Source organism: Pseudomonas sp. A-RE-19 (genome assembly GCF_019956555.1).
Classification (GTDB): Bacteria; Pseudomonadota; Gammaproteobacteria; order Pseudomonadales; family Pseudomonadaceae; genus Aquipseudomonas.
Genome location: NZ_JAHBDQ010000012.1, coordinates 1 through 57,671, shown reverse-complemented (window position 1 = coordinate 57,671; position 57,671 = coordinate 1). Strand labels below are relative to the sequence as shown.

Genomic DNA, 57,671 nt, shown 5'->3' with positions numbered 1-57,671 from the left:
ATTTATATACAGCGAAAAGGATAAGCGAATCCCTGCGCTTTGGGTAGTGGCTTTTTAATGTAGACCGTAATCGGTGTTTGTCAGGTGAACCGTGGCGCTCCCATCGCGAGCAGGCTCGCTCCCACAAGAGATCTGCGGCGTTCACAAAACCATTGTGGGAGCGAGCCTGCTCGCGATGGGGGCCGTCCAGACACCACAAAAGTGTCCAGTAGCAGCCCATTGCCATCTCACCCAACAGCCTCTGGCCTTTTTTCTGCATGCAGAACAACCGTCACGTCCAACCCGCATCATCCGCTCGAACCGAGCTAAGGAACAATCAAAGTGAAAATCAACTGGGCCGAAAACCTGCGGCAGAACGTGCATCAACTGGCCGAATCCCTGGGCAACCTGTTCGTCGAGACCTTCCACTATCTGGCACTGTTCGCCATCGGTGCCGTGACCGCGTGGGCAGCGGTGATGGAATTCTTGCAGATGATCGAGGCGGGGCACATCAAGATCGATGACATCTTGCTGCTGTTCATCTACCTCGAACTGGGGGCGATGGTCGGGATTTACTTCAAGACCAACCACATGCCGGTGCGCTTCCTGATCTATGTGGCGATCACTGCGCTGACGCGGCTGCTGATCTCCAACGTCTCGCACCACAATCCGCCGGACCTGGGGATCATCTACCTGTGCGGCGGGATTCTGCTGCTGGCGTTTGCGATTCTGGTGGTGCGTTATGCGTCGTCGCAATTTCCTTCGGTGAAGATCGAACACCCACAGCGCAAGATCGGTGTGGGTTCCGGTGAGCATCCCGAAGTGGAGAAGGGCGAGCTTTAAAGCCCCACGGAAGGTCGGGGCCGGGATTTGACCAGTGGCGGCGGCGGGTTACGGTTGTCGCCGTCGGTCATGGCTTCGAGGATGGACACGGCGCTGTGGCCCTGTTCGATGGCGATACCGAACTGAATGCTTTGCACCAGGCGTTTGAGGCGTTTGGGGTCATTGCGCTGTTCGGCGCTGATCATCCGCTTGGCCACCACGCGGCCACTTTTGGACAGGGTCAGCATGATGCTGCCGTCCAGACCCTGAATGCTCAGGTTGATCTGATAATCCGGTGCAAAGGCATCGGTAATGAGCTGAAAGGGGTTGTCCATGATGCGTCACCGCCTGATTGAACGTGCAGTTGTTGACCGGCCATGATCGGGATTAGTTCGCAACACCAGACCATCGGCCATTCCTTAGCCATATCGCCATCATCGCTTTTCGTAGGAGCTGCCGAAGGCTGCGATCTTTTGATCTTGATGTTCGGTGAAGGCGCTGAAGATCAAAAGATCGCAGCCTGCGGCTGCGCCTACAGAGGCATAGCAAGGTGCATGCCGGAAAAATTGTCGAACAATGATCACGGCAAAAAGAAGGCGGGCACCCTGGCCCGCCTGCTTTTTGCCTGCCCGTTTCAGGGCATGAATGAATAGATGATCGCAGACAGTGCAATCAGACCGATCAGTACCACAAACACGTTCGAAGCCTGACCCGAGTACTGGCGCAAGGCCGGCACGCGGCGGATGGCGTACATCGGCATCAGGAACAACAGGCACGCGATGATCGGCCCGCCGAGGGTTTCGATCATGCCCAGGATGCTCGGATTGAAGGTCGCCACGGCCCAGCAGCTGAGGATCATGAACAGCGCGGTGATGCGGTTCAGCCAGCTGGCGGACATGACGCGACCACGGCCACGCAGGCTCTTCACAATCAGGCCCTGAAAGCCTTCGCTGGCGCCGATGTAATGGCCGAGGAAGGATTTGGTGATCGCCACCAGCGCAATCAACGGCGCCGCGTAAGCGATGACCGGCGTCTGGAAGTGGTTGGCCAGGTACGACAGGATCGAAATGTTTTGCGCCTTCGCCGCGGCCAAATCAGCCGGGGACAGCGCCAGCACGCAGCTGAAGCAGAAGAACATCACCGTGACGACCATCATGGCGTGAGCGATCGCGAGAATGCCGCTGCTTTTGCGTTCGGCTTGTTCGCCGTAACGCTGTTTCTGATCGACGGCGAAGGCGGAGATGATCGGCGAATGGTTGAACGAGAACACCATCACCGGGATCGCCAGCCACAAGGTCTTGAAGAACAGCGGCAGCGGCATGCCTTCACTGGCGGTGGCGAAGAATGCGCCGTTCCAGTTTGGAATCAGACTGACACCGAGCAACAGCAACGCCGCAACGAACGGATAAACCAGCACACTCATGAATTTGACGATGACGCCCTGACCGCAACGGACGATGGCCATCAAGCCGAGAATCAACCCCAGCGACAGAATCGCCCGAGGAGGAGGCGTCATGTGCAACTGGTGCTCCATGAGGCTGCTCAGGGTGTTGGTCAGCGCTACGCTGTACACCAGCAGAATCGGGAAGATCGCGAAGAAATACAGCAGCGTGATCAGCTTGCCGGCACCGATGCCGAAGTGTTCTTCCACCACGTCGGTGATGTCCCCGGAACGTCCGGACAACACGAAACGCGTCAGGCCACGGTGGGCGAAGAAGGTCATCGGAAACGCCAGCACCGCCAGGAGCAGCAGCGGCCAGAAACCACCGACACCGGCGTTGATCGGCAGAAACAACGTGCCGGCGCCAATCGCCGTGCCGTAGAGGCCAAGCATCCAGGTGGTGTCGTGTTTGCTCCAGCCTTTGTGGGATATTTCGCTATTACGGGTCAGGTCTACAGCAGGATTATCGGCAGCAGGTGTACGTACATCGGTCATCGTTTTTGCCTCGTTATTATTCTTGCTCGGGCTCACGTGTTGCAGACGGTCAGGGAATGCTCCTCAGCACTCCACCCAGCTCACCGCCAGGCCGCCCCGTGAAGTTTCTTTGTATTTGTCATGCATATCGGCACCGGTATCGCGCATGGTGCGGATTACCCGGTCCAGGGAAATGAAGTGTTTGCCGTCGCCGCGCAGGGCCATTTGCGTGGCGTTGATCGCTTTCACGGCGGCAATTGCATTGCGCTCGATGCAGGGCACCTGCACCAGACCGCCAACCGGGTCGCAGGTCAGGCCGAGGTTGTGCTCCAGGCCGATTTCGGCGGCGTTTTCCAGTTGCTCGGGAGTCGCTCCGAGCACGTCCGCCAAACCGGCGGCGGCCATGGCGCAGGCGGAACCGACTTCACCCTGGCAGCCGACTTCGGCGCCGGAGATCGAGGCGTTTTTCTTGCAGAGAATGCCTACAGCGGCAGCGCCCAAAAAGAACGCCACGACGTCATCGTCCGACGCGTCCGGGTTGAATTTCATGTAGTAGTGCAGCACGGCGGGAATGATCCCTGCCGCCCCGTTTGTAGGCGCGGTGACCATCCGTCCGCCAGCCGCGTTTTCTTCGTTCACGGCGAGGGCGAACAGGTTGACCCACTCCATGGCCGACAGGGTGGAGCTGATGACATTCGGCTTACCAATTTCCAGCAGGCTGCGGTGCAATTTCGCGGCGCGGCGCGGCACATTCAGACCGCCGGGCAGGATGCCTTCGTGACGCAAACCTTGCTCGACGCACTCGCGCATCACCGACCAGATATGCAGCAGCCCCTGGCGGATCTCGGCATCACTGCGCCAGGCCCGTTCGTTGGCCATCATCAGCTCGGAAACCCGCAAACCGTGTTGGTTGCAGAGCTTGAGCAATTCGGCGGCGCTGGAGAAATCGTAGGGCAGCACCACATCGCTGGCCGGGGCAATGCCCGACTCGGCTTCGGTTGCTTCGATGATGAAACCACCCCCCACCGAGTAGTACGTTTGCTCGAACAATTCACCGGTTTCGCCGAAGGCTGTCAGAGACATGGCGTTGGGGTGGTAGGGCAGGCTCGCGTCCAGCAGCAGGAGATCGCGCTGCCAGTTGAAGGCAATGGTCGATTTGCCTGCCAGACTCAGTTCGCCGGTTTCACGCAAGGTCTGGATTCGGCTGTCGATTGAGTTGGGATCAATGCTGTCTGGCCATTCGCCCATCAGGCCCATGACGCAGGCACGGTCGGTCGCGTGGCCGACGCCGGTGGCCGAAAGGGAGCCATAGAGTCGGATTTCTACCCGCCGTACGTCGGGCAGTAAATGTTGCTCAATCAGGGCTTGGGCGAAGGTTGCGGCGGCGCGCATTGGGCCGACGGTGTGGGAGCTGGACGGACCGATACCGACTTTGAAGAGATCGAAAACACTGATAGCCATGCTAAAGCCTATACAAGCAATGGAAGAGGAATCGCTGCCATTTTTTGTAGGACAAGCGCAAGGTCGGCGATACTGCCAACCTCGGTACTACATGACCAACGAAACTTCCTAAGACAGCCTTTAGCAGGACTAAACAATGAGTCGCCAATTGCACGCCCAGACCTATGTCTGGCTGCACGTGTTTTCTTGTGCCGCGCGGCACTTGTCCTTCACCCGATGTGCTGAAGAGCTGCACATCACACCGGGTGCGGTCAGTCAGCAAATTCGGCAACTGGAAGAGCGGCTGGGTTTTCGCCTGTTTCATCGTCGCGCCCGGGGCGTGGAGTTGAGCGCCGAAGGCCAGCGACTGGCCATCACCGTCAACGAGGCATACGGCAGCATCGACGCAGAATTGCGACGATTGGACGCCGGAATGATCAGCGGGATTTTGCGGCTGCGCTCGATTCCGTCGTTCCTGAGCAAATGGCTGACCCCGCGACTGCCCCGTTTGCAGCAGCGCTTCCCGGACATTCAATTGCGCCTGGTGGCCGAGGACAGCAGCGTGCCCCTGCACGAGGGCGACTTCGACTTGGCCATCGACCTGAACGACGGCAGTTATCCCGGATTGTTATCCACAGCCTTGTTGGACGAGCAGATCTTTCCGGTATGTGCCCCGAGCCTGTTGCGCGCAAGGCCGCCACTGCACGGCCCGGCAGACCTGGTGCATTTTCCGTTGCTGCATGACATCACCGCCTGGCGCGGCAGTTATGAGTACGCGGAATGGGAGTTCTACCTCAACGCTATCGGCTTCGAGGGCGCGGATGTGCGGCGCGGGCATACCTTCAATCGTAATCACCTGACCATCGAAGCGGCGATTGCCGGGATGGGCGTGGCGATTGCGCGGCGAACGCTGCTCAACGATGAACTGGAGCGCGGGACATTGATCGTGCCGTTTGGCCTGGCGGTGCCGAATCACAAGCGTTACGTGCTGCTCTATGCGCCGGGTGCGCTGAGCCATCCGGGCGTACGCGCGGTGCATGACTGGCTGGTGGAAGAGGCGGGGATATTTCGTAGTCTGCATCCGCTGGCGGAGCAGCAGATGTGAGCAATTATGACAAAAGAACGAGGCGACCCAACTCCCGACCTTAACAGCGCTTTTGCCTGTTGTCCGGCTTTTTTTGCGAATCAATATTTATCTTTTTTTAGGGGTTGAAATGTTCTGCGCGGACACCGATTGTGTAACCAAGAGGTCACGGTGATGACGCCCAAGGGCTAGCTGACCGGCCTCTCGCGAGCTAGCTGAAATAAGGGATGAACTATGCAAATCCAAGTCAATAGCGATAACCATATTCAAAGCAGCATCCGACTGGAGGAGTGGGTACGTACTACCATTGAGAGCACGCTCGAACGTTATGAGGAGGACCTGACCCGCGTCGAGGTCCATCTGCGGGACGAGAACGGCGACAAGCCTGGTCCCCACGATATGCGCTGCCAGCTGGAAGCGCGGCCAAAAGGCCACCAACCGATTTCTGTCACTCATAAAGCTGACTCCCTGGAACTGGCGATCGACGGGGCAGCCGAAAAACTCGAACATGCGCTGGAACACTTGTTCGGCAAACTGCGAGGTAAACCACGTGCTGCTGTAGTGCCGTTCGAAAGGCCAACTGCCGATGCGCTGCTGGAAGACGAGTTTCTCGAGAACGAACAGGCTGCGCAAAACGGCTGAAGCCTGATTCACTTTTTACCTTTCCACTTCTCTCCACCTAAAAAACGGGCCTGCTTATGCAGGCCCGTTCTTGTTTCAGCATCCATCGGTGCCCACCATCAGGCTCGTCAACCGGGCCGAACGCATGCTCCTGTAGGAGCTGCCGAAGGCTGCGATCTTTTGATCTCGCTTTACCGCAAAAACGCCTGCCGATATTCCCCGGGCGTGCCACCCAAAGCCTGGCGAAACCGATTGGTGAAATGACTCGCACTGGCAAACCCACAGGCCAACGCAATATCCCCCAACGGCTGCGACGTCCCGCGCAATAACTCCCGCGCGCGGCTCAGTCGCCGGGCCAACACATACTGATGCGGCGGTAAGCCGAAGGTCTCACGGAACATGCGCGCAAAGTGGTATTCCGACAGCGCGCACAATGCCGCCAACTGCCCGAGGCTGATCGCTTCAGCCAACTGATGGTCGATGAATTCCACCAGCTGGCGCCGTTGATGCGCCGCCAATCCACCCTTGAGGCGCAGGCCCTGACGCACGCCGACCTGGCTGAGCAGGGCATGGCTGAGCATTTCGTGCGCCAGACTGCTGGTGAGCAGGCGTTCGCCCGGTTCGTCCCAGTTGAGGGCGATCAACTGCCGAAAGTGCCGGGCTTGCTGCGGGTCTTCGAGGAACGTGCGCTCACGCAACTGCAATTCCCGCGGCTCGCGATCCAGCAACGTGACGCAACCAAGGGCAAATTGTTCGGGACTGAAATACAGGTGGGCCAGGCGAATGTTGCCGTTGATGACCCAGCCAGATTGATGGTCGGCCGGCAGAATGCACAGCTTGTCCGGGCCGCCCTTGGTGCCGGGCTGGTCGCGGCGAAAGGTGCCGGTGCCGCCGGCGATGTAGCACGACAGCGTGTGATGGCTCGGCGCTTCGTAGTCCTGGGCGTCGTGGTGGTTGCTCCACAAAGCTGCAGCCAAGCCGTCACCGAGCTCGGCGCTGTGCTCCAGGCGAGCATTGGGCGAGCGGTTGAGGGCTTGAAAGACTTGCAGGGTATCGAGTGACACGAGTGCGGCCATGATCGGTTCTCTCCAACGCTTTGCATCCTACTCCGTAGACGTTGGCCTGCCAGCCCGCGGGCCGACAAAAGCGCAAGTTTATGCAAGTGCAAAAAGGTTTCGCGCCGGACACTGAAGGCCTATTCAGGAGTCTTCGCCATGAACCTTTCGTTGTATCTGCTCACCGTGCTGATCTGGGGCACCACCTGGATCGCCTTGAAATGGCAACTGGGCGTGGTGGCCATTCCAGTGTCGATCGTCTATCGCTTCGGCCTGGCCGCACTGATGCTGTTCGTGATGTTGCTGCTCAGCCGGCGCCTGCAACCGATGAACCGTCGTGGGCATCTGATTTGCCTGGCGCAGGGCTTGTGCCTGTTCTGCATCAATTTCATGTGCTTCCTCACCGCCAGCCAGTGGATCCCCAGCGGTCTGGTCGCCGTGGTGTTTTCCACCGCCACCTTGTGGAACGCCTTCAATGCACGGGTGTTTTTCGGCCAGAAAATTGCCCGTAACGTGCTGCTGGGCGGCGCGTTGGGCTTGCTGGGGCTTGGCCTGTTGTTCTGGCCGGAGCTGGCGGGTCATACCGCCAGCCCGGAAACCTTGCTCGGGTTGGGTCTGGCGTTGCTCGGCACCTTGTGCTTCTCGGCCGGCAACATGCTGTCGAGTCTGCAGCAGAAGGCGGGCTTGAAACCCTTGACCACCAATGCCTGGGGCATGGCTTATGGCGCGGCGATGTTGTCGGTGTGGTGCCTGGTCAAAGGCATCCCGTTCGACATGGAATGGAATGCCCGCTATATCGGCTCGTTGCTGTACCTGGTGATTCCGGGCTCGGTCATCGGTTTCACCGCCTACCTGACGCTGGTCGGGCGCATGGGGCCGGAGCGGGCAGCGTATTGCACGGTGTTGTTCCCGGTGGTGGCGCTGAATGTGTCGGCGTTTGTCGAAGGCTATCAATGGACGGCGCCGGCACTGGTGGGGCTGGTGCTGGTGATGTTGGGGAATGTGTTGGTGTTCCGTAAACCGAAGGCGCCGATGGTGCAGGGGAATGGCAAACTGGCGTGAAGTACCCTGTTGATCGAGCACTTAGTCACTCAGCGCTCGATCCTGATGGCCATATAAATCAGTAACGGCAATATAAAGTCGACAATGTGCCGGGCCCAGTCCTTGGCGTTCCAGGTTTGCGACTCGTCCATGTTGAACCATTCGACACCGACGACTTGAAGGCAAATGTAATAAACGAATATGGCGATTAATAATCCGATAATCGAAAACTTCTTCGCCTCGTGAAAGGCGTCGGCAGAAGCCTCTCTATTTCGGTAAAGATGATAGGTTCCCAACAGACAAAATCCGGTATAGAGAACTTCCAGGGTGATGATGAACCAGTAGATTCTATGGTGGAGCATGGGCGAGGTAATCGCTCGGTAGCTCAGGTTCGGATTGTCACGGGTGGTGTCCATGCTGAGAATATGGCCCACATACTCATAGTTGGATGCGTAGTCGGTAAAGTTGCTGTACATCACCATCAGGCCAAAAAAACTGATATAGGCCATCAATATGATTTTGCTGTATCTGATGAGTTGGTCGGTTGTCGACGAGTTCAAGGCTTTTGCTCTCCATAACTAAGTCCCGTGAGGGTTGTGTAAGTAATGGAGAGTCTATAGTGCGGATCAGTTTTACGACGACGGACTGAATTGCAAAGTATGTAGAGCGCGGGCAGGCGTTTGAAGTGCCTGCCCGTTTTAGTTAGCCTTTCCACACTTGCGGATTCACCAGATCCTGCGGCCGTTCACCCAGCAAGGCGCTGCGCAAGTTGGCCAAGGCACGGTTGGCCATGGCTTCACGGGTTTCGTGGGTCGCCGAGCCGATGTGCGGCAAGGTCACGGCGTTTTTCAGCTGGAACAATGGCGATTCGGCCAACGGTTCTTTCTCGTAGACGTCCAGCCCGGCACCGCGAATCCGGTTGTTTTGCAGTGCTTCGATCAGCGCCGGTTCGTCCACGACCGGGCCGCGTGCGATGTTCACCAGAATGGCGCTCGGTTTCATCAGCGCCAATTCGCGGTGGCTGATCAAGTGCCTGGTCTTTTCGCTGAGCGGCACCACCAGGCAGACGAAGTCGGCTTCGGCCAGCAGTTGATCGAGCGTGCGGAACTGCGCACCGAGCTCCTGTTCCAGTTCGGTCTTGCGGCTGTTACCGCTGTAGATAATTGGCATGTTGAAGCCCAGGCGACCGCGACGGGCAATGGCCGCGCCGATGTTGCCCATGCCGACAATCCCTAAGGTTTTGCCATGCACATCGCTACCGAACAACGGCGCGCCGACGGTGGCTTGCCATTGACCGGCCTTGGTCCAGGCATCCAGCTCGGCAACGCGGCGGGCACTGCTCATGAGCAAGGCAAAGGCCAGGTCGGCGGTGCTTTCGGTGAGGACGTCGGGGGTGTTGGTGAGCATGATCCCGCGTTCGTTGAAGTAGGCGAGGTCGTAGTTGTCGTAGCCGACCGAGACGCTGGAGACCACTTCAAGTTTTGCGGCATTTTCCAGTTGCGCGCGACCGAGTTTGCGGCCAACGCCGATCAGGCCGTGGGCGTGGGGCAGGGCTTCGTTGAACTGGGCGTTGATGTCGCCGTTTTTCGGGTTCGGCACGACCACGTCGAAGTCTTGTTGCAGGCGTTCGATCATGGGCGGGGTGATGCGGCTGAAAGCGAGGACGGTTTTTTTCATTGGAAGCGGCTCGTCGGGCTTGGAGAATGCCAAGCACGCTAACATTCTTCCCGGACATTATGCGAGCGCTCGGATTGCCGGGTGTAGGCCATCCAAAACGGTAGGAGCGAGGCTTGCCCGCGAAGGCGGTGTGTCAGGCAAATTAAATGTTGAATGTTAGAAAGTCTTCGCGGGCAAGCCTCGCTCCTACAGGGGATTAGCTGTGAGGCGCGGGTTTTGGTACGTTGAGGTTATCCAGCATCCGGTTCACCGTCAGCTCGGCCAGCATGACGATCTGTTGAATTGCCATCACCGTGTGCCGATGCGGGCCTTCCAGATAGCCCGCAAAATCACTCGCCATCACACTGGCCTGGGCCAACGACTCACAGGTATGGGCCAACAAGTCTTCATCTTTGATATTCGGCGCAACCATGAACATCGTGCTCGGCTTGCGGGTAGCGGGTGATTTGAGGGCCTCGGGATTGAGGTAGTGGTCGAGCGCCCGTTCAGCGGCATCGTTGAGTTTTTTGGAATTGGGGGATTCGTAGGGGGAAACGTCGTCGGTTTCCGGGGGATTCGGTGTTTCTTTAATCATGGAAATTACTCTATGACAGGATTAATAGAGCTGCCATTTTCGTTTCCAAGCGAAAGGGTGGCAGCCATGCGCGGTCTGGAAAACCGGAAATCCCATCAAACCCGGCAGACCCGAAGGTCTCCCGCGCACAGCCGCCATAACAAGGAATTGCGTGCAGAAAAAAGCGCCGCAGTATGCCATGTGCTGTGATGGGAATATCAGGTTTCCAAGCCTGGTCACTGATTTGGCAGCGACCCCCAAAGCCTACCCACTTCGCTTCCGACGCAACAACCGTCAAAACTTGTCGGAAATGTCCCTGAATCTCGGCGATTTGTAGGACCGTCTGTAGCTCAATTCGCCACCCGAACCCCACCCAAACTCCCACTCAACTCATACGCCGCCAATTCCGCCTGATGCGCCGCCAATATCTCCGGCAACGAGCCGCGCAAGTACTCCACCCACGTCTTGATCTTCGCATCCAGATACTGCCGCGACGGGTAGATCGCATACAGATTCAGTTCCTGGGAGCGGTAATTCGGCATCACCCGCACCAGCGTGCCGTTGCGCAGCCCTTCAATGGCCGCATACACCGGCAAAACGCCGACCCCCATGCCACTGGTGATCGCAGTCTTCATCGCGTCAGCGGAGTTCACCAAAAACGGCGAGCTATTAATGGTGACCATTTCCTGGCCATCGGGGCCGTCGAAGGCCCACTTCTCCAGCGGGATCACCGGGCTTACCAGGCGCAAGCACATATGGTTCAGCAAATCGCTGGGTTTCTGCGCACAGCCGTTGGCTTTCACATAGGCCGGCGATGCGCAAACGATGCTGTAGGTGATGCCCAGGCGTTGGGAGACGAAGCCCGAGTCCGGCAGTTCGCTGGCGAGCACGATGGACACGTCGTAGCCCTCGTCGAGCAGATCCGGCACGCGGTTGGCCATGGTCAGGTCGAAGGTCACGTCCGGGTGGGTTTTGCGGTAGCGGGCGATGGCGTCGATCACGAAGTGCTGACCGATACCGGTCATGGTGTGCACCTTGAGTTGCCCGGCCGGGCGCGCGTGGGCGTCGCTGGCTTCGGCTTCGGCTTCTTCGACGTAGGCCAGGATCTGCTCGCAGCGCAATAAGTAGCGCTTGCCGGCTTCGGTCAAGGCGATACGGCGGGTGGTGCGGTTAAGCAGACGGGTTTGCAGGTGGGCTTCCAGGTTGGAGACCGCGCGCGAGACGTTGGCCGTGGTGGTGTCGAGTTGCACGGCGGCGGCGGTGAAGCTGCCGGCTTCGGCCACGTAACTGAAGGCGCGCATGTTTTGCAAAGTGTCCATGGGGTGCTCTCGGGTGCGATGGCAAATTGTGACACGAAGTTTCAGTGTCTGAGACCCCGACTAAGGGATTATCGCGTTAACGGTAACAAAGATTCACAGGATTCCCGGCTTATCGCCAACAGAGCCCACCCCTAGAATTGCGCCCACCTATGCAGGAGCTGCCGCAGGCTGCGATCTTTTGATCTTCGCTTTTAACAGCAACATCAAAAGATCGCAGCCTGCGGCAGCTGCTACAGGGGATCTCCCTCATCTCAGGAAATCGCAGCAGTGCCGCGTCGCATCAACAGAGCGCTCAAGACGCTCAGTGTTTTGGCTTTAACCCTGGCAATCAGCGGCTGCATCGGAACCGCAGGTATTGCCCCACAGGGCAAGGCACTGGAGGCTGGTTCACTGGCCACCGATGAAGCCATTCAGAACGCCGCTCAGGATGCTCACTGGCCGACCGCCCACTGGTGGCAAGCCTACGGCGACCCGCAACTGAACCGCTGGATCGACCTCGCCCTGCAAGGCAGCCCGAGCATGGCCATGGCCGCCGCGCGAGTGCGTCAGGCCCGGTCCATGGCTGGCGTTGCCGAGTCCGCCGAATCGTTGCAGATCAACGGCCAATCCACCCTCAAGCGCCACAACTGGCCCACCGATCAGTTCTACGGCCCCGGCGAGTTGGCCAACACCACCACCTGGGACAACAACGCCGCACTGGGCTTCAGCTATGCCCTGGACCTCTGGGGTCGCGAAAGCAACGCCACCGAACGCGCCGTGGACATGGCCCACATGAGCGCCGCCGAAGCACGGCAAGCCCAGCTCGAATTGCAGAACAACATCGTGCGCACCTACATCGAGCTCTCGTTGCATTACGCGCAGCGGGACATCGTCGCGGCCACGTTGAAGCAGCAACAGCAAATCCTCGACCTTGCACACAAACGTCTGGATGGCGGCATCGGCACGCATTTCGAAGTCAGTCAGGCCGAAACACCGCTACCGGAAACCCATCGGCAAATTGATGCGCTGGACGAAGAAATCGCCCTCAGCCGTAACCAGCTCGCAGCCTTGGCCGGTAAAGGGCCGGGGGAGGGCGCGCAGTTGCAACGGCCGACACTGTCGCTGGGCGCGGCGCTGAAGTTGCCATCGTCGCTGCCGGCGCAATTGCTGGGTCAACGCCCGGACGTGGTTGCCAGTCGCTGGCAAGTCGCAGCTCAGGCGCGAGGTATCGATGTCGCCCACGCCGGTTTCTACCCCAACGTCGATCTGGTTGGCAGTCTCGGCTACATGGCCACCGGCGGTGGGGCGCTGGAGTTTTTGACTGGCAAGAAGCTCAACTACAGCGTCGGCCCGGCGATTTCATTGCCGATCTTCGATGGCGGCCGTTTGCGTTCGGAGCTGGGCGAAGCCTCGGCGGGTTACGACATTGCCGTGGCCAGGTACAACCAGACGCTCGTCAACGCGCTGAAGAACATCTCCGATCAGTTGATCCGCCGCGAGTCGATGGACAAGCAGCAGGCCTTCGCCGCCGAGTCGGTGGCCACGGCGCAGAAGACCTACGACATCGCGATGATCGCGTATCAGCGCGGGCTCACCGATTACCTCAACGTGCTCAATGCGCAGACGTTGCTGTTCAAGCAGCAACAGGTGCAACAACAGGTTCAGGCCGCACGCTTGAGTGCTCACGCGGAGTTGGTGACTGCTTTGGGCGGAGGCCTCGGCGCTGGCAACGACGTACCGAATGCCGAGAAAACCCAGCCCCCGAAAACCCCGGTTCTTTTGCGTTGAACACAAAACCTGTGGGAGCGAGCCTGCTCGCGATAGCGGTGTGTCAGTCGACATCAATGTTGAATGTGACATCGCCATCGCGAGCAGGCTCGCTCCCACAGGTTCTGCGTCTTAACCGAATCTCAATGAGCAGAATTTCATGACTCCCTTGCCCGCACCTTTGCGCTGGCTGTATTCCCTTGAATGGCGCCGGGGGTTCTTCGACTGGGCACGCAGCGACGGCGTGAGCTGGGTGTACATTTTCAAGGTGCTGTTCGCCGCGTTCCTGACCCTGTGGCTGGCCATGCGTCTGGAGTTGCCGCAACCGCGCACCGCGATGATCACCGTGTTCATCGTCATGCAACCGCAAAGCGGCCAGGTGTTCGCCAAGAGTTTCTATCGCTTCCTCGGCACGTTGGCCGGGTCGGTGGTCATGGTCGCCCTGATTGCCTTGTTTGCGCAGAACACCGAACTGTTCCTCGGCTCGCTGGCGATCTGGGTCGGCCTCTGCTCGGCCGGCGCGGCGCGTTATCGCAACTTCCGCGCCTACGGATTTGTGCTCGCCGGTTATACGGCGGCGATGGTCGGATTGCCTGCCCTGGCTCACCCGGATGGCGCGTTCATGGCGGCAGTCTGGCGCGTATTGGAAATCTCCCTGGGGATTCTCTGCTCGACACTGGTCAGCGCCGCGATCCTGCCGCAAACCGCCAGCGCCGCGATGCGCAATGCCTTGTATCAGCGCTTCGGCGTGTTTGCCTTGTTTGTCACCGATGGCTTGCGTGGCCGCAGTCAGCGCGAGGCATTTGAAGCGAGCAACGTACGCTTTATCGCTGAAGCGGTGGGGCTGGAAGGCTTGCGCAGCGTCACGGTGTTCGAAGACCCGCACATGCGTCGGCGTAATGGGCGGCTCAGTCGCTTGAACAGTGAGTTCATGGGCATTACCACGCGCTTCAATGCCCTGCATCAGTTACTCGAACGCCTGCGCAGCGGCGGCACCGATCATGTTGTCGCGGCGATCAAACCGGGGTTGCAGGACTTGGCCGAAGTGCTCGATGGTTTCAGCGGTCGCGCCTTGACCAGCCCCGACGCCGCACGCCTGGCCACCGCGTTGGCGACCTATAAGCAACACTTGCCGGCGCGCGTGCGCAGCCTGCGGACGTCCTTTCAGGAGAGTGATCCGAGCGACGCCGATCAGCTGGATTTTCACACGGCCTACGAGCTGCTTTATCGCTTCGTCGACGACCTGCACAGTTATGCACAGACTCATGCGTCCCTGGCCGATCACAGCCACGAACGGGAACGCTGGGACGAGCCCTTCACCCCGCAAACCAACTGGCTGGCCTCGGCGGCGTCGGGCATTCGCGCCGCGTTCATCCTGGTGGTGCTCGGCAGTTATTGGGTCGCCACCGCGTGGCCGAGCGGGGCGACCATGACCCTGATCGCTGCCGCCACCGTCGGTCTTTCAGCGGCGACACCGAACCCCAAACGCATGGCGTTTCAGATGGCCTGCGGGACGTTGCTCGGGGCGCTGATCGGCTTCGTCGAGATGTTTTTCATCTTCCCCTTGATCGATGGTTTTCCGTTGCTTTGCGTCATGCTGGCGCCGGTGATCGTGCTTGGATCGTTCCTCACGTCACGGCCGCAATATGCCGGGGTTGGCCTGGGATTGCTGATCTTCTTCAGCACCGGTTCGGTGCCGGACAACCTCACCGTTTACAACCCTTACGCCTTCATCAACGACTACATCGCCATGATCATGGGCATGCTGGTGTGCGCGGCGGCCGGGGCGATCATTCTGCCGCCCAACAGCCGCTGGTTGTGGCGGCGCCTGGAGCAGGATTTGCGCGGGCAAGTGGTGTATGCCATCAGCGGCAGACTCAAGGGTCTGGCGTCGAGTTTCGAAAGTCGCACCCGCGATCTTTTGCATCAGGCTTACGGTCTGGCAGCGGGACAGCCGCAGGTGCAACGGGACTTGCTGCGCTGGATGTTCGTGGTGCTGGAAGTCGGCCACGCGATCATCGAGTTGCGCAAGGAACAGGCGATTCTGCCGGTGCACCCGGCGTATGCCGAATCTCAGCCGTGGCGCCAGTCAATCCGGGTGATGGGGCGTTCGCTGGTGCGGCTGTTTCTGCAACCGAGCCAGAGCAATCTGGAGCGTGCATTGGTTGCGGTCGACCATGCGATCGGCCGCGTGCAAGCCACCGACGAACCCTTCGCGCCACACTTCGACACCTCCGCCTTGCGCCGGGTGAAGAGCTACCTGCACTTCATCCGCACCTCGCTGCTCGACCCGCAATCACCGCTGGCATCGATCGCCACTGCCAAGCGCCAAGGACTTGAACATGCCTCGTGAAATCGCCTTCCACGGCGTGTACATGCCGACCATGACCCTGATGTTTTTCATTGCGGCGGCGCTGGCCTGGGGCCTTGACCGGTGCTTGTCCGGGTTCGATCTGTACCGCTTCTTCTGGCACCCGGCGCTGCTGCGCCTGAGCCTGTTTACCTGTCTGTTCGGCGCCCTGGCGCTGACTGTTTACCGTTGACTCTCTATTTCTGAAGAAGGCCCTGATGAAAAAGCTTTTCAGCCTGCTCGCGACCCTGTTGGTGTTGGCCCTCGCCCTGTGGATCGGTCGGACCCTGTGGGTGCATTACATGGACACGCCCTGGACCCGTGACGGCCGGGTGCGCGCCGACATCATCAACGTCGCCGCCGACGTCACCGGTGAGGTAGTGGACGTGCCGGTGCGCGACAACCAATTGGTGAAAAAGGGCGACCTGCTGCTGCGCATCGACCCCGAGCACTACCGCATCGCGGTGAAACAGGCGCAGTCGCTGGTGGCCTCGCGCAAAGCGACGTGGGAGATGCGCAAGGTCAACGCCCATCGTCGTGCCGACCTCGACAGCCTGGTGGTCTCCAGGGAAAACCGTGACGACGCCAGCAACATTGCCGACTCGGCCCTGGCCGATTACCAGCATGCCCAGGCCCAACTGGAAGCCGCCGAACTGAACCTCAAACGCACCGAAGTGCGCGCGGCGGTGGACGGTTATGTGACCAACCTGAACGTGCATCGCGGCGACTACGCGCGTATTGGCGAAGCGAAAATGGCCGTGGTCGACATGAACTCGTTCTGGGTTTATGGCTTCTTCGAAGAAACCAAACTGCCCCATGTGCGCGTGGGCGATAAAGCCGACATGCAATTGATGAGCGGCGAAGTGCTCAAGGGCCATGTGGAAAGCATTTCTCGCGGAATCTATGACCGCGACAACCCGGAGAGCCGTGAGCTGATCGCCGATGTAAATCCGACCTTCAACTGGGTGCGTCTGGCGCAGCGGGTGCCGGTGCGGATTCACATTGATGAAGTGCCGGAGGGCGTGCTGTTGGCGGCGGGGATTACTTGCACGGTGGTGGTTAACTAACCGTTAGACCGGGTCGCGTCCATCGCGAGCAGGCTCGCTCCCACACTGATCGAGTGTGGACGCTGATTCGGTGAACCACGCAAATCCCCTGTGGGAGCGAGCCTGCTCGCGATGGACGCGACTCGATCTCACCCCTTGCAAAACGTCTCATGCAAATGCCGCCAAATCACCTTGCCATCGGCCTGTTTCTCAAACACCACCGAGGATCGCCGATCAGAATGCAGCCCGGTCGCATCGGTCTGCTGCTCGCGGTAACTCACCACTGCGCCACCGTCGTACAGCGCGACACCTCGCAACTCGCTGAGCACAATCCTGAACCCGAGCTTCTTCCCGCCTGCCAGTAGAAACAATTCATTCAACGCCTCGAAATCCAGCACCCGGCCCAACGGCGAGACCATGGAAAACTGCGGCGAAAAACGCGTCAGCAATTGCTCAAGCTCGGACTCGTCTCGCTCCTCGGCCAACCATTGTTCGATGGCTATGTGGGCCTGGATCACTTCGTCAAAGTATTCGGTGTAGTCGGTCATGCGTTTTCCTGAAAGTCTGAAATATCTGTTCTGATGCGAACGCGTCGACCCGGTATCAGAGCTGCCCGCGCAACCCGAACCGCTTCATCAGCCCCGATTCCAGCAGCCCCTTGGGCAACAATCCCGCCATCAACGGCAACGCCCGGCTGCCATTGCCCAGGCGAACCAGACGCGGTGTTTTGCTTTGCTGCACAGCCTTGAGCAACCCGGTGGCAAATTCACTGGCCGGCGTCGGCTTGTCCTGAGAAGCCTTGGCCCGTGCACGAATACCTTCACGCAGCGGCCACCACGGCGATTGCTCGGTGATCAGTTGCTCCGCTTCATGGCCGGCATTCTTGGCGAAACTGGACGCGATAGCCCCCGGCTGAACTTCCATGACCCGCACGCCGAACGGTGCCAGTTCCATGCGCAACGCATCGCTCAAGGCATGCACCGCGGCTTTCGAAGCACAGTAAGCACCGGCAAACGGTGTGACCAGAACCCCGGAAACGCTGCCGATGTTCACCACCAGGCCCCTGGCGCGACGCAGCACCGGGAACATCGCGCGAGTCACGCCGACGATTGCAAACACGTTGGTTTCGAACTGGCGCTGCATGGCCGGCACACCGCCGTCGAGCAGGGGGCCCATGGCGCCATAGCCGGCGTTGTTGATCAGCACATCAAGGCCGCCGCGTTGTTGATTGATCCGCTCGCTCAGTTGTTCAAGGGCCGGGCCATCGTTAACGTCCAGTTGCACGGCGGTGAAACCGGCGGTGGTCAGGGCCGCCACGTCTTCAGCCTTGCGGGCGCTGGCCCAGACTTCGTAACCGGCACTTTTGAAGGTTTCGGCGAGCGCGCGGCCAATGCCGCTGGAGCAACCGGTAATCAACGCAACGGGCATGGCGCGGTCCTTGTGCAAAAAAAGAAGAGGATCAGTCAGAGAAACTACCCTGCAAATGCTCGGCGCGAAACTCCAGCGTTTGCGGGCGATAACCGGGGCGCAGGGGCGGCATTGGCAAGCAATCTTCCCAGCTGGCGCCGGCCTGCAGTTCGCCGGGGCCGCGATAGCGCGGCGCGGCGTATTGATTGTCGGCCAGATTGACCGTATCGCCCGGTGCATAAGCGGCGACGCGCCAGCGCAGTTCGGTCAGCGGCACGTCGTTGCCGTTGTTCATCGTCAGCTTCAAGGGGCGATCCGCCGGGCAGTGCTCCGGGGCATAGACGATCCGCAGTTCAAGGCGCGCCAGTTGCTTGACCTCGCGGTTGTCCAGCCAGATCACCCACGTCACCACCAGGCCCAATCCGACGGCGGCGGCCATGGAAACCGGCACGGCCTTGGCCGGATAGCGCAGCAGCAGGATCAGCCAGGTGATGACCAGCAGGACGCCGATGAACATGTTTGAACGCTCCTTGAACTCATAACCACCATCCTACCGAAGGGGCGCAGGAAAGGACATTCGTGGCGCAAGATCGATGGCCGTTGGTCGGCACTGTCATTTCTGATAGTAGCCAGGTCTTTCCACGAACGGTTAGATGATCGCTGCGGAACAAGGACGCCACCGGCATGCAGGTCTTGACGATGGGGATGCACCACAAAACACCCAGATTATCTGTTGTCGACCCGCGTGGCTTAGTCATCCGTTCGGTTGATTATTGGCGTGCCGTCGAAAAAGACCCTGTTCAGGCACGCATCAATCGCACTGCCCATGATGCTGCAGGCCGCCCGGTAAAACAGTGGGATCCGCGGCTTTGGGCATTGCAGGATGAAGATCCTCTGACGCCCGCCCATTCAACGACCGTGCATTCGCTGTCCGGCAATGCGCTTTGTACTGTCAGTGTCGACGCCGGGTTGCAACTCAGCCTGCCCGGTTTGGGCGACGAGATTTTGCTGGCATGGGACAGCCGAGGCACGCGACGGGAGGTTGAATACGACGACCTGCTGCGTCCCGTGGCGGTGTTCGAGCAGGGCGCAGCTGAGCCGCGAAGGTCTGTTGAGCGCATGACCTATGGCGGTCCTGATCATGGCGAGCAGAATCAATGCGGCCAGTTGATCCGTCATGACGATCCCGCCGGAACGGTGCTGTTCGAGGCATTTTCGATCACCGGCCAATGCGTGAAGCAAGTCCGTCACTTCACCCTGGACCCTGTAGCCCCAGACTGGCCGGAGCTGGAAGCCGATCGCCAGCGGCTGCTTGAACCGGGGGCGGGGGCTGTCTCGACGTGGCGTTTCGGTCCGCTGGGCGATGTGCTGGGACAGGTCGATGCCAAGGGAAATAGTCAGGCCTTCAGCCTGACCCTTGACGGTCGCTTGCGTGAGTCGCGTCTGCAACTTCAGGGGCTGACCACCTGGCAAACGCTGGTCAGCGATATCCGCTACAACGCGCAGGGACAGGTCGAACACGAAACCGCCGGTAACGACGTACAAACCACCCTGGTTTATCGCGCTGAAGATGGCCTGTTGATGGAGCGGCGGGCACAGGATGATGCTCGAATCATCCAGCATCTGATCTACGACTATGACCGGATGGGTAATGTCTTGAGCATCGAAGACAAGGCACTGCCGGTACGTTACTTCGCCAACCAGCGTGTCGATCCGGTCAGTCGCTTTAGCTACGACAGCCTTTACCAATTAATTGAGGCTTCTGGCTGGGAGGCGGGCGGTCCCAATCAAGGGCCCGAGTCGGTCGGCCGCACCGATCCGGCGGCGGTCGGCAACTACCGCCAGACCTATTTTTACGACGAAGGCGGCAATCTGTTGAAGCTGACCCACGTTGGCGCACAAGGCCCGGGGCATGACCTGAAGGCCGCCCGCTACAGCAATCGCTGTCTGCCCTGGCGCAACGGCGTGCCGCCCACCGAAGAAGAAATCGCCGCAGCGTTCGACGCCAACGGCAATTTGCTGGAGCTGGATCAGGGGCGCTTCTTGGTGTGGGATCTACGCAATCAGTTGCACTCGGTCAGCCCGGTGGAGCGCGCCTCCGGGCTCAATGATCGAGAGTCCTATGTCTACGATGGCGGGGGTCAGCGGGTACGCCAAATCCGCTCGCTGCAGACCAATGCCCGGACCGTGGTGGCTGAAGTGCGTTACTTGCCGGGGCTGGAACTTCGTACCGACAGCGGCACCGGGGAAGTGCGGCAGGTCATCACCGCCCAGGCGGGACTCAACAGCGTGCGTGTGCTGCATTGGGAAACAGCTCCGCCGTCCGGTATTACCAACGATCAATACCGCTACAGCCTGGTTGATCACCTTAATTCCTGCACGCTGGAACTCGCCGATGACGCGCGAATGATCAGCCAGGAAATCTACTATCCCTTTGGCGAGACGGCGTGGTTTGCCGGCTCGGACATCATTGAGGCCAGGTATAAAACCGTTCGTTATTCGGGTAAGGAGCGGGATACGACGGGGCTTTATTACTATGGATTTCGTTACTACGTACCGTGGCTGCAGCGATGGATTAATCCAGACCCGGCAGGTGATACCGATGGTTTGAATCGGTACTGGATGGTCAGGAATAACCCCGCCAATTACATCGATGACGATGGGGCGGTCACACGCAAACAATTGCCCAATGGCTTGTGGACTCCGGTGATTGCCAGCGGGGCGCAGCGTGATATCCCCGGCGCCACACCGGTCAATGCCGGCAGGCGCCTGGATATGCTGCCGCTCCATTCGACACCGACCAACATAAATAAAGCATTAGCGGTGCCGGAATTTGGGCGTAGTCATATCAATACGGACTTGTTGAACCCGATGAAACTGCCGTATTCGAAGGAGGTCAGTTCGGCGCTGGCCAATACCAAGGGCGGAGCCAGTTTTATATTCTCAATGCTCAAGATGACGTTTGGCGGGACGGTCAAAGGGGAATTCAATGCGCTCAAAATTGTCGATATCGCCGCCAATGAAATACCCGATCAAGCGAATGCGGTCAGTGGGTATTGGGCTCCTCAAGGTGGCTATGTCGATGTGCCGCTCAAGCCCACCGGCACAGATCCCGAGTTTGTATTCACCCCGGGTTTCAGTGGTTGCTCGCTGACGGTCGATCAACTCAATGACAATGTGTTGCGGGTCAGGCACGTGGAAGGCGGAAAAGAAGAAGCCCAATACAACAAGTTGCCCGCTGCGGAGCATGGTTTGGGGCTCAGCGCTTCCATGGAGTTTATGGACTATGGATTTGACGCCGATGGAAACAAAAAAGTCGAATCACAGCTGACCGGGTTCGCGTTTATGAAATACGACCGAAAAAGCCAAGTCTGGAATGTTCATTACCAGAGTGTTCAGGGAGCAAGTGGTATCGCCAAGTACTCTACGGCCAAACGAGGACTGTTCGGAGGGACAAAATCCTCAGTGAATGTGTTTGAGCGTTCCAGAGTCAGGAAGACAATGGCCAAGCAAGTAGTCACGGCGGCCAGGCGCAGCCAGAAATAAAAAAGCCCCCGCCCAACCCACTGCGGATAGGGAACGCAGCGGGCTGGACGGGGGCTTCTTGTTTAACCGGTCAATCACTGTGCGATGGTTTTCACCCAGACGCCAAATTCGATCGTTTTAACCGTTGGTCGGCACTGTGGTTTCTGACAGTAGCCACGCATCCCCATGAGCGATTAGATGACCGCAGGCAAACAAGGACGCCACCGGCATGCAGGCCTTGACGATGGGAATGCACCACAAAACACCCAGATTATCTGTTGTCGACCCGCGTGGCTTAGTCATCCGTTCAGTGGACTATTGGCGTGCCGTCGAAAAAGACCCTGTTCAGGCGCGCATCAATCGCACTGCCCATGATGCTGCAGGCCGCCCGGTAAAACAGTGGGATCCGCGGCTTTGGGCATTGCAGGATGAAGATCCTCTGACGCCCGCCAATTCAACGACCGTGTATTCGCTGTCTGGCAATGCGCTTTGTACTGTCAGCGTCGACGCCGGGTTGCAACTCAGCCTGTCCGGTTTGGACGACGAGATTTTGCTGGCATGGGACAGCCGAGGTACGCGACGCGAGGTTGAATATGACGACCTGCTGCGTCCCGTGGCAGTGTTCGAGCAGGGCGCAGCTGAGCCGCGAAGGTCTGTTGAGCGCATGACCTATGGCGGTCCTGATCATGGCGAGCAGAATCAATGCGGCCAGTTGATCCGTCATGACGATCCCGCCGGAACGGTGCTGTTCGAGGCATTTTCGATCACCGGCCAATGCGCGCAGCAAGTCCGTCACTTCACCCTGGACCTTGTTGCCCCTGACTGGCCGGAGCTGGAAGCCGATCGCCAGCGGCTGCTTGAACCGGGGGCGGGGGCCGTCTCGATGTGGCGTTTCGGCCCGCTGGGCGATGTGCTGGGACAGGTCGATGCCAAGGGAAATAGTCAGGCCTTCAGCCTGACCCTTGACGGTCGCTTGCGTGAGGCGCGTCTGCAACTTCAGGGACTGACCACCTGGCAAACGCTGGTCAGCGATATCCGCTACAACGCGCAGGGACAGGTCGAACACGAAACCGCCGGTAACGACGTACAAACCACCCTGGTTTACCGAGCGGAAGACGGATTATTGATGGCGCGGCGGGCGCAGGACGCGAGTTCCCAGATGTTGCAGCATCTGATCTACGACTATGACCGGATGGGTAATGTCTTGAGCATCGAAGACAAGGCACTGCCGGTACGTTACTTCGCCAACCAGCGTGTCGATCCGGTCAGTCGCTTTAGCTACGACAGCCTTTACCAATTAATTGAGGCTTCTGGCTGGGAGGCGGGCGGTCCCAATCAAGGGCCCGAGTCGGTCGGCCGCACCGATCCGGCGGCGGTCAGCAACTACCGCCAGACCTATTTTTACGACGAAGGCGGCAATCTGTTGAAGCTGACCCACGTTGGCGCACAAGGCCCGGGGCATGACCTGCAGGCCGCCCGCTACAGCAATCGCTGTCTGCCCTGGCGCAACGGCGTGCCACCCACCGAAGAAGAAATCGCCGCAGCGTTCGACGCCAACGGCAATTTGCTGGAGCTGGATCAGGGACGGTTTCTGACCTGGGATCTGCGCAATCAGCTGCAATCGGTCAGCCCGGTGGAACGCGCCTCCGGGCTCAATGATCGGGAGTCCTATGTCTACGATGGCGGGGGGCAGCGGGTACGCAAAAGCCGCTCGCTGCAGACCAATGCCCGCACCGTGGTGGCTGAAGTGCGTTACTTGCCGGGGCTGGAACTTCGTACCGACAGCGGCACCGGGGAAGTGCGGCAGGTCATCACCGCCCAGGCGGGACTCAACAGCGTGCGTGTGCTGCATTGGGAGACCGCTCCGCCGTCCGGTATTACCAACGATCAATACCGCTACAGCCTGGTTGATCACCTTAATTCCTGCACGCTGGAACTCGCCGATGACGCGCGAATGATCAGCCAGGAAATCTACTATCCCTTTGGCGAGACGGCGTGGTTTACCGGCACTGACATGATTGAAGCGAGTTACAAAACCATTCGTTACTCGGGCAAGGAGCGGGATGCGACGGGGCTTTATTACTATGGATTTCGATATTACATGCCGTGGTTACAGCGCTGGCTCAACCCCGATCCTGCCGGAGCTGTCGATGGTCTCAACCTGTACCGGATGGTTCGAAACAATCCGGTGAGGTGGGTTGATGTAGATGGCCTCGCACCTGTTCCCGATAAGAATAAGCCCACAGTGCCCGCTCGCCCGCCAATTCCTCCACGACCGGCGTCACTTGCGCCAGCCGTAGTTAGCCCGGCTATACCACCTCGGCCCGTCCAACCTCTACAGCGTTCAGCTCAATCGAACCAGGTCTCGCAAGCCGCGGTAGTTGCGCCTAAAAGGCCGCCGCCGCCCATCGTGTTACCCACTGCGGATAAGCCAAAAGAAGCGCTTCCTTCCTATGCTGCCAGCTCACTCGCTGTGGGCTCACATCAGTTGATGCTTACTTCATCGGGCAGTGTCGTGGCCATGAGAGGGGACAATCGTTCCCCTGAGCAAATCCGTGCAGCAGGCGGTTTTTTCCCCAGGGATAACAGGGGACTCAAAATCAAACAGGAGTTCAGGCAGGCAGTGGTGGCCAAAGGAATTAACACCCAGGCCCAGGAGCACGTTAGAAACCCCGTTGCCGGTTACGTATCCACCGGCATGAATGAAGAATCAGGTGGGTATGGTGACACCAGAGCCTACCTGTACCGGATGGAAATTCCGGGTTTGAGAGAACAGGCCATTAATGATCAGACACTGGGGCTCGGGTCACCCTTCAAATTCACTCCCAAAGGAGGTCTGGATGCCCGATTGTTGATGAGTGGTGACACGCTTGATCAGTCCGAATTTGTTGCGATGATTCCACCCAGGACTGTGGAAATGACGTTTATCACCCCGATCCCGGACGCCTACATTGTCGCCTTCAGAGCAGCGGGAAGCGTTCAATGGAAGTCATTTCGGTAATGAACGTCCAAATGTAAAAAAAGCCCCCGCCCAACCCACTGCGGATAGGGAACGCAGCGAGCTGGACGGGGGCTTGTTGTTTTACTGATCGTTACTGCGCGATGGTTTTCACCGACACGCCACGCTCGATCGGGGTGGAGCGACCGTAGATATCTTCGAAGCGCTCGATATCGTCTTCGCCCAGGTAGCTGCCCGATTGCACTTCGATGATCTCGAGTGGAATCTTGCCCGGGTTGCGCAGACGGTGAACCGAGGCGATCGGGATGTAGGTCGACTGGTTTTCAGTGAGCAGGAACACGTTTTCGTCGCAGGTCACTTCAGCGGTGCCGCTGACCACGATCCAGTGTTCGGCGCGGTGGTGGTGCATCTGCAGCGACAGGCACGCGCCCGGTTTGACCGAGATGCGCTTGACCTGGAAGCGGCCGCCCATGTCCACCGAGTCGTAGGAGCCCCATGGACGATAGACTTCGCAGTGGGTCTGGGTTTCGCTGCGGCCCTGTTCGTTGAGGGTGTTGACCATCTGTTTGACGCCTTGGACCTTGTCCTTGTGGGCGATCATCATGGCGTCCTTGGTTTCGACCACCACGATGTTTTCCAGGCCAATCACCGACACCAGTTTGCCGTTGCCGTGGATCATGCAGTTTTTGCTGTCCTGGATGACCACGTCGCCTTTGGTGACGTTGCCGTTGGCGTCTTTTTCATTCACCTCCCACAACGACGACCAGCAACCGACATCGCTCCAGCCTGCGGTCAATGGCACGACGCAGGCGCGTTGGGTTTTTTCCATCACCGAGTAGTCGATGGAGTTGTCCGGGCAGCAGGCGAAGGTGGCGGGGTCGATGTCGACGGTATCGGCATCCTGCGCGCTACGTTCCAGCGTCAGTACGCAGGTGTCGTAGATGTCCGGATCGTGTTTTTTCAGCTCTTCGAGGAAGCGGCTGGCGCGGAACAGGAACATGCCGCTGTTCCAGAAGTAACCACCGGACTGGACGAATTCGGTGGCGCGTTTCACGTCGGGTTTTTCGACGAAGTGCGAGACACGGCTGACGCCTTCCGGCAGCAGGGCATCGTTGGTGGATTTGATGTAGCCGTAACCGGTTTCCGGTTTGGTCGCCGGCACGCCGAACAGCACCATCTCGCCACGCTCGGCCGCCACGGTGGCCAGGGCCAGGGCGCGTTGCAGGGCTTTCTGGTCTTCCAGCACGTGGTCGGCCGGCAGTACCAGCATCAACTCGTCGCGACCTTCATTGACCAGCATCATCGCGGTCAGGGCCACTGCTGGCGACGTGTTGCGGCCGAAGGGTTCCATCAGCACGCGCTGCACGTCCAGGTTGCGGGCGCTCAGTTGCTCGTTGACGATGAAACGGTGTTCCTTGTTGCAGACCACGATCGGGGTGTCCATGCCTTCGAACACCAAGCGTTCCAGGGTTTGCTGGAACAGCGTTTGTTCGCCGGTCAGGGCGAGGAATTGCTTGGGGAATTGCTTACGCGAAAGCGGCCAAAGACGTGAGCCGCTACCACCTGACAAGATCACCGGAATCATGTTGTTACTCCTTTAAAATCGATTGGTTAGAGCCACGAACGTTCTGTCGTTTCACTCTTGTTCTTGTTCCGTGTCCAAAGGCTGGTCAGATCCCTCGTAGGAGCTGCCGAAGGCTGCGATCTTTTGATCTTTGGCGTTCTCAAAATCGATAAAAGATCAAAAGATCGCAGCCTTCGGCAGCTCCTACAGGGGCCCGTTTCAAGGCCCCAATGGGGTGTCAGCCTTTCGAAAAATTAATCAGCGCGTCGACACCGGGCGTTTTACCCAGACTGGCGACAGGCCGCTGCCGCTGCCGGTGACGTACAGCACCGCGGCTTCACCGCGTTCCAGGGCAACCGGTTTCACGTCGCCGACTTTGGTGGCGCCGTCGTACAGTGCCAGGCTGACTTTCACCGGGTTGATTTCACGCTCGCCACGGCTCTTGGCCGCCACGGACGGAATGACTTCGGTCTTGCCGTCGGCGGTTTTCAGGGTCAGGGCCTTGTCGCTCAGGTTCTGTACGCGCACCAGGGACTTCTGCTTGTTCTTGAACGGCGGTTCTTCGATCAGTTGCGGTGCGCCGCTGGCGTTGTTGACCAGGGTGTAATAGTGATCACCGGCCAGTTTCACCGGCAGGGTCTGGCTGCCGATCTTGGCGCTGTAATCGCCGCCCGGCATGAAGCTGAAGTCAGTGCTGGACAGCGGCGCGACTTCGTTCAGGTTGGTGGTGCCCACGGTGGCGCTGACTTCAGCGTTACCGGCGTTGTAGACCCGCACGAAGCTTGAGCCTTTTGGTGCAGTCGGACCGTAGAGCGCGGCGTCGCCACCGGCGAAGGCCTGCATCGACAACACGCTCATGCCGGCGACGAGTGCAACTGCTTTGATGGAGCGAGCGGCGAGACGGCGAGGAGTAGTAGTGAAAGTCATGGTGTACCTCTCTTTCAGTTTTGCGCCCGGTCGGGCGTCTCGGATTTAGTGTTTGCGGCTACGTTTTGCTGGTTGACGCCGGCTTGTTTAAGCTCTGCGACCCACTGCGGGTCGGCGTCACCGATTTCGTTGTTCACAGGCAGATATCGTTCAGGGAACTCCCAGATCAGCACCTGTGGCGGGCTGTTCTTGAAGGCATCGCTTTTCAGGTAGCTGAGCATCGGCAGAATCGGGCCGTGGCCGTCTTCGGCGTAATTGACCACATCGCTGTGCAGCGCTTCTTTCAGCGCGCCGACGAAGTTCCAGTTCGGGTTGGCGCTGTAGCTGGTGCCGATCAGGGCCACCGGCACTTCAGTGTTGGCGAACAGGGCGTCGTCACCGGCAGGCTGACCCTGGGCCGCCACGGTGTTGCGCTTTTGCAAGGGTTCTTGCGCCGGCATCAGGTTTTCGAACAGCGGATCCAGCGGCAGGAACAACCGCAGGTCGCCCTTGTGCGTCACCTTCTCCCCAGGTTCGGTGACGAAGTTCTGCGGTTCGCCGCTGAGCGGAGCCTTCTCGGCAATGGTTTTGGCCAGGGTCTGGGCAGCGATTTGCGCGCCTTCCGGGGTCCAGTGGGTGTCGGTGCGCAGGAACACTTGCTGACCGTCTTGCTTGCCCTTTTGCAGCGGGCCGAGCAGGTCGGGAGCGAGGATCTTGTCGGCCGCCACGCGAGCGTGGAAGTCCTGGTACAGATTGGCGTGGATGCTCGCCGGTTTCACTTCACCCAGGTGTTCCGGGTACAGACGCGTCTTGGCCGGGACAATCGCCATCACCAGTTGCACGCCTTGCTTTTTCAGGGTCTGGCGCACGCCTTCGACCAGCGCGTAGTTACCTTGCAGGTTCAACTCTTCGTTGACGACCGGGTGGAACTCTTCATCGCTGTAGAGCCACTGATCGCGACCGAGCACCACGCCCGGACGACCTTCGTTGAACAGTTTGAAATCCAGCGCGGCCCAAAGGTTGGTGCCCAGGCGCTTGATCGGGAACTCGTCGTCGTAATGAGTCTCGACGGCTTTGGTCCAGCGACCGTTGAGCACGGTCGCATCGGCGTTGGTACTGAAGCCGAAGAAGCTGCGTACCGACCACATGCCCAGGACCAGCAAAGTCACCAGGAACAGGGCGATGTAGAAGATGCGTAATGAGCGGGTCATGGTCAGATCCCTCAGAACTGGAAGTAAAGGAACGGCGAGAAGCTTTGCGCCGACAGTTTGAGAATCGATGCGATGAACAGCAGCAGCACCAGCGTGCGCATCACGTAACGTGGCCAGTCAGCGGTCCAGTAGGCCGGTTGCACAGTCGCTTCAACGCCGACGGTGTAACCCGGTTCGTGGATGCTGGCCGGGTTGTCGCCCGGTACGGCTTTGATCATTCCAGGCGTAGCCGCGGCAGGGCCATCGGCCTCGACGTTGACGGCAGGCTTGGTCTTGACCGGTGGCCGGTTGGTGTAGAAATCACGGATGCCGAAGAACGCCAGGGTGATGTAGGCCACCACCAGAGTGGCGACTTGCAGACCGGTGAGGCTGGCCTGGTTGAGTTCCGACAGCGACCATTCGCCGAAGCTGAACATCGCGCCGTACATGCGACCGGCGACGTGCAGGTTTTCCGAGCGGAAGATCACCCAGCCCATGACCACAAGCAGGAAGGTCAGCGCCCAGCGGATCGGGTTGATGCTGCGTGGCGAGGTGTTCAGGCCGAGGGCTTTTTCGATCGCCAGCCACATGCCGTGCCAGGCGCCCCAAACGATGTAGGTGATGTTCGCGCCGTGCCACAGACCACCGAGCAGCATGGTCAGGAACAGGTTGCGATAGGTCATCAGCGTGCCTTTACGGTTACCGCCGAGGGTGATGTAGAGGTAGTCACGCAGCCAAGTGGAGAGGCTGATGTGCCAGCGACGCCAGAACTCGGTGATCGACTGGCTGATGTAGGGCTGTTTGAAGTTTTCCATGAAGCGGAAACCCATCATCAAGCCCAGACCAATCGCCATGTCGCTATAGCCGGAGAAGTCGAAGTACAGCTGCGCGGTGTAGGCCAGGGCGCCGAGCCAGGCGTCGCCCGTGGTCGGGTTCTGCAAGGCGAAGCAATGGTCGGCTACCACCGCCAGGGTGTCGGCGATGAAGACCTTCTTGATGAAGCCCTGCATGAACCGCGTGGCACCTTCGGAGAACTTGTCGAGGGTGTGGGTGCGGTTGTTGAACTGGTCGGCCAGGTCACGGAAACGCAACACGGGGCCCGCGATCAGGTGCGGGAAGATCGCCACGAATGCGGCAAAGTCGATCAGGTTGCGGGTCGCCGGGGTATCACCGCGGTAGACGTCGATGATGTAGCTGATGGACTCGAAGATGTAGAACGAGATCCCGATCGGCAACAGCACGTGAGTCAGGATGAACGGCGAAAGACCGACCGAGGTCATCATCGCGTTGATGCTGTCCACGCCGAAGTTGGCGTACTTGAAGTAGCCGAGGATGCACAGATCCACCGCAACGCCGAGCAGCAGCCAGCGTTGGGCCGGTTTGCTCCGAACGCCCGCGGCGCCAACTTTCAGGCCGATCCAGTAGTTCCACAGCGTGACGGCTGCGAACAGCGCAAGGAAGTCCACACGCCACCAGGCGTAGAACACGTAGCTGGCGATCAGCAGCAGCAAGTTGCGATAGCGTTGCCCGCTCAAGTAGTACAAGCCGAGAAAGATCGGCAAGAACAGAAACAGGAACACGTTGGATGAAAATACCATCCCGATCTCTCCATGTTTAACCAACAGTCAAGGGCCAACGGCCCCCCAAACCCCCCCATGAAAAACCGGGGGGCATCACACAAAAAACTCATGCCTTGCACTGACCCTGTAGGAGCGAGGCTTGCCCGCGAAGGCCGTTATGCGGTGGAACTGATGAACCGTGTCATCGTTCTTCGCGGGCAAGCCTCGCTCCTACAGGTTTTGCGTTTGGCTCTAAGAGCCTTTGTTACCCTTTTCGTTGGCCGGGTCGTAAACCCTGGTCAAATCCCCGCCGAGGCGGAAGCTCTTGAACGGTTGCATCTTGTGCTTGCGCTCCAGCACATCCGGCGCGCAGGTGTAGAGCGAGCAGAACGGTTCGAGCCAGGCGAATTTCGAATCGATCTTGAGATCGGTCATGTCCTGGTCTTTGCCGTTCTTCTTCTCGAATTCACCCGAGTCTTTCACTCCCGCCAGCACGCGATCACCCAGGCGTTTCAAGGCACCGTTGTTTTCCTGACGCAAATCCACACCGTTGACCTGAGCGAAACTGGCGATCATCGCCAGCGGCGGCAGGGCATAGTTGTGATAGGCGAGGGCGCGTTGCTGACGCTTGAGTTCGTTGGGCAGGAAGCCTTGGGCGTCGACCTGATTGGCGCCGACCTTGTATTCCTTGACGGCCCAATCGAACAGGTCGCGGCGGTTGGTGGCGACCGACGTGGCCATCACCGACCAGGCGGCCCAGTACGAGTGGTTGTTGGTTTGTTCGAGCGGGAGGTTGTCCCAGTCGCTGACCACCTGATCGGCCATTTTGCTGAACCAGGCTTCAATCACTTGCGCCTCTTGCTGGTGGGTGGCCAGCGGATGCGAGTCAGAGAACTTCAGGCGGATATAGGACGAAGCCATGCTGCCCAACGCCCATTTGCGCATGGACTTGCCAGTGTGGTTGAAGTCCTTGGACATCAACGCATCCGCCTGAGCCCAAGCGGTCAGCCAGTTGAGCGTGCATTCCAGCTGTTCCGGGCGACCGTCACGCATGAACTGCATCACCCGCTTGCTGGTGCCGCGCTCGATCTTGGTGATGTCGGCGGTGGTGTCGCGGAAGGCTTTTTCCGATGCCTCGTTCAGGGTCGAACGGGACTTGTCGGAGCCTTCGTACTTGCTGCGAAATTGCAGGGCACCGGTGTAAGGCGTCGGCATCGCATCGCAGCCTTCGCTCTTGTCGCCGGCTTTGACTTTTTCAATCGGCGCAAAGTAACCCTGTGGCGGACGCAGCGGCGCGGCGGCCTGGGTGGCGCCGGCGAACATCGCCAACGTCAGCAGGGAGGGCGCGAGTAACTTTTTCAATGTTCGGGTTTGCATGCAGTTCATAAGAGGTAGCCTCATTGCCCGGCTTGAGCGGTACGCTGCTCGGCGCCGGAGAACACGTTGCGTTTGCAGATTTTCGCTTCGACTTTCTGTGGCGCGGCACCTGCTTCAGGGCCCTGGACTTCGACGGCCAGCAGATTCTGCGAGGCCCAGTCTTCGTCCGTGCGCAACTCGAAGGCGAAACGCCCGTCGGTATCGGAAGTTTCCGGTTTGTCGATCTTGATGTCCTCGTGGCGCCCATTCATGTACCAGAGGGTGGCGTGCAACGTTTTCACCGAGGTGTCGGCGAAGCGGATATCGACCTGGTGGCTACTGTTGCGCAGGTCCAGGTTCTTGCTGTTGACCATCAATTCGTTTTTGCCCGGCTTCAGCGTGGCGCTGCCGCTCATCTGTGCATCTTTGCCTTCGCAACCGTTGTCCAGCAGCGCCATCATCTGGCGGTAGATGGTTTCCTGGTCGAGGCGATAAAGCGGCGAGAATTCCCAGATGAGGATTTTCGGCGGTTTGGTCTGGAACTCTTCGCTGCCCAGGTACTGCAGCATCGAACCTTCCAGGCCACCGCCGGGGAATGCCACGTTGAGGATGTCGGCGCCGATGGCCTCTTCGAGGAAACCGGCGAAGTTGTAGTTCTTGCCACTGTGGCTGGTGCCGACCAGGGTGATCTCCGGATTGCCGGAATCACTGAACAGATCGCCATCGGCCGCTTCGCCTTTGGGCTCGGTGGTGAACTGATCCATGTACTGGATCGCGTAGCTGGTGCCACAGAGTTGACCCGCCATGTTGTGTAACGTTCCGGTCTTGCCCATGCGACCCGACCTATGGGTCTCGAATTCACGCTTGGGAATGTCGGCGAAGGCCGGCAATTGCTTGACCTTCTCGGCGACGATTTTCGCCGTGCGCTGGGCGCCATACGGCGTCCAGTGTTGGTCGCCGCGGAAGTAGAAGTCGTGGGCCGGCAGGGTGTCGGGCAGCGATTCGTTGGTCAGCGGCGACAGGTCCGGGACCACGTAACCCATCTGCGCGAAACGCCCGAGCATGCTCTTGTAGTTGGTCAGTGCCTTGTCAAAATCGTATTTGGCTTTTTCTTCCGGGTTCAGCTTGTTGCGGTTCACCAGACCACGGGTCGGCTGGTAAACGATGACCAGCTCCACGCCTTTGCTCTTGAACGCTTCGTGCAGTTGTTTCAGGCGTTTGTAGCCGGCGGGCGTGGTGTCGAACTCGGTGCGCAAGTCTTCTTGCGTACGGAATAGCCAGTCGCCCTGCGCCTGCACCAGCGTGGTGAAGTTCTGCTGATAGCGAGTGGTGTAGTTTTTCGGGTCGTGGGCGGCCGGGCACAGGCTGCAGCACGGCTCGGCGTTGAAGCTGGGGGCTTTGGCTTCATCGGCGCGGGCACCGGTGCTGGCGGCCAGAATGCCCGCGGTCAGGGCCGACAGGCTGAGTAATTTGATCAAGTGTGGGTGCATAAAATTATCCTCAGTCCTGCTTTTTGGTCTGGCGTTCGACAGGGTCGATCAGCACGGCTTTCTGCTGGCGCACCAGCAGGTCGAGAATTTCATCCTGGCGCTCGCCGAGAATCCCCGAGAAGCTGATGCCGCTGGTTTTGGTCGGCGCGAGCATCGACACGCGATACAGCTCCACGCTCAGCGGCGAGTCGATCGACAGCGGTCCGCTGCCATTGGCGGCCAGTTCACCGCCGACCACGATCAGCGACACCTCGGCGTCGAACGGGTCGAGCTTGATGTCCCGGTCGGTGTCGCTCAGGTCTTTGATGTGCCCGTAGACACCGGTCAAGCCGTTGGCCATCGAGATGTTTTCGTACAGGCGGATGTTCACGCTGTTACGAATACGGATGCCGTGACGCTTGTTGCTGAGCACCTTGTTGCCCCACAACAGGTTGTCGGCACTCTCGTAGAGGGTGATGCCGTCGGTGTGGTTCTTGTAGATTTCGTTGTAGGCGATCAGGTTGTTCACGCTGTTACGGTCGATCACCAGCCCCGAGAGGTGGTTGTCGTAGCTGCGGTTGTTGAAGATGAAGCTGTCGTTGACCTCACGGGAAATAATGATCCCGTGCTTCTTCTTGGTCCCGAACACCGTGTTGTCGGCAATGATCAGACCGTGGGAACGGTCGTGGGGGTCGATGCCGTACACGATGTTGTCTTTGTAGGTGTTGCCCTTGACCACGAAGTCGCGGGTTTCATAGCAGTAAAAGCCGTACCACATGTCCGAGAACTCGGAGCCGACGATCCAGCCGGTCGGTTCAGGGCGCTTGAGCACCTTGGCCATGTTTGGCGTGTACTGGGAAATACTCACGCCGTAGGACTTACTGTTGGCGTAACCGAAACTGGCGATCTTGCTATTGGCGATATAGGTCTCGGTGCCACCCCAGGACAACAGGAACGGACGGAATTCCTTGGGCGACTGGAAGGCCGCCGGACCGTTTGCCTTCTCGCTCCAGCCAGTGATTTTGGTATCGCGCACAAACAGCTGGCCGTCGTTGACCAGGAACGAACCGGCCTCCTGGGACAGGCGCAGTTCCTGGGTCTGCTTGTCGATTTCCAGGATGCCGTGTTTGCCCACCACGATCGGCAACTTCGCCAGGAACACGCCCGGCGAGGTTTCGCTCAAGTACTGCTTGGGCAGCTTCTTGGTCAGATCCTTGAGGTTCATGTAGCCGTCGTCGACGAAGATCGCCTGCGGGATGCCATGCTGACGCACCACCCACTCGGCCATCTTGTTGTCGCCGCCAATGAAGTCCTTCAGGGCGTCTTCCTGCATCATCCGGCGCACACTGATTTTGCCAGGCTTGGTGCGTACGATTTTCGCCGCGATGGCTTCAGCGGTGTAGCCAGAAGTGTCCGGCAGTTTCGGCTTGGCCAGGTCCAGCGGCGCGGTTGGCGCGCTGCTGACGGTGTAGGTCTTGGCCTGTTGCAGTCCCTTGGCTACGGTCGCCGATTTGCCCTGTTGCGCAGGCTGGACCGGTTCGACGGTGGCGAAGGCTGCTGCGCTGGCCAGCAGCATCGCGCCGGCCAGCAGGCTGATCGAGCCTTTCTTGGCACTGTTCATGTCGGGCACTCCCTTCGCGGTTTGCATCAGAAGCGCCAGATCACGTCGATAAACGCACGGTGCATGTACGAGTCGACTTCTTTGCCGTACGCATCGCCGGGCTTGAACACACCGCCACGGAACCGCACCAGCGCCGAAGGCTCATCGATCGACTGGCTCAACGCCGCCGGCAGCAGGCCTTGCTTGAAGTACTTGGTGACCACCACGTCCATTTCCTGACCGAGGTCCTTGTTGCCATCTTCCAGCGGCAGGGAAGTGCTGGAGAGGATTGCGCCGGTCGCGTCGTCGGTGTTGTTCTCGACGGCGTTGATGCCGTTGCTGCCCACTGGCTTGTTGCCGTCGACGCGCCAGAACTTGTGGTAGATCACACTGGCGTCGTATTCGTCGTTGAGCATCCACGAGCCGAACAGGGTAGCGGTCTGCATGTTGTTCATTTCGCCACGGAAGGCTTCGCCGAAACGGTGAACACGTGAGCGCGTACCGGTGTAGTTCGAGCGGTTGCTTTCCAGGCCGTTCTGTTCGTACTCGGCGCTGGCGCGGGCATAGGCTGCACCGACTTGCCACTGCGGATCGAGGCGCAGGCGCACACCCACGTCGGTGGCCCAACCGTTCAGGTCTTCGCCACGCTTGGCTTCTGCCGGGCGCGTGCCATCGGCGTTCAGCGGGTTGACCGTATCGGTGTCGCCGCTCATGCCGGTGATGCTGCCCCAGTAATTGACGGTGTTGGTGTTGCGCCAGTTGTAGGCATCGCTGTCGGCGGTCAGGCCGAGCCAGCTGATGTCGCCGTTCTGTTTTTTATCCAGGGTATCGCCGGCCACGCCTGGCTCCGGGTAGTCGAGCTTGCCGTCATCGTGGGTGTGATGACCGCGAATGCCGACCCAGTTACCCGGCGACCACTGATACGCCGCATCGGCGTAGGTGTGCAGGCGATCCTTGTCCTTGGGCGACAGTTCTTTCAAGTCGGTGCGGTATTCGCTGAAGCGTTCGGCGATACCGACGTTGGCGCGCAACAGGGTGGTGTCGAAGGTCCAGTTGAGGGCTTCGATGTTGGTGTCGCGCCATTGGCCGTCGTCGTTGCGCAGGCGTTGGCGACCGAACTTGAGCATCTCGCCAGGGTAGGGCGTAAGGCCGCTGTAGCCGACCCAGAATTCGCGCATCGCCAGGTAGTTTTTCTTGGTTTTGCGATCACCGTTGTCGGTGGTCTGGGTACCGCTGTTGTCGGACTGTTGCAGGGTGTCCGTTTCGATGATGTCGGTGGACGTCACGGCCTGGCCCATGGCGTAGGCGCTCCACGCGCCGCTTTCGCCATATACCCATGGGCGCAGGTCGAGGCCGACGCCGTTAACGTCGCCGCCGCTGGCAGTGCCCAGGTCACGGTCGTCTTCGGACTGGCCGGTAACTTTGACTTCGAGGCCGAAGTTCTTGTCTTCGGTCAGGGCCGCCAGGGTCGGGCACGACCACAGCAGGGCGAATGTCAGGCCAATACCGGCCTGCACGAATGGATTGAGTTTCATAGGGATTCCTCGCCGTCTTCTTCTTGCAGGGCGTGCAGTTCCAGCGTGTCCGGACTCACGGTGCTACGCATGGCTTGCTCTTGTTTGAGCAGGCGTTGGGCCTCGGCCAGCCGGTCAGGCGGCAGTTGCGCTTCGATTGTTTGCGCAAGCTCATTGGCTTGCGGGGTGTCTTGAGCCTTGGCCAATTGGCTGAAGACGTAAGCATTAACCGGGTCGGGCCGTGTGCCCTTGCCTTGGGAGAACAGTTGGGCGATGGCGAAATCGGCGCTGTTCTGGCCGTTGCGCGCAGCGGTCAGCAGGTGATCCAGGGCTTTCTGCGGATAGACCTTGCCCAGGTAACCGCGACGGTAAATCTGGCCGAGGTAGTAATCGGCGGCGACTTCCCTGCCGACGGCTTTCTGGAAGTGCTCTTCGGCGACCTTGGCGTCGACCGGCACCATTTTGCCTTCGTAGTAGAGCTTGCCCAGCAACAGTTCGGCACGCGGTTGGTCGGCGGCGCGGCCGTTGTCCAGGTACTTCATCATGGTGTCGACGTCGCCCAGTTCAGGGAAGTCGTAGAGCAGTTGTGCCAGGCTGACCCAGGACGCCGGATAGCCAGGGGCGATACCTTCGAGCAGCGACTGAGCGGTTTTCTCGTCGGTCTTGCCCAGGCTTGCATCGCCCAGTACGCGGGCCACGCTGTCCACTCGCTGCGCGGAAACCGTGCCGCGGCTGTGAGCGGCCTGCATCTGCTTGATCAGCTCGGCCTGTTGTTCCGGCTGGCCGCGTTTCTGATAGACCGTGGCCAGTTCGACGTAGCAGATGTCGGTGGTGTTCAACTCCGCTTTGCAGATTTTTTCCACATCATTCAGATGCTGGTCGTAAGTGCCTTGGGTGCGGTAGAGCAGCACCTGGGCCAGACCCGCTTCCGGTTTGCCTTCGGCGCGCCATTGGCTGATCTGCTTCTGTGCGTCGATGTTCGGAAAGCTGTGAGGGAACTGCAGGTACAGCATCGCCAACGGGATCAGGATGTTGCGTTCACCATTGGCCGAAGCTTTCTTCAACAGCGCTTCGGCTTCGTGGTGTTCGGCTTCGGTGGCGCCGGGTTTGGCCACCAGCAAGCGACCCAGGCGAGCCTGAGCCCGTGGCGAGACGCTGGCCGCGGCGCGGTAAGTCGCCTCGGCCTTTTTGATCTGCTCCGGGTCGCGGCTGTCGACCTGAAGATCGGCCAGGCCGACCTGGGCTTCGCTGTAGCCCAGGTCTGCCAGTTGCTGGTAGTTCTGCGCCGCCACCGTGGTGTCGCCGCGCTTGAGGGCTTCATTGGCCAGACGCTGGTCGGGCAGGCCGGCGCAACCGGCCAGGCTCACGGCCAATGCAACGGCACACAGTGATCCCATGTGGGAGCGGGCTTGCTCGCGATGCAGGCGGCTCGGTGCATCAGACAGACCGCGCTGATCCCATCGCGAGCAGGCTCGCTCCCACAGGGTGTGCGGTGTTCTGAGGAAATGTGGAGTCATCACAGGCATGTCCTCGACTTAAAGACCGGCGGCCATGGCTTTGTTGATCAGCCAGTTCAGGTTCGGGCCACGGGTGCTGTTCACTTCCGCTGGGCGGCCGGCGAGGGCGCTGTCCAGTGGCTCGTCAGGTTTGATCAGCACGCGAATGTCGGACGACAGGTCGGCGCTTTTCAGGCTCGTGCTGCTGACAATCTTGCCGGTACGGGTTTGCTCTTCGCCGGCGATCTGGAAGCTGACCGAAGTGCCTGGACGCACATCGCCGAACTGGCGATAGGAGAAGCGGGCTTCAACGTTGGCTTCGGTGTTGCGCGGCACCAGTTGGAAGATCACGTCGCCTTTGCTGGCGTATTGACCGTTAGCCACCAGTTGCTGGGCCACGGTGCAATCGCACGGCGACGTCAGGGTGCCGGTCATTTGCTTGCCGAACAGTTCTTCAACCTTGGACGGTTGCAGTTGGTCTTCGTCCAGATGGCCCTTGAGCACGTCGAGCATGCTGGTGCTGAAGGTCGCCAGCGGTGCGCCTTTGGCGGCAACGCCGTCAGACTTGATCAGGCTCTGCACGGTGCCGTCGCGGGGCATGGTGATGTTCATGCCTTGCACGCTGACCAGACCGGCCTGGGCGTGGCTGACGAAGTACATGCCGTACACCGATTTGAAAATGAAACCGAACGCCACCAGGCCGATCACGAAGATACCGGCGCTGAAGGTCACCGCTTTCAGACGGGCGAACGGCGTCATGCCGTGGCCGCCGTCCTTGACCTTGCGTGCCTTGGTGAAGTTGTCGCGCTGCAGGGTCGCGAGCATTTCACCGACGCTGACGATGTCGCCGGCCAGGTGCGAGGTGATCAGGTGGCGCAGGGTGGAAATGTCCCGGGGTTCCAGGTTCTGGAACTGGCAACCGGTGCGACCGGTCTGGCGATCGACGGAGCGGATTTGCAATTCCACGTCCATGGCCAGGCCGAGGTTGTCGATGACGAATTGCAGGCGGGCCTTGTGCACATCACCGACCTTCAGCGGCAGCTGACCGGCGTTGAACGCCAGGCCACCCGCGGAAAGGTCGATGACCCGGGCTTCGATCGGGGTCCGGTCAGGACCGAAGAAACGCAGCTTGGCCGGGATTTTCACACGGGCGTGTTGGCGCTGGGCTTCGGATTCATGCACTACGTTGGAGTTGACGGCGGTATTCATATGGGCGATTTCCTAGTTAATTCAGGCGAGTTCGGTCAGACCATCATCAGCAGCACGGCGACAAAAATGCTGCCGGCGGAGAAGGTCATGGTCCGAGACGACCAGGTGTTGAACCAACGTTGAAAGCTGGCGAGATCACGGGTCAATTTGGTGTCCTGGCGGGTCCAGGATTGTTGGTCCAGGCGGAAGAACACGTAGATCTTCACCAGCGCACCGACGATCTGGTTGTAATAAAGAATCGCCGGGTAAGCCGGGCCGATCCGGTGACCGGAGCAGGACAGCAGCACGGTCAGGATCAGGCGGGTAATGCCGATCCACAGCAGGTAAACCAGGATGAACGCAGTGCCGTACTTGAAGGTGGCGATGAGCGCCACGGTCAGGCCCAGCAAGGAGGTCCACATCGACACGCGCTGATCGAACAGCACCACCGAGGTGAACAGACCGAGACGTTTCAGGCCCAGGCCCAGGGCGCGGGAGTTCTGCCGCAGGTTGTTGCCGTACCAGCGGAACATCAGTTTGCGACTGGCCTTGATGAAGCTCTTTTCCGGCGGGTGTTCCACGGTATGGATCGCGGCATCCGGCACATAGAACGTGTCGTAGCCCAGGCGCATCAGGCTGAACCAGCTCGACTTGTCGTCACCGGTCAGGAACTTGAAACGACCCAGGCGCCAGTGTTGCAGCGAGTCGCTTTCCACGTCGGCGATGAAGTCCGGGTCGGTCACCACGGTGGCGCGGAATACCGACATCCGGCCAGTCATGGTCAGCACGCGCTTGGACAGGGCCATGGAGCACATGTTGATGTGGCGCTGGGCGAATCGCAGTTTGTGCCATTCGCTCATGATGTAGCCGCCGCGCACTTCGCAGAACTCGTTGGTGGTCAGGCCGCCGACATTGCCGAACAGCTGGAACCACGGCACGGTCTTGAGCACGACGCCTTCGGCCAGCACGGTGTCGCCATCGATCACGGCAACCACGGCGCGGTCGTCCGGCAGGTGGCGCGAGATGGCGCGGAAACCATAGGCCAGGCCATCGCGCTTGCCGGTGCCGGGAATGCGCACGAAGTCGAGCTTGACCCGTGACGGTGGGTTCATGCGTTTCCAGAGGCTCTTGACCAGCAGCTCATCGGACATTTCCACGATGGAGCACACCACGGTGGTCGGCAGGCCGCAGTCGATGGCCTCGCGGATCACCGAGCTGTAGACCTGAGCGGTGGTCAGCGCGTCGATACGGAAACTGGTGACCATCAGAAACACATGGGACGGGTCTGCCGCTTTACCCAGCTTGCGCACTTTGCGCCGCAGGTGCGGGTAGACCACGTACAGAAACAGCATGCCGCGCAGAAAGTGCGTGGCACCCATCGAGTAGCGCCAGATACCGACGATACCGATCAGGAAGATGAAGTCCTTCGACTCGGAGTCGAACGTGGACGGAGGCAACGCCAGGGCGATGCCCATCAGTAAACTTAGGTAAAACAGCCAACCGGCGGCCTGAAGTAGGCCGTGCTTTAGCCTGTGCATAATCTGCATCCGTCTCGATCTCGGGCGAGCCTGTGGGGTGGCCCGATGGGGTTAAGGCAGGCAAAAAAGCCAAGTTGATCTCATCGGACTGTAGGAGCGAGGCTTGCCCGCGAAGGCGGCGTACCTGACACATCACGTCGTCTGGTTCTCCGGCAAGCCTGGCTCCTACAGGGGGCTGTGTGTTACCAGCAGATGCCTTCAGTCCGGCCACTCACGCTGGTGGCTTTGGACATGAAGCCGACCAGATCGACCACTTGCTTGCCGTGTGGAGCTTCCTGCGCCAGGGCGCGGAATTTCTCGTCACGGTTGCCGAGGATGATCACGTCGGCGCTGTTGATCACGTCGTCGAAGTCGGAGTTGAGCAAGGACGAGACGTGAGGGATCTTTGACTCGATGTAATCCTTGTTCGCGCCGTGGACGCGGGCATATTCGACGTTGCTGTCGTAGATGCTCAGGTCGTAGCCCTTGCCGATCAGCATTTCCGCCAGATCAACCAGCGGGCTTTCGCGCAGGTCGTCGGTGCCGGCCTTGAAGCTCAGACCCAGCAGGGCGACTTTGCGTTTGTCGTGGCTGGAGACGATGTCGAACGCGTTCTGCACCTGGGACTCGTTACTGCGCATCAGCGAGTTGAGCAACGGTGCTTCCACGTCCAGCGAACCGGCACGGTAGGTCAGCGCGCGGACGTCTTTCGGCAGGCAGGAGCCGCCGAATGCGAAGCCTGGGCGCATGTAGTACTGGGACAGGTTCAGTGTCTTGTCCTGGCAGACCACTTCCATCACTTCGCGACCGTCGACGCCGACGGCCTTGGCGATGTTGCCGATCTCGTTGGCGAAGGTCACCTTGGTGGCGTGCCACACGTTGCAGGTGTACTTGATCATCTCGGCAACGGCGATGTCCTTGCGGATGATCGGCGCGTCGAGCTCTTCGTACAGCGACTGCAGAACGTCGCCCGAGGCCTTGTCGAACTCACCGATAACGGTCATCGGCGGCAGGTCGTAGTCGGCGATCGCGGTGCTTTCACGCAGGAACTCAGGGTTGACCGCCACGCCGAAGTCGACGCCGGCTTTCTTGCCGGAGCAGTCTTCGAGGATCGGGATCACCACGTTAGCCACGGTGCCCGGCAGTACGGTGCTGCGAACCACGATGGTGTGGCGGGTGGTCTTGTCACGCAGGACAAAACCGATCTCGCGGCACACGGCTTCGATGTAGTTCAGTTCCAGGTCGCCGTTTTTCTTGCTCGGCGTACCGACGCAGATCATCGACAGGTCGGTGTCGCGAATCGCCTCGGCGAAGTTCGTCGTGCCGCGCAATTTGCCCGTCTCGATACCCTTCTGCAGAAGTTCGCCCAGACCCGGTTCAACGATCGGCGATTTGCCGGCGTTGATCATATCGATTTTGTCTTTGGCAACATCGACGCCAACGACGTCATGGCCCCGTGCAGACAGGCAACCGGCACATACTGCGCCGACGTAACCCAAACCAAATATGCTGATGCGCATCGCAATTACCTCTGTGTTTATCAAGCCATTACATGGCCGGAGTTAATGGTGTTCAGCGGTCATAGTGCACTCGGAAGTGCGACTTAAAGTCGCCACAATGCCGTGTGCAGGCATACTAAGTTCCGAGTGTCTAAATAAGTGCACTCAAGATGTGCGCAACCAGGCCTTATTGTTATGACTTGCCCTGTTATGCAGCCGATCCTCTATTCAGAAGACATTCGTGCAAAGGTCTTGCGCGCTCGATGCCAGGCCCGAAAGCCAGTAAATCAAGCGGTTGGGTGCTCGGGTGAGCACGTTTATAGGGGCGCAGCCGTGGCCTTGTAGGGGATAGTAATGGTGCGTTATCTCCTGTCCTTCATGTGTTGCCCAAATAAGGGATCAGTAAGCCCAATTAAGTATGACAACTTGGCTACATGGATCATCTTGTCTGTGTAAGTTATCTCGCACAATCGCCGAGAGAATCGTTACCGGTGGTATGAGCGGCGCATTTGGACATAGTTCCAGTCCACCCATCGCGAATTCTGAAATTTCTTGAAATATTGAAAAAGATGGCACTGCTTTCATATTGATAGCACTTGCCGTTTGGCCCTTTATATATGGGGTAATTACTGCATTGGGTACTTTTTTGCCACTACGGATAAAATTTTTCGGTGCCACTACTGAAAAAAATGATCAATGTCGAGTGAAACTAAAGTTAGAAAATGAACTGATGGTTTTTTGGCGCCAATAAAGCGGCGAAAGGGTGGGAAATTTTTGGGGATAAAAGAAGCGGCGCACGACTCAGTCATCGATGTCGTGCGCTGAATGAGTGCAGGTGTATTTACTCCGGTGCGTGATCGCGCAGGAACACCAGATTGTCCGGTTTAGACTGCTCGGCGCTGTAGCGATAACCCTGAACGTCGAATTGCTTAAGGGCGACCGGGTCGTTGATGCGCTCTTCAATGACGAAGCGGCTCATCATCCCCCGGGCTTTTTTCGCGTAGAAGCTGATGATTTTGTATTGGCCGTTCTTCAGGTCCTTGAATTCGGTATTGATGATGCGCGCGTTCAAGGCATTGCGTTTGACCGCCGAGAAGTACTCGTTGGAGGCCAGGTTCAGCAACACATCATCGCCTTGATCGGCCAAGGCTTCGTTCAGCCATTCACTGATCCGCGTACCCCAGAAGGCATACAGGTCTTTGCCTCGAGCATTGGTCAGTTTGGTACCCATCTCCAGCCGATAAGGCTGCATCAAGTCCAGTGGGCGCAGCAGGCCGTACAGGCCAGAGAGCATGCGCAGGTGCTGTTGGGCGTAATCGAAGTCGGCTTCGCTGAAAGTTTGTGCGTTCAGACCGGTGTACACATCGCCCTTGAATGCCAGCAACGCCTGCTTGGCGTTGGCAGGGGTGAAGGCCGGAGTCCAGCTGCCGAACCGCGCGGCATTGAGGCCGCCGATCTTGTCGGAGACATGCATCAGCTCGCTGATTTGCGCCGGCGTGAGGTCACGCAGTTGCAGGATCAGTTCCTGGGAGTGGTCGAGGTATTGCGGCTGAGTGAAGCGCTGGGTCGCCGGCGGTGTTTCGTAATCGAGGGTCTTGGCGGGGGAAATCACCATCAGCATGAAGTCGTCTCCTTTAATCGTGGGGGCGATTCTAGGGGGTTGTCTGTGTTGACTCCAGCTATCAAGTCCATAGGTGATCGGTGGTGTACACAACCTGTAGGAGCGAGGCTTGCCCGCGAAGGCGGTGTATCAGTCGGCATCATCGGTAACTGATACACCGCCTTCGCGGGCAAGCCTCGCTCCTACAGGAGATCGGCGCAGGAATTTGAACGCGATCGGCTATAGTGCCGCGCGGGTTTTGTTATGGAGACATCCCATTGCGTATCGTTTTTCTATTCGCCACGTGGCTATTGAGCTTTGGTGCCATGGCGGCGCCGGGCGATGTGGCGACACTGGATCGCAGCACCTGGCCTGAACAGCTCAGCAACCCGACGCTGTTTGACGTTGCCTCGCGGGCCGAAATCCTCATGTTCGCTCGCGTTTTGCTGGCCAGTGAATCGCTGGATCAAGCGAGCCTGGCTCAACACCTGGGCCTGCGAACCCTCAACCTGGAGTCGGTCAACCAGCTGCGCCAGCGCATGTGGCAGCGTTTGCTGACCAGCTACAACTTCGCCCAGCAGAGCTGCGATCAGGATGCTTCCTTCTGTTTTCTGGTCGAAGACATGGCCACCTTGCGTGAGCAAGCGGCCAAGTTTCAGGTCAGCGACGACAGCTACTACATCAAGTGGGCCGAGCCGAGCCGGCTCTTCCACACCCAGTACCTGGACGAGCAGTTGCGCAAAGCCGCGCTGTTTCCGCAGACCAGCAGCGAAGTCGATCGTTTTGGCGACTATGAGCGCAACGGCGATGCCATGAATGATCGCCTGTTCCTGCTGACGTTCGACAGTGGCGCCAATGCCGCGCCAGATAACACGGCCTGGGTCACGGAGTCCCTGCGCAAGTCGAACATGAGCGCGACCTTCTTCGTCCTCGGCAAGGACATCCAGGCCCGTCTGGCCGAACGTTCGGTGGCCAGCCTGCAAGCGACCTATTCGCAGCAGTGCGTTGGCGTGCAAGGCTGGGAGTTCCGCTCCCACAGCCACTGGCAAGACTGGCAGGATTCGGTGCGGCGCAGCATCGAGCTGGTCAAAAGCAAATTGCCGGAGAATTACGTGCCGCTGTTCCGCCCGCCCGATGGCCAGCGTCGGTCCGACGCTGAAGGCTTCTTCAAGTCTCAGGGTTTGCAGGTGGCGTTATGGGATATCGATGCCCAGGATGGCGCCGGCAAGCTCAAGGGCAACCAGAGTGCACAGCGGGTGTTGACCCTGATGCTGCTGTGGCGGCACGGGGTGATCAACTTCAACGTCAAGCAGGATGGCGTGAAAACGGCGATGCCCTGGCTCGTCACGCAAACGGCGCAAAGCGGGATCGGTTGGGAAGACTGTCGGGACGCGTTTCGCTGAAACGATAAAAGCCCGGAATCATTGGGGCTGGGGAAGTTTTTGGAGGGATTTCGATGCAGGCGGACTTCCGACTTTAACGGGGTAGTGGCAGTCCGCCAAGTGCTATTGGTCATTCTGAAAAATAAACTTCAAAAAAACGTCAAAGTGCTTTTTTCTGTCACATGTTTTGGAGTATTACGAAGACAGACCGCCGAAACCTGCAACACAGGTGGCGTCTTCCAAGACCCTACTTGTTCGCAGTTCACTTGAATCCTCGCAGGTGAATTCGGTGGCCACTTCGAGGCGCAGCACTGTCATGGTATTGCGTCGACTGGCTCCCACAAAGGTGACCGAGTATGGATGATCACGGACGTAGCTCTTCTTCCAACCAGCCAATCCTTTATGTACTCGATACCAACGTATTGATTCACGATCCAAACGCCCTGCTTAATTTCGAAGAACACCACGTCGCCATCCCGATGACCGTGCTTGAAGAGCTGGACAAGCTCAAGAGCGGGCATCACAGCGTTGCCGCGGAATGCCGCCAGGCGATTCGCCTGATCGACAAGACCCTGGGCGAAGCCAGCCCCGAAGATGTCGAACTCGGCGTACCGATCCAGCGTGGCAAGAGTGGGCCCAAGGGCTTGCTGTCAATTCTGATGAGCAAGCGTGCCGAGCCGAACATCATTCTGCCCGAGCATCTGAACGACAACATCATCATCAACCAGTTGATCGACCTGCGCGCGCGCGATGCAAAACTGCCCGTGGTGCTGGTCACAAAAGACATCAACATGCGCCTCAAGGCTCGGGCCTGCGGGATTGCGGCCGAGGATTACAGCACTGACCAACTGGTCGATGACGTGTCGCTGCTGCCCAACGGTTACCACAACATGACGGGGTCGTTCTGGGACCGTGTGAGCAAAGTCGAAACCCGTCAGGATCACGGCCGAACCTGGCATCAGGTGCAACTGACCGACAACCTGCCGGCCGTGCACATCAACGAGTTCATCATCGACGAACAGGGTTTTGTCGGCTGGATCAAGGAGATCGCGCAAGACAAACTACTGATTCTCGACCTGCATCAGGAACCCCTGTTGCACCAGGAAGCCTGGGGCCTGAAACCGCGTGACATCTATCAGAGCCTGGCGTTGTACGCCTTGCTCGATCCGGATATCCACCTGGTCAATCTGTCGGGTGCTGCCGGTTCGGGTAAAACCATCCTGGCCCTGGCGGCGGCCATTGAGCAGACCATGGTCAGCAAACGCTACCGACGCATCATCGCTACCCGTAGCGTGCAGGGCCTGGACCAGGAAATCGGCTTCCTGCCCGGCACCGAAGCGGAAAAAATGGAGCCTTGGCTGGGTGCCATCACCGACAACCTCGAAGCCTTGCACATGGATGATGAAAACACCCATGGCAGTGTCGACTACATCCTCAGCAAAGTGCCGTTGCAGTTCAAATCCCTCAACTACATTCGAGGTCGCAGCTTCCAGCAGAGCCTGATCCTGATCGATGAATGCCAGAACCTCACGCCGCACCAGATGAAAACCATCATCACCCGGGCTGGCGCCGGTTCCAAAGTGGTGTGCCTGGGCAACCTGGCGCAGATCGACACCCCTTACCTGTCCGCGACCAGTTCCGGGCTGACCTATCTGACCGAGCGCTTCAAGGACTTCCCCAACGGTGTGCACATCACCCTGCAAGGGGTGCCCCGTTCGATTCTGGCCGAATACGCCGAGTCGCATCTGTAACCCTCAGCAAAACCGGGCGGCCTAATGGTCGCCCGGTTTTTTTATGCTCGACGAAATCCCCATTTGTCTGCCGGACGAAAATCTCTGTAGGAGCTGCCGAAGGCTGCGATCTTTTGATTTTCGCCATTAAAAGCAAGATCAAAAGATCGCAGCCTTCGGCAGCTCCTACATGGGGTACACGGTAGTCTGATAATCAAACGTGCGGACAATTGACCCACAGGTTTACAATCGGTGCTCCTGATCAGGAGTAACCCTGTGCTGACTCATCTCGATTCCCAAGGTCGCGCCAATATGGTCGACGTCACCGAAAAAACCGTGACATTCCGTGAGGCGACGGCCCAAGCGCTGGTGCGCATGCTGCCCGAAACCCTGAAGATGATCGTCAGCGGCGGCCATCCCAAGGGTGACGTGTTCGCTGTGGCGCGGATTGCCGGCATCCAGGCGGCGAAAAAAACCAGTGATCTGATTCCTCTGTGCCATCCGTTGATGCTTACCGGCGTCAAGGTCGAACTCAATGCCGAAGGCGACGATACCGTGCGCATCGTGGCGTGCTGCAAGTTGTCCGGGCAGACCGGCGTCGAGATGGAGGCGCTGACCGCCGCCAGCGTTGCAGCGTTGACCATTTATGACATGTGCAAGGCCGTGGATCGCGGCATGACCATCGAGAGTGTGCGGCTGCTGGAGAAGCTCGGCGGCAAGAGCGGTCATTTTCAGGCGGATCAACCATGAACGTTACCGTGAAGTTTTTCGCCCGCTACCGTGAAGCACTTGGCGTGGACTCGGTGAAGATTGAAGGTGATTTCGCCACGGTCGACGATGTACGCGCGCTGCTGGCCCAGCGTGACGGCGCCGAGGTGCTGAGCGAGCAAAACCTGATGTGCGCCCGCAACGAAGACCTCTGTCAGCTCGACGAACCGGTGAGCGATGGCGATGAAGTGGCGTTTTTTCCGACTGTGACCGGAGGCTGAGCCATGGCGATTCGCGTGCAATCCACAGCGTTCGACCCCGGCGCCGAAGTCAACGCCATGCATGCGGCCAATGTGGGCGTTGGCGCGGTGGTGAGTTTTGTCGGTTACGTGCGCGACTTCAATGACGGCCTCGACGTCGCCGGGATGTTTCTGGAGCACTACCCGGGCATGACCGAAAAAGCCCTGGGCAAGATTGCCACGGAGGCCGAGCAGCGCTGGCCCCTGCTCAAGCTGGAAGTACTGCACCGCATCGGCGCTCTGGAACCGGGCGAACCGATCGTCTTTGTCGGCGCCGCCAGCGCTCACCGACAGGCAGCATTCGATGCCTGTGCCTTTGTCATGGACTACCTGAAAACCCGCGCGCCGTTCTGGAAAAAGGAAAACACCCGTGACGGGCCGCGTTGGGTGGAAGGGCGCGACAGCGATCATGCGGCGGCGGATCGCTGGAAGCAGTAGTTCCTCTAGCGCTTTCGAGTACGTCTTCGCGGGCAAGCCTCGCTCCTACAGGGGGCGGAACGACACAAAACCTGTAGGAGCGAGGCTTGCCCGCGAAGAGGCCTTCCGCTTCAGCCGATAACTCCCTGACTCACCACCCGACCATCGGCCAGTCCAACCCTGTTCGCCTGATTGACGACTAATACATAAAAGTCCAGTATGGAATTATAAGTACAAAACGGCGCTTCCCCCGTTTCAGTTTTTTCTTCTGTCTTGCCAAACCAACAACAACCCGCGAGAGAACGAATATGAAGAAACTCCCCCTCATCACCGGTCTGGCCTTGAGCCTGTTGGCGTGCAGTAGCTTATTTGCCGCCGAGAAAAACCTGCGCATTGGTATTGAAGCGGCCTATCCGCCGTTCGCGTCCAAAACCGACAAAGGCGAAATTGTCGGTTTCGACTACGACATCGGCAATGCCCTGTGCGCGCAGATGAAGGTCAAATGCACCTGGGTCGAAGGTGAGTTCGATGGTCTGATTCCTTCGCTGAAAGTGAAGAAAATCGACATGGCGCTGTCGTCCATGACCATCAATGAAGACCGTAAGAAGTCGGTGGATTTCACCCACAAGTACTACTTCACCTCATCGCGTCTGGTGATGAAGCAAGGCGCGGTAGTGGATGACCAGTACGCCAGCCTCAAGGGCAAGACTATCGGCGTACAGCGCGCAACCACCACTGACCGTTATGCCACCGAGGTTTTTGAGCCGAAGGGCATTAACGTCAAGCGTTACGGCAACAACGAAGAGATCTACATGGATCTGGCAGCCGGTCGCCTCGATGCGATTTTTGCCGACACCATCCCGTTGAGTGACTTCCTGTCGATGCCTCGTGGCGCCGGTTACGCCTTTGTCGGGCCGGAGCTCAAGGATCCGAAATACGTGGGCGAAGGCGCCGGGATTGCGGTGCGCAAGGGCAACGCCGAGTTGGTCAGCGAACTGAACACAGCCATCGATGGCATTCGCGCCAGTGGCGAATATCAGAAAATTTCAGATAAGTACTTCAAGTCCGACATCTACGGCGATTGATCGATCGCCATCGCGAGCAGGCTCGCTCCCACATTAGTCTTGCGGCATGCAGGTCCATTGTGGGAGCGGGCTTGCTCGCGAAGGGGCCTTGGCAGACAGCACACATCTCAGCGCTCAGCCCTTCAATTCCTTCAAATGCTTGTACACCGTCGCCCGCCCCATGTTCAGCACATTGGCCACATAGTTGGAGGCGCTTTTGCCTTTGAAGGCGCCTTCGGCGTGCAGCGCCAGCACCAGTTCGCGTTTGTGGTCGCGGGTCAGCACGTTCAGGCTCAACTGACGCTCGCGCAGCCAGGCGTGCAGGAACGTGTTGATCCGTTCCTGCCAGTCATCGCGAAACAGTGAGTCCGGTTGCGGGATCAGCTTGGTCGGCGACAGGAACAAATCCAGCGCCGCTTTCGCGTTCTCGAACAGCGAAATATTCAGGTTGATGCACAGCACCGCCATCGGGTGGCCGTCGCTGTCACGCAGCACGCTGCTGAGGCTACGAATCTTCTGGCCGTCCCAGTTGAGTTTTTCGTAGGGCCCGATGTTTCGTTCGCTGACCTCTTCGCTGAGCATGTCTTCCAGCGACGAGTCGTCACCGATTTCCCTTTTGGACAGATTGTTGGCGATGTAATCGACCTTCTGTGTGCGCAGGTCATGCAGCACCACCTCGGCGTGAGGAAAGAACAACGTGGCGATCGCATCGGCAATCGCGCGGTAGTTATCCATGGAGGCGTTGTCCAGGGCCGAGTCTTTTTCAGGTGCGTTCATACAGTGGAGCTCCAGGCAGCGTCAGCGCCCCGTTAAAAAAGGGGCGCTGGAAGTTTGCCGCAATCGTGTGGGCGAGTCACCTGAGGGCGAAGATCAGCCCAGGCGGGCAGGGGAGAGCATCTCAGTGTCCAGACCGAAACGGCTGAGCTGTTCGGGCAAGGCTTCACCGCGTACCAGTGCGGCACTGGCCTGGCCCATGGCCGGAGAGGTCTGGATACCATAGCCGCCTTGCGCAGCAACCCAGAACAACCCCGGCACGTGCTGGTCGAAGCCGGACAGCAAATCCCCGTCGCGCACGAAACTGCGCAGGCCGGCCCAGGTGCGGGTCGGGCGGCGGATGGTCAGGGTGGTGGCTTCTTCGATCTGGTAAATGCCCATGGCGATGTCCAACTCTTCCGGCTGCACATCATGTGGTTCAACCGGGTCGGCGTTGGCCGGTGAGCCGAGGAACATGCCGGCGTCGGGCTTCATATAGAAGGATTCATCGAGGCTGACCAGCATTGGCCAGTCATGGATATCCAGGCCCTCGGGGCCGGCGAAGATAAAGGCTGCCCGGCGTTTGGGTTGCAAGCCCAGCGGGCGGGCGCCGGCCAGCTCGCCAACCTTGTCGGCCCAGGCACCGGCGGCATTGATGATGATCGGGGCCCTGAAAGTCTGACCATGGGTTTGAGCCTGCCACAGCCCTTCGGCATCACGGGTCAGGCTCAGCACTTCGCTGTCGGTATGCACTTCACCTTTATTGCGTCGGATTCCGCGCAGATAGCCCTGATGCAGGGCATCGGTATCGATGTCACTGGCGGTCGGGTCGTAAATCGCGCCATGGACTTTTTCCCGGCGCAGAATCGGCAGGCGTGCGCAGGCTTCGTCGGCACTGAGCAGTTGCATCTCGGGCACTGTGGCTTTAGCGCTCAGGTATTGATTGTTCAGCTCGACCGGGTCGCCAGTGAAGTCGACGGTCATCTCGCCGCGCGGGGTCAGCAACGGGTGTTCACAGAAACCGGCAGGCGGCGCATCGAAGAAATCCCGGCTGGCCTGAGTCAATGCCCGAACCTGGGGTGTGCCGTAGGCGGCGCTGTACAACGCCGCCGAGCGTCCGGTGGAGTGATAGGCCGGATGGGATTCGCGCTCGAGCACAATCACCCGCCCGTGCTGCGACAGCCAGAAACCGGTGGAAGCGCCGGCAATCCCGCCGCCGATGATGATGAAATCTGCCTGGCTCATGAACGTCTCCTGAAAGGGCGCAATGCCAATATTATCGATGGCCCTCCTGTAGGAGCTGTCGAGTGAAACGAGGCTGCGATCTTTTGACTTTGCTTTTAAAGGCAAGATCAAAAGATCGCAGCCTCGTTTCACTCGACAGCTCCTACAGGGGCGTGGTGTTAGTGCTGTAGGCGGTAAAGGGCATTGGCCAGAGCGATATCTTCCAGGCCCAGGCCGATGGAGCGGAAGAACACAGGGCGGTCGTACTCGGGGCGCTGCACTTTTTCGCTGAGCAAGTCGGGCAGGTCGCCGATAATCGCGTCCTTGTCCCAGCCATGCTGTTCGCCGGCGATCAGCATCTCACCGGCCGAGCCTGGGGTGGTCTGACGATAGTCACAGAACACCTGCATGTCATGGAGACTCTGCGGCGGCACTTCGTGGGCGCGCGGGGCGTTGGTGCTGATGGAGGTGATCAGCGCCGGTTTGCTCAAATTTGACGGGTCAATCACCGGTCCTGCGGACGAGGTGCAAAGCATGATCACGTCGGCGTCCTGGATCGCGGCTTCGCAACTGTCGACGAGAGTCAGCCGTGGATCGAGGCTTTTGAGCGGTGCCAGCGCTTCGGGGTCCTTGCCGCTCAGGCTCGGTGAGTAGAGGCTGATGCTTTGCCAGTCTCGCAGGTCCTTGACGTAGTGCAGGTGCGCCTGGGCCACTTTGCCACTGCCGATGATCGCCAGGCGTTTCGCCTTCAGCGGTGCGAGGGCATCAACGGCCACCGCCGTGGTCGCGGCCGTGCGAGCGGTGGTCAGTTCACCGGCATCACAAAGCAACAGCGGCTGGCCAGTCTGCATCGACATCAACAGTGTCCACGCCGTCACCAGCGGGCCTTGCTCGCGCACGATGTAAGGCGACGTCTTGACGCCATATACCCCGTCTTCGGCCAGCACACCCAGGTAGTTGATGAAGTCCCCGGCACCCTTCGGGAATTCCACCCACTGTTGCGCCGGCTGCACGGCTTGCCCGGCGGCCAGGTCGCGGAACAGCTTGCGCAGGATCTGCGGCACGTCGACTTGCGCCAGCAGTTCGCGGGCCTGGGATTGGGTGATCACGTAAGGCGTGCTGGGCATGGTCGGCTCCGGGCGCTGAAAGTAAACTAATTTGTCCATTATGGACTTTTAGTTGTGTCGAGCAAGCGCCTGTTGAAAAAAACCGGACGAAAAAAAAGCGCAGTCCGTTTCCGGCTGCGCCTTTTTCTGAACGGCCCGAGTTACGGGCGCTTGCGCTCAACCGCTCGCAGCAGATGCGTCGGTGGCGTTTCACAGCTGATCTTGCGACCCAGCAGCGCCTCGATGGACGGTAGCTGGTAGGAGTCGTCTTCACCGGCAAAACTGATGGACACGCCATCGGCGCCAGCACGGCCGGTACGGCCGATGCGGTGCACGTAGTCGTCCGGGACTTCCGGCAGGGTGAAGTTGATCACGTGGCTGATGCCGTCGATATGAATGCCGCGGCCGGCAACATCAGTGGCCACCAGCACGCGGATCTTGCCTTCGCGGAAACCTTCCAGGGTCTTGATGCGCTTGTGCTGCGGCACATCGCCAGACAGTTGCGCCGCGTTGACGCCATCGCGCACCAGGCGTTCCTCGATGCGCCGCACTTCGTCCTTGCGGTTGGCGAAGACCATCACCCGCTCCCAGCCGTTATCGTTGACCAGGTTGTAGAGCAGTTTGTACTTGTCGGCACCGGCCACCGCATAGATGTGTTGCTCGACGTTTTCGCTGGCCACGTTCTGCGACTCGATCTCGACGATCGACGGGTCGGTGGTCCATTGCTTGGCCAGATTCATCACGTCTTCGGTGAAGGTTGCGGAGAACAGCAGCGTCTGGCGCTCGTTCTTCGGCGGAGTCTGGCGAATGATCTGACGCACTTGCGGGATGAAACCCATGTCGAGCATCCGGTCGGCTTCGTCCAGTACCATCACTTCGACCATGTCCAGGTGCACGTCACCGCGCTGGTTGAAGTCGAGCAAGCGGCCCGGAGTGGCCACGAGAATGTCGCAGTGACGGGCTTCGAGGTGCTTGAGTTGCTTGTCGAAGTCCATGCCGCCGACAAACGTCATGACGTTGAGGCCGGTGTACTTGGTCAGGTCGGCTGCGTCTTTGGCGATCTGCACCACCAGTTCCCGGGTCGGGGCGATGATCAGTGCCCGCGGTTCACCCATGTAGCGTTCTTTGGGCGGCGGGGTTTGCAGCAGCTGAGTGATGATCGAAATCAGGAAGGCGGCGGTTTTGCCGGTGCCGGTCTGGGCGCGGCCGATGGCGTCTTTGCCCGCAAGGGTGAAGCCAAGCACCTGTGCCTGGATTGGCGTGCAATACGGAAAGCCCAGGTCCTGAATGGCATGCATCAGTTCGGGGGCGAGTTTGAAATCGTGGAAGCGGGTCTTGCCTTCCTGGGGTTCAACGACGAAGTCTTCGAGTTTCCAGGGGATAACCGGCGCCTTGGGCTTGGGTTCGCGACGTGGTTTGGCTGGTTTCGGGGCTTCGCTGCGCGGCTGTTCAGTGGCAATGGCCGGGGCAGAGGGGGCGGTCGGTGCGTTCACCGGCTCGTGTTTCGGTGCCGCTATGGTGGCGGTCCTGCCAGGCTGATTACCGTCGGTGCGGTGGCTGGGAGTATGAGAAGGAGCGCTGGAGACTGGCGCGAGCTGCTCAGTCTCGCTTTTACCGAACATTTTCTTGAGTGCTTTGAGCACGGTCATCTCATCAATTGGTTAAGGAATATACGCCGGCCAGTGTAATGCAAGAATCAGGCGCGGCGTAGTGGGATGGATCAATGGGTAGCTTTTAGCGCAAACGCTCGGCGAGCCAGACGCCGATGTCACGAATTTCTTCGGGTAACACTTCGTGGCCCATTGGGTATTCCTGCCATGTCACGGTGACACCACGCTGCTTTAAATACTCGTAAGCGGTTCGCCCCATGGAGTTTTGAACCACGTCATCGTACTGGCCGTGCAACGACAGCACCGGAATGCGCTGCTGGCTGGCGGAAAGCTCCAGTCCATCGCTGAAGGTCGGGGCGTAAGTCGAGAGGGCAAGCACGCCGCCCAGCGGTCCCTGCCACTTCAGAAACGCCGTGTGCAACACCACGGCGCCGCCTTGGGAAAAGCCGGCAAGAAAGATCCGCGAGGCGTCTATTCCGCCGGCCTTCTGTTCTTCGATCAAGTCAAAGACCCGTTGCGCGGACGCTTCCAGCTGCTCGCGGTTGATCGCGCGCGCCGGGCTCATGGCCAATATGTCGTACCAGCTTGGCATCTCGTAGCCACCATTAATGGTGACGGCACGAGTCGGGGCCTGGGGCAAAACGAAACGGGTAGTGAGCAGGCTTTCCTGTAGCGCTTCGGCCACCGGCAAAAAGTCGTAGCGGTCGGCGCCCAGCCCGTGCAGCCAGATAACGCAGGCATCTGCGGGCTTGACGGGTTGAAGAATCAAGGGCTCGGTCATGGCTGCTCCATATTTGTGCATGCGTACTCATTTAAGTGCGAGGTTCGAGTGCGCAACAGGTTGATCAGTTAAGAAGATGTCGCAAGGCTGAAAGTTTTGCTATTGACCTGTCGCTGAATCGCTTTAGCGAGCGGTCTGGTACGGGCTTTGCTATAGGGAAGCCTGTGCAACCAATCTCATGCCTGGCGGTAACACTATCAGTGTACGGCTGGTCGTGGGATAGCAAAGAATCCGGTGATGGATGTTCGCCTGTGGCCGCTACGGGCTTCGCGAACGTGAAAGGGCTACCGCCCGTTCGGCCGATTGGTGAGAAGGGAGTTGTCCATGATGTGGATTTTCTCCTACTAGACTCATAGCGACGGTCCTTACGTCGGTTGACCCTAAAAAAAGCCAACACGGGTCAGCAACGCCTCAAAAGGGTGCGACAGGGCTCAAGCTCCGACACAACAAGAGCAAAACTGGAGGTTTGAATGAAGTTATTGAAATCCACCCTGGCCATCGTGACTGCAGCCGCAGTGCTCGGTGTCAGCGGGTTCGCTCAGGCGGGTGCAACCCTGGATGCAGTGCAGAAGAAAGGTTTCGTACAGTGCGGTGTGAGTGACGGTTTGCCGGGCTTCTCGGTTCCGGACTCTACCGGCAAGATCGTGGGTATCGATGCTGACTTCTGCCGCGCTGTGGCTGCTGCAGTATTGGGCGACGCGACCAAGGTCAAATTCAGCCAGTTGAATGCCAAGGAGCGTTTCACTGCTCTGCAATCCGGCGAAATCGACGTGCTGTCGCGCAACTCCACCATGACCAGTTCCCGTGACGCGGGCATGGGCCTGAAGTTTCCTGGCTTCATTACCTATTACGACGGCGTGGGCTTCCTGGCCAACAGTAAGCTGGGCGTGAAGAGTGCCAAGGAACTGGATGGCGCGACCATCTGTATTCAAGCCGGTACCACCACCGAGCTGAACGTGTCCGACTACTTCCGTGCCAACAACCTGAAGTACACCCCGATCACCTTCGACACCTCCGATGAAAGCGCCAAGTCGCTGGAATCCGGTCGTTGCGACGTGCTGACCTCCGACAAGTCCCAGCTGTATGCACAGCGCAGCAAACTGGCCTCGCCGAAAGATTACGTTGTTCTGCCGGAAACCATCTCCAAAGAACCTCTGGGGCCGGTCGTACGTAACGGCGACGATGAGTGGCTGGCAATCGTTCGTTGGGTTGGCTACGCGATGCTCAACGCCGAAGAGGCTGGTATCACGTCGAAAAACGTCGAGGCTGAAGCCAAGTCGACCAAGAACCCGGACGTTGCCCGTCTGCTGGGTGGCGACGGTGAATACGGCAAGGATCTGAAACTGCCGAAAGACTGGGTGGTTAAAATCGTCAAGCAAGTCGGTAACTACGGCGAAGTCTTCGATAAAAACCTCGGCAAGAGCACTCCGCTGGAAATCGACCGTGGCTTGAACGCCCTGTGGACCAACGGCGGCATTCAATACGCACCACCAGTGCGCTGATGGTTCTATCACCCGGTGGGCCAACCACCGGGTGATGTTCTGTTCCATTATTTGCGGGGCACTTCATGCAAAATTCAATCGGCGCACCAAAGCAGAGGCTTAGCCTCAGCGATCCGCGAGTGCGTGCGTGGCTGTTTCAGATCATCACGGTTATCGCAGTCGTTGCAATGGGTTGGTACCTGTTCAACAACACTCAAACCAACCTGCAACACCGGGGCATTACCTCCGGTTTCAGTTTTCTGGAGCGCAGTGCCGGTTTCGGCATCGCGCAACACCTCATCGACTACACCGAATCGGACAGTTATGCCCGGGTGTTTGTCATCGGCCTGCTCAATACCCTGCTGGTGACCTTCATCGGCGTGATCCTGGCGACGATCCTCGGTTTCATCGTCGGTGTGTCACGGCTGTCGCAAAACTGGATTATCAGCAAGCTGGCGACCGTCTACGTCGAGGTCTTTCGTAACATTCCACCGCTGTTGCAAATCCTGTTCTGGTACTTCGCGGTCTTCCTGACCATGCCAGGGCCGCGCGCCAGCCATAACTTCGGCGACACCTTCTTTGTCAGCAGCCGCGGCCTGAATATGCCGGCAGCGTTGATGGCGGACGGTTTCTGGCCGTTTATGATCAGCATTGTCGTGGCCATCGTCGCCATCGTGCTGATGTGCCGCTGGGCCAACAAGCGCTTCGAAGCGACCGGCGTGCCGTTCCACAAGTTCTGGACCGGCCTGGCGCTGTTCCTGGTGATCCCGGCACTGTGTGCATTGCTCTTCGGCGCACCGCTGCACTGGGAATTGCCAAAGCTGCAAGGCTTCAACTTCGTGGGTGGCTGGGTACTGATCCCGGAACTGCTGGCGCTGACCCTGGCCCTGACGGTGTACACCGCGGCGTTCATCGCCGAGATCGTGCGTTCGGGCATCAAGTCGGTCAGCCACGGCCAGACCGAAGCGGCCCGCTCGTTGGGATTGCGTAACGGTCCGACCCTGCGCAAGGTGATCATCCCGCAAGCCCTGCGCGTGATCATTCCGCCGCTGACCAGCCAATACCTGAACCTGGCGAAAAACTCCTCGCTGGCGGCCGGTATCGGTTATCCGGAAATGGTCTCGTTGTTTGCCGGTACGGTGTTGAACCAGACCGGGCAGGCGATCGAAGTCATTGCCATCACCATGAGCGTGTACCTGGCGATCAGTATCAGCATTTCCCTGCTGATGAACTGGTACAACAAGCGCATTGCGCTGATCGAGCGGTAAGGAAGAGCGCATGACGACTCATACTTTCAAACCCGACATGCCACCACCGAGCAGCAGCATCGGTGTCGTGGCATGGATGCGGGCGCACATGTTCTCCAGCTGGATCAATACCCTGCTGACGCTGTTCGCGTTCTATCTGATTTACCTGATAGTTCCGCCTCTCGTGAGCTGGGCGATTCTCGATGCCAATTGGGTCGGTACCACACGCGCCGACTGCACCAAGGCGGGTGCCTGCTGGGTGTTCATCGAGCAGCGTTTCGGCCAGTTCATGTATGGCTACTACCCGACAGAACTGCGCTGGCGCGTGGACCTGACCGTGTGGCTGGCGGTTATCGGTGTTGCGCCGTTGTTCATCTCGCGCTTCCCGCGTAAAGCGGTGTACGGGCTGAGCTTTCTGGTGCTGTACCCGATCATTGCCTACTTCCTGCTGCATGGCGGCCTCTTCGGCCTGACCACCGTGGCGACCAGCCAGTGGGGCGGCTTGATGCTGACCCTGGTGATCGCCACCGTGGGTATCGCCGGCGCATTGCCGCTGGGTATCGTTCTGGCCCTGGGCCGGCGGTCGAACATGCCGGCGATTCGCGTGGTCTGCGTGACCTTCATCGAGTTCTGGCGCGGCGTGCCGTTGATTACGGTGCTGTTCATGTCTTCGGTGATGTTGCCGTTGTTCCTGCCTGAAGGCATGAACTTCGACAAACTGTTGCGGGCGCTGATCGGCGTGATCCTGTTCCAGTCGGCCTATGTGGCCGAAGTGGTACGTGGCGGTCTGCAAGCGATCCCTAAAGGTCAGTACGAAGCGGCAGCGGCGATGGGCCTCGGTTACTGGCGCAGCATGGGCCTGGTGATTCTGC

General features: G+C 59.2%; 49 protein-coding genes. 20 read left to right on the top strand and 29 right to left on the bottom strand.

The window, feature by feature from the left end; genetic code table 11:
* Positions 1-321: 321 nt before the first annotated feature.
* The gene (locus KGB14_RS10045) at positions 322-822 is read left to right on the top strand and encodes a phosphate-starvation-inducible protein PsiE (protein WP_223486157.1); all 501 of its coding nucleotides are present in this window, start codon (positions 322-324) and stop codon (positions 820-822) included.
* Here KGB14_RS10045 and KGB14_RS10040 read toward each other — a convergent pair.
* A complete protein-coding gene (locus tag KGB14_RS10040; RefSeq protein ID WP_223486155.1) occupies positions 819-1,136 on the bottom strand; it encodes a DUF3509 domain-containing protein in 318 nt (105 codons plus the stop codon). The genes KGB14_RS10045 and KGB14_RS10040 overlap by 4 nt on opposite strands.
* A gap of 42 nt (positions 1,137-1,178) precedes the next feature.
* Between KGB14_RS10040 and KGB14_RS10035 the strand changes: the two genes are divergently transcribed.
* Positions 1,179-1,454, top strand: coding sequence for a hypothetical protein (locus tag KGB14_RS10035; RefSeq protein ID WP_223486152.1), 276 nt, complete (start codon positions 1,179-1,181; stop codon positions 1,452-1,454).
* Here the strand turns inward: KGB14_RS10035 and KGB14_RS10030 are convergent.
* Both KGB14_RS10030 and KGB14_RS10025 read right to left on the bottom strand, forming a co-directional pair.
* Positions 1,436-2,737: a serine/threonine transporter gene (locus tag KGB14_RS10030; RefSeq protein ID WP_223486150.1), complete on the bottom strand. Its 1,302-nt coding sequence runs from the start codon at positions 2,735-2,737 to the stop codon at positions 1,436-1,438. The genes KGB14_RS10035 and KGB14_RS10030 overlap by 19 nt on opposite strands.
* Before the next feature lie 63 nt (positions 2,738-2,800).
* Positions 2,801-4,177 (bottom strand): L-serine ammonia-lyase, encoded by a 1,377-nt coding sequence (locus KGB14_RS10025; RefSeq protein ID WP_223486147.1) that lies wholly within the window; start codon positions 4,175-4,177, stop codon positions 2,801-2,803.
* A 136-nt stretch (positions 4,178-4,313) separates the two neighbouring features.
* On the opposite strand from KGB14_RS10025, the gene KGB14_RS10020 reads away from it, so the two are divergent.
* The gene (locus KGB14_RS10020) at positions 4,314-5,261 is read left to right on the top strand and encodes a LysR substrate-binding domain-containing protein (RefSeq protein ID WP_223486145.1); all 948 of its coding nucleotides are present in this window, start codon (positions 4,314-4,316) and stop codon (positions 5,259-5,261) included.
* A gap of 213 nt (positions 5,262-5,474) precedes the next feature.
* Positions 5,475-5,882 carry an HPF/RaiA family ribosome-associated protein gene (locus KGB14_RS10015; RefSeq protein ID WP_223486143.1) on the top strand — a complete coding sequence of 136 codons (408 nt, stop codon included), beginning with the start codon at positions 5,475-5,477 and terminating at the stop codon, positions 5,880-5,882.
* A gap of 170 nt (positions 5,883-6,052) precedes the next feature.
* Here KGB14_RS10015 and KGB14_RS10010 read toward each other — a convergent pair whose 3' ends face one another.
* Positions 6,053-6,937 carry a helix-turn-helix domain-containing protein gene (locus KGB14_RS10010; protein WP_223486141.1) on the bottom strand — a complete coding sequence of 295 codons (885 nt, stop codon included), beginning with the start codon at positions 6,935-6,937 and terminating at the stop codon, positions 6,053-6,055.
* 138 nt (positions 6,938-7,075) lie between these two features.
* On the opposite strand from KGB14_RS10010, the gene KGB14_RS10005 reads away from it, so the two are divergent.
* Positions 7,076-7,978: a DMT family transporter gene (locus tag KGB14_RS10005; RefSeq protein ID WP_223486139.1), complete on the top strand. Its 903-nt coding sequence runs from the start codon at positions 7,076-7,078 to the stop codon at positions 7,976-7,978.
* A gap of 29 nt (positions 7,979-8,007) precedes the next feature.
* Here the strand turns inward: KGB14_RS10005 and KGB14_RS10000 are convergent, their stop codons facing one another.
* The 4 genes from KGB14_RS10000 to KGB14_RS09985 form a co-directional block, all read right to left on the bottom strand.
* Complete coding sequence (locus KGB14_RS10000; RefSeq protein WP_223486137.1) at positions 8,008-8,517, bottom strand: DUF2165 family protein; 510 nt, start codon at positions 8,515-8,517, stop codon at positions 8,008-8,010.
* 142 nt (positions 8,518-8,659) lie between these two features.
* Positions 8,660-9,634, bottom strand: a complete 975-nt coding sequence (locus KGB14_RS09995; protein ID WP_223486135.1) for a 2-hydroxyacid dehydrogenase — start codon at positions 9,632-9,634, stop codon at positions 8,660-8,662.
* A gap of 196 nt (positions 9,635-9,830) precedes the next feature.
* Positions 9,831-10,208, bottom strand: a complete 378-nt coding sequence (locus KGB14_RS09990) for a DUF6124 family protein (RefSeq protein WP_223486133.1) — start codon at positions 10,206-10,208, stop codon at positions 9,831-9,833.
* A 329-nt stretch (positions 10,209-10,537) separates the two neighbouring features.
* Complete coding sequence (locus KGB14_RS09985; protein WP_223486131.1) at positions 10,538-11,506, bottom strand: LysR family transcriptional regulator; 969 nt, start codon at positions 11,504-11,506, stop codon at positions 10,538-10,540.
* A 267-nt stretch (positions 11,507-11,773) separates the two neighbouring features.
* On the opposite strand from KGB14_RS09985, the gene KGB14_RS09980 reads away from it, so the two are divergent.
* The 4 genes from KGB14_RS09980 (at position 11,774) to KGB14_RS09965 (ending at position 16,669) form a co-directional block, all read left to right on the top strand.
* Complete coding sequence (locus KGB14_RS09980) at positions 11,774-13,273, top strand: efflux transporter outer membrane subunit (RefSeq protein WP_223486129.1); 1,500 nt, start codon at positions 11,774-11,776, stop codon at positions 13,271-13,273.
* A gap of 139 nt (positions 13,274-13,412) precedes the next feature.
* On the top strand, positions 13,413-15,605 hold the full coding sequence (locus KGB14_RS09975) for an FUSC family protein (protein ID WP_223486127.1): 2,193 nt from the start codon (positions 13,413-13,415) through the stop codon (positions 15,603-15,605).
* Positions 15,595-15,795 (top strand): DUF1656 domain-containing protein, encoded by a 201-nt coding sequence (locus KGB14_RS09970; protein WP_223486125.1) that lies wholly within the window; start codon positions 15,595-15,597, stop codon positions 15,793-15,795. Before KGB14_RS09975 ends, KGB14_RS09970 begins: the two co-directional genes overlap by 11 nt.
* A 25-nt stretch (positions 15,796-15,820) precedes the next feature.
* Positions 15,821-16,669, top strand: coding sequence for an HlyD family secretion protein (locus tag KGB14_RS09965; protein WP_223486122.1), 849 nt, complete (start codon positions 15,821-15,823; stop codon positions 16,667-16,669).
* A gap of 128 nt (positions 16,670-16,797) precedes the next feature.
* Here the strand turns inward: KGB14_RS09965 and KGB14_RS09960 are convergent, their stop codons facing one another.
* The 3 genes from KGB14_RS09960 to KGB14_RS09950 are packed head-to-tail and all read right to left on the bottom strand — an operon-like array spanning position 16,798 to position 18,572.
* The gene (locus KGB14_RS09960) at positions 16,798-17,196 is read right to left on the bottom strand and encodes a DUF4440 domain-containing protein (protein WP_223486120.1); all 399 of its coding nucleotides are present in this window, start codon (positions 17,194-17,196) and stop codon (positions 16,798-16,800) included.
* 55 nt (positions 17,197-17,251) lie between these two features.
* Entirely contained in the window at positions 17,252-18,076 is an 825-nt protein-coding gene (locus KGB14_RS09955) for an SDR family oxidoreductase (protein ID WP_223486118.1), read from the bottom strand.
* Positions 18,077-18,107: 31 nt separating this feature from the next.
* Positions 18,108-18,572 carry a multidrug transporter gene (locus KGB14_RS09950; protein WP_223486116.1) on the bottom strand — a complete coding sequence of 155 codons (465 nt, stop codon included), beginning with the start codon at positions 18,570-18,572 and terminating at the stop codon, positions 18,108-18,110.
* 182 nt (positions 18,573-18,754) lie between these two features.
* Here KGB14_RS09950 and KGB14_RS09945 point away from each other — a divergent pair, with 182 nt between their 5' ends.
* Both KGB14_RS09945 and KGB14_RS09940 read left to right on the top strand, forming a co-directional pair.
* Entirely contained in the window at positions 18,755-21,601 is a 2,847-nt protein-coding gene (locus KGB14_RS09945; protein ID WP_223486313.1) for an RHS repeat-associated core domain-containing protein, read from the top strand.
* A gap of 223 nt (positions 21,602-21,824) precedes the next feature.
* The gene (locus tag KGB14_RS09940) at positions 21,825-24,581 is read left to right on the top strand and encodes an RHS repeat-associated core domain-containing protein (protein ID WP_223486311.1); all 2,757 of its coding nucleotides are present in this window, start codon (positions 21,825-21,827) and stop codon (positions 24,579-24,581) included.
* Between the two features lie 91 nt (positions 24,582-24,672).
* On the opposite strand, the gene KGB14_RS09935 is transcribed toward KGB14_RS09940, so the two are convergent.
* The 13 genes from KGB14_RS09935 to yaaA form a co-directional block, all read right to left on the bottom strand.
* Positions 24,673-26,124, bottom strand: coding sequence for a mannose-1-phosphate guanylyltransferase/mannose-6-phosphate isomerase (locus KGB14_RS09935; protein WP_223486113.1), 1,452 nt, complete (start codon positions 26,122-26,124; stop codon positions 24,673-24,675).
* Between the two features lie 237 nt (positions 26,125-26,361).
* Positions 26,362-27,030 (bottom strand): alginate O-acetyltransferase AlgF, encoded by a 669-nt coding sequence (locus KGB14_RS09930; protein ID WP_223486111.1) that lies wholly within the window; start codon positions 27,028-27,030, stop codon positions 26,362-26,364.
* Positions 27,031-27,044: 14 nt separating this feature from the next.
* Positions 27,045-28,220 carry an alginate O-acetyltransferase gene (locus tag KGB14_RS09925; RefSeq protein ID WP_223486109.1) on the bottom strand — a complete coding sequence of 392 codons (1,176 nt, stop codon included), beginning with the start codon at positions 28,218-28,220 and terminating at the stop codon, positions 27,045-27,047.
* Between the two features lie 11 nt (positions 28,221-28,231).
* Positions 28,232-29,797 (bottom strand): MBOAT family O-acyltransferase, encoded by a 1,566-nt coding sequence (locus KGB14_RS09920; protein ID WP_223486107.1) that lies wholly within the window; start codon positions 29,795-29,797, stop codon positions 28,232-28,234.
* Between the two features lie 213 nt (positions 29,798-30,010).
* Positions 30,011-31,144: a mannuronate-specific alginate lyase gene (locus KGB14_RS09915; protein WP_223486105.1), complete on the bottom strand. Its 1,134-nt coding sequence runs from the start codon at positions 31,142-31,144 to the stop codon at positions 30,011-30,013.
* An 11-nt stretch (positions 31,145-31,155) separates the two neighbouring features.
* Positions 31,156-32,604, bottom strand: coding sequence for an alginate O-acetyltransferase (locus KGB14_RS09910; RefSeq protein ID WP_223486103.1), 1,449 nt, complete (start codon positions 32,602-32,604; stop codon positions 31,156-31,158).
* 10 nt (positions 32,605-32,614) lie between these two features.
* Positions 32,615-34,204, bottom strand: coding sequence for a mannuronan 5-epimerase AlgG (algG, locus tag KGB14_RS09905; RefSeq protein ID WP_223486101.1), 1,590 nt, complete (start codon positions 34,202-34,204; stop codon positions 32,615-32,617).
* 26 nt (positions 34,205-34,230) lie between these two features.
* Positions 34,231-35,718: an alginate export family protein gene (locus KGB14_RS09900; RefSeq protein ID WP_223486099.1), complete on the bottom strand. Its 1,488-nt coding sequence runs from the start codon at positions 35,716-35,718 to the stop codon at positions 34,231-34,233.
* Entirely contained in the window at positions 35,715-37,223 is a 1,509-nt protein-coding gene (gene algK, locus KGB14_RS09895) for an alginate biosynthesis TPR repeat lipoprotein AlgK (RefSeq protein ID WP_317851024.1), read from the bottom strand. The genes KGB14_RS09900 and algK overlap by 4 nt, the downstream gene beginning before the upstream one ends.
* Before the next feature lie 9 nt (positions 37,224-37,232).
* Positions 37,233-38,402, bottom strand: coding sequence for an alginate biosynthesis protein Alg44 (locus tag KGB14_RS09890; RefSeq protein ID WP_223486097.1), 1,170 nt, complete (start codon positions 38,400-38,402; stop codon positions 37,233-37,235).
* Positions 38,403-38,437: 35 nt separating this feature from the next.
* Positions 38,438-39,919: a mannuronan synthase gene (gene alg8, locus KGB14_RS09885; RefSeq protein ID WP_411740780.1), complete on the bottom strand. Its 1,482-nt coding sequence runs from the start codon at positions 39,917-39,919 to the stop codon at positions 38,438-38,440.
* Positions 39,920-40,101: 182 nt separating this feature from the next.
* Positions 40,102-41,418: a nucleotide sugar dehydrogenase gene (locus tag KGB14_RS09880; RefSeq protein ID WP_223486095.1), complete on the bottom strand. Its 1,317-nt coding sequence runs from the start codon at positions 41,416-41,418 to the stop codon at positions 40,102-40,104.
* A gap of 820 nt (positions 41,419-42,238) precedes the next feature.
* Positions 42,239-43,018 (bottom strand): peroxide stress protein YaaA, encoded by a 780-nt coding sequence (gene yaaA, locus KGB14_RS09875; RefSeq protein ID WP_223486093.1) that lies wholly within the window; start codon positions 43,016-43,018, stop codon positions 42,239-42,241.
* 257 nt (positions 43,019-43,275) lie between these two features.
* On the opposite strand from yaaA, the gene KGB14_RS09870 reads away from it, so the two are divergent.
* The 6 genes from KGB14_RS09870 (at position 43,276) to KGB14_RS09845 (ending at position 48,618) form a co-directional block, all read left to right on the top strand.
* Positions 43,276-44,400, top strand: coding sequence for a polysaccharide deacetylase family protein (locus KGB14_RS09870; RefSeq protein WP_223486091.1), 1,125 nt, complete (start codon positions 43,276-43,278; stop codon positions 44,398-44,400).
* A gap of 335 nt (positions 44,401-44,735) precedes the next feature.
* Positions 44,736-46,130: a PhoH family protein gene (locus tag KGB14_RS09865; protein WP_223486089.1), complete on the top strand. Its 1,395-nt coding sequence runs from the start codon at positions 44,736-44,738 to the stop codon at positions 46,128-46,130.
* Between the two features lie 255 nt (positions 46,131-46,385).
* Positions 46,386-46,859 carry a cyclic pyranopterin monophosphate synthase MoaC gene (moaC, locus tag KGB14_RS09860; protein ID WP_223486087.1) on the top strand — a complete coding sequence of 158 codons (474 nt, stop codon included), beginning with the start codon at positions 46,386-46,388 and terminating at the stop codon, positions 46,857-46,859.
* Entirely contained in the window at positions 46,856-47,098 is a 243-nt protein-coding gene (moaD, locus tag KGB14_RS09855) for a molybdopterin converting factor subunit 1 (protein ID WP_223486085.1), read from the top strand. The genes moaC and moaD overlap by 4 nt, the downstream gene beginning before the upstream one ends.
* Before the next feature lie 3 nt (positions 47,099-47,101).
* A complete protein-coding gene (moaE, locus tag KGB14_RS09850) occupies positions 47,102-47,554 on the top strand; it encodes a molybdopterin synthase catalytic subunit MoaE (RefSeq protein ID WP_223486083.1) in 453 nt (150 codons plus the stop codon).
* Between the two features lie 287 nt (positions 47,555-47,841).
* Positions 47,842-48,618 carry an ABC transporter substrate-binding protein gene (locus KGB14_RS09845; protein WP_223486081.1) on the top strand — a complete coding sequence of 259 codons (777 nt, stop codon included), beginning with the start codon at positions 47,842-47,844 and terminating at the stop codon, positions 48,616-48,618.
* A gap of 114 nt (positions 48,619-48,732) precedes the next feature.
* Here the strand turns inward: KGB14_RS09845 and KGB14_RS09840 are convergent, their stop codons facing one another.
* The 5 genes from KGB14_RS09840 to KGB14_RS09820 form a co-directional block, all read right to left on the bottom strand.
* On the bottom strand, positions 48,733-49,374 hold the full coding sequence (locus KGB14_RS09840) for a transcriptional regulator (protein ID WP_223486079.1): 642 nt from the start codon (positions 49,372-49,374) through the stop codon (positions 48,733-48,735).
* A gap of 93 nt (positions 49,375-49,467) precedes the next feature.
* Positions 49,468-50,595: an NAD(P)/FAD-dependent oxidoreductase gene (locus tag KGB14_RS09835; protein ID WP_223486077.1), complete on the bottom strand. Its 1,128-nt coding sequence runs from the start codon at positions 50,593-50,595 to the stop codon at positions 49,468-49,470.
* 158 nt (positions 50,596-50,753) lie between these two features.
* Positions 50,754-51,701, bottom strand: a complete 948-nt coding sequence (locus KGB14_RS09830) for an ornithine cyclodeaminase family protein (protein ID WP_223486305.1) — start codon at positions 51,699-51,701, stop codon at positions 50,754-50,756.
* Positions 51,702-51,841: 140 nt separating this feature from the next.
* Positions 51,842-53,329 (bottom strand): ATP-dependent RNA helicase RhlB, encoded by a 1,488-nt coding sequence (gene rhlB / locus KGB14_RS09825; protein ID WP_223486075.1) that lies wholly within the window; start codon positions 53,327-53,329, stop codon positions 51,842-51,844.
* Between the two features lie 85 nt (positions 53,330-53,414).
* Complete coding sequence (locus KGB14_RS09820) at positions 53,415-54,071, bottom strand: alpha/beta hydrolase (RefSeq protein WP_223486073.1); 657 nt, start codon at positions 54,069-54,071, stop codon at positions 53,415-53,417.
* A 470-nt stretch (positions 54,072-54,541) separates the two neighbouring features.
* On the opposite strand from KGB14_RS09820, the gene KGB14_RS09815 reads away from it, so the two are divergent.
* The 3 genes from KGB14_RS09815 to KGB14_RS09805 all read left to right on the top strand — a co-directional run.
* Positions 54,542-55,573, top strand: coding sequence for an amino acid ABC transporter substrate-binding protein (locus KGB14_RS09815; protein ID WP_223486071.1), 1,032 nt, complete (start codon positions 54,542-54,544; stop codon positions 55,571-55,573).
* 65 nt (positions 55,574-55,638) lie between these two features.
* Positions 55,639-56,820, top strand: coding sequence for an amino acid ABC transporter permease (locus KGB14_RS09810; RefSeq protein WP_223486069.1), 1,182 nt, complete (start codon positions 55,639-55,641; stop codon positions 56,818-56,820).
* 10 nt (positions 56,821-56,830) lie between these two features.
* Positions 56,831-57,671: amino acid ABC transporter permease (locus KGB14_RS09805; protein ID WP_223486067.1), on the top strand; the 841-nt coding region annotated here is incomplete at its 3' end.

Excerpts from the sequence above, each read along its gene's own strand:
- KGB14_RS10040 (WP_223486155.1), bottom strand. The coding sequence starts at position 1,136 with ATGGACAACCCCTTTCAGCTCATTACCGATGCCTTTGCACCGGATTAT.
- KGB14_RS10035 (WP_223486152.1), top strand. The coding sequence starts at position 1,179 with ATGATCGGGATTAGTTCGCAACACCAGACCATCGGCCATTCCTTAGCC.
- KGB14_RS10030 (WP_223486150.1), bottom strand. The coding sequence starts at position 2,737 with ATGACCGATGTACGTACACCTGCTGCCGATAATCCTGCTGTAGACCTG.
- KGB14_RS10025 (WP_223486147.1), bottom strand. The coding sequence starts at position 4,177 with ATGGCTATCAGTGTTTTCGATCTCTTCAAAGTCGGTATCGGTCCGTCC.
- KGB14_RS10020 (WP_223486145.1), top strand. The coding sequence starts at position 4,314 with ATGAGTCGCCAATTGCACGCCCAGACCTATGTCTGGCTGCACGTGTTT.
- KGB14_RS10015 (WP_223486143.1), top strand. The coding sequence starts at position 5,475 with ATGCAAATCCAAGTCAATAGCGATAACCATATTCAAAGCAGCATCCGA.
- KGB14_RS10010 (WP_223486141.1), bottom strand. The coding sequence starts at position 6,937 with ATGGCCGCACTCGTGTCACTCGATACCCTGCAAGTCTTTCAAGCCCTC.
- KGB14_RS10005 (WP_223486139.1), top strand. The coding sequence starts at position 7,076 with ATGAACCTTTCGTTGTATCTGCTCACCGTGCTGATCTGGGGCACCACC.
- KGB14_RS09995 (WP_223486135.1), bottom strand. The coding sequence starts at position 9,634 with ATGAAAAAAACCGTCCTCGCTTTCAGCCGCATCACCCCGCCCATGATC.
- KGB14_RS09990 (WP_223486133.1), bottom strand. The coding sequence starts at position 10,208 with ATGATTAAAGAAACACCGAATCCCCCGGAAACCGACGACGTTTCCCCC.
- KGB14_RS09985 (WP_223486131.1), bottom strand. The coding sequence starts at position 11,506 with ATGGACACTTTGCAAAACATGCGCGCCTTCAGTTACGTGGCCGAAGCC.
- KGB14_RS09975 (WP_223486127.1), top strand. The coding sequence starts at position 13,413 with ATGACTCCCTTGCCCGCACCTTTGCGCTGGCTGTATTCCCTTGAATGG.
- KGB14_RS09970 (WP_223486125.1), top strand. The coding sequence starts at position 15,595 with ATGCCTCGTGAAATCGCCTTCCACGGCGTGTACATGCCGACCATGACC.
- KGB14_RS09965 (WP_223486122.1), top strand. The coding sequence starts at position 15,821 with ATGAAAAAGCTTTTCAGCCTGCTCGCGACCCTGTTGGTGTTGGCCCTC.
- KGB14_RS09960 (WP_223486120.1), bottom strand. The coding sequence starts at position 17,196 with ATGACCGACTACACCGAATACTTTGACGAAGTGATCCAGGCCCACATA.
- KGB14_RS09955 (WP_223486118.1), bottom strand. The coding sequence starts at position 18,076 with ATGCCCGTTGCGTTGATTACCGGTTGCTCCAGCGGCATTGGCCGCGCG.
- KGB14_RS09950 (WP_223486116.1), bottom strand. The coding sequence starts at position 18,572 with ATGTTCATCGGCGTCCTGCTGGTCATCACCTGGCTGATCCTGCTGCTG.
- KGB14_RS09945 (WP_223486313.1), top strand. The coding sequence starts at position 18,755 with ATGGGGATGCACCACAAAACACCCAGATTATCTGTTGTCGACCCGCGT.
- KGB14_RS09940 (WP_223486311.1), top strand. The coding sequence starts at position 21,825 with ATGGGAATGCACCACAAAACACCCAGATTATCTGTTGTCGACCCGCGT.
- KGB14_RS09935 (WP_223486113.1), bottom strand. The coding sequence starts at position 26,124 with ATGATTCCGGTGATCTTGTCAGGTGGTAGCGGCTCACGTCTTTGGCCG.
- KGB14_RS09930 (WP_223486111.1), bottom strand. The coding sequence starts at position 27,030 with ATGACTTTCACTACTACTCCTCGCCGTCTCGCCGCTCGCTCCATCAAA.
- KGB14_RS09925 (WP_223486109.1), bottom strand. The coding sequence starts at position 28,220 with ATGACCCGCTCATTACGCATCTTCTACATCGCCCTGTTCCTGGTGACT.
- KGB14_RS09920 (WP_223486107.1), bottom strand. The coding sequence starts at position 29,797 with ATGGTATTTTCATCCAACGTGTTCCTGTTTCTGTTCTTGCCGATCTTT.
- KGB14_RS09915 (WP_223486105.1), bottom strand. The coding sequence starts at position 31,144 with ATGAACTGCATGCAAACCCGAACATTGAAAAAGTTACTCGCGCCCTCC.
- KGB14_RS09910 (WP_223486103.1), bottom strand. The coding sequence starts at position 32,604 with ATGCACCCACACTTGATCAAATTACTCAGCCTGTCGGCCCTGACCGCG.
- algG (WP_223486101.1), bottom strand. The coding sequence starts at position 34,204 with ATGAACAGTGCCAAGAAAGGCTCGATCAGCCTGCTGGCCGGCGCGATG.
- KGB14_RS09900 (WP_223486099.1), bottom strand. The coding sequence starts at position 35,718 with ATGAAACTCAATCCATTCGTGCAGGCCGGTATTGGCCTGACATTCGCC.
- algK (WP_317851024.1), bottom strand. The coding sequence starts at position 37,223 with ATGCCTGTGATGACTCCACATTTCCTCAGAACACCGCACACCCTGTGG.
- KGB14_RS09890 (WP_223486097.1), bottom strand. The coding sequence starts at position 38,402 with ATGAATACCGCCGTCAACTCCAACGTAGTGCATGAATCCGAAGCCCAG.
- alg8 (WP_411740780.1), bottom strand. The coding sequence starts at position 39,919 with ATGCACAGGCTAAAGCACGGCCTACTTCAGGCCGCCGGTTGGCTGTTT.
- KGB14_RS09880 (WP_223486095.1), bottom strand. The coding sequence starts at position 41,418 with ATGCGCATCAGCATATTTGGTTTGGGTTACGTCGGCGCAGTATGTGCC.
- yaaA (WP_223486093.1), bottom strand. The coding sequence starts at position 43,018 with ATGCTGATGGTGATTTCCCCCGCCAAGACCCTCGATTACGAAACACCG.
- KGB14_RS09865 (WP_223486089.1), top strand. The coding sequence starts at position 44,736 with ATGGATGATCACGGACGTAGCTCTTCTTCCAACCAGCCAATCCTTTAT.
- moaD (WP_223486085.1), top strand. The coding sequence starts at position 46,856 with ATGAACGTTACCGTGAAGTTTTTCGCCCGCTACCGTGAAGCACTTGGC.
- moaE (WP_223486083.1), top strand. The coding sequence starts at position 47,102 with ATGGCGATTCGCGTGCAATCCACAGCGTTCGACCCCGGCGCCGAAGTC.
- KGB14_RS09845 (WP_223486081.1), top strand. The coding sequence starts at position 47,842 with ATGAAGAAACTCCCCCTCATCACCGGTCTGGCCTTGAGCCTGTTGGCG.
- KGB14_RS09840 (WP_223486079.1), bottom strand. The coding sequence starts at position 49,374 with ATGAACGCACCTGAAAAAGACTCGGCCCTGGACAACGCCTCCATGGAT.
- KGB14_RS09835 (WP_223486077.1), bottom strand. The coding sequence starts at position 50,595 with ATGAGCCAGGCAGATTTCATCATCATCGGCGGCGGGATTGCCGGCGCT.
- KGB14_RS09830 (WP_223486305.1), bottom strand. The coding sequence starts at position 51,701 with ATGCCCAGCACGCCTTACGTGATCACCCAATCCCAGGCCCGCGAACTG.
- rhlB (WP_223486075.1), bottom strand. The coding sequence starts at position 53,329 with ATGACCGTGCTCAAAGCACTCAAGAAAATGTTCGGTAAAAGCGAGACT.
- KGB14_RS09820 (WP_223486073.1), bottom strand. The coding sequence starts at position 54,071 with ATGACCGAGCCCTTGATTCTTCAACCCGTCAAGCCCGCAGATGCCTGC.
- KGB14_RS09815 (WP_223486071.1), top strand. The coding sequence starts at position 54,542 with ATGAAGTTATTGAAATCCACCCTGGCCATCGTGACTGCAGCCGCAGTG.
- KGB14_RS09810 (WP_223486069.1), top strand. The coding sequence starts at position 55,639 with ATGCAAAATTCAATCGGCGCACCAAAGCAGAGGCTTAGCCTCAGCGAT.